This window comes from Paenibacillus sonchi (genome assembly GCF_016772475.1).
Taxonomy (GTDB): Bacteria; Bacillota; Bacilli; order Paenibacillales; family Paenibacillaceae; genus Paenibacillus_AQ; species Paenibacillus_AQ sonchi.
This window is the reverse complement of record NZ_CP068595.1, coordinates 1,843,887-1,901,557: the sequence shown is the minus strand read 5'-3', so window position 1 is coordinate 1,901,557 and position 57,671 is coordinate 1,843,887. Positions and strand designations below refer to the sequence as shown.

Sequence of the window (57,671 nt, the reverse complement as noted above, 5' to 3'; positions counted from 1 at the left end):
ACATTTTGGCCGTTTCCCAGCTCCCGGAGAAGGAATGCATAACCCCGCCGATTTCATTCGCCTTCTCTTCGCGCAAGATCCGCACTACATCCTCGTGGGCATCCCGGTTATGAATACAGATAGGCATTTTTAGTTCACGGGCCAAACCGATCTGTTTGCGGAATACCTCGTGCTGTACCTCTTTTGGGGAAGTATCCCAATAATAATCCAGTCCGATTTCTCCAATGGCCACCACCTTTTTATGGCTGCACAGGGAAGCGATCCAGTCCATATCCCCCTCTTTCATGTCAATAGCGTCTACGGGATGCCAGCCGACAGCTGCATAAATATAATCATACGTCTCCGCCAATTTCATTGTCGTTGGAATCGTTTCCCGGTTAAATCCAATGTTAATCATCTTGCTGACTCCAGCCTCTAACGCGCGGGCAATGACCTCCGCACGATCCTCGTCGAATTGTGGGGCATCCAGATGAGTATGTGTGTCGAACAAGCGCATGCAACAACATCCTTTCAGGCTTAATTTCTATGATGAATTCCAGAAATTTTTGTATTATTTTGCAAAGATCCCGCCAATGGAAACAGGCAGCCGGGTAAGTGCCTTCTGCAGCTTATCCTGCGGAAAGTACAGGTGGTATCTGCCGCGGTGGATACCGCTGATCGAACGCACAATATCAGATACCTCAGAGATTTCGCGCAGCTTGTCATGGCGGTCAAGCAGCAAAATCTGCTTGCTGTCAAAGCCCTCTCCCGGACGGAACACATCGTAGGGCAGATCTGTCGGATAATCGATTTCCAGGTCGTAATCCGGATGCAGTCCGGCACCGGCAAAACTGCGGCGGATTTCGTCAATGGTCTCTGAATCGAGATGATCCATCTCCACATATTTATACAGTTTACGATGAATAAAACGGCTGCACAAGTTAGTCAGTATTTCATCGTCTTCCAGCGTCCACTGCATGAAGGCCGTTTGGACCAGGGCCTCGTCCAGGAGTAAATATTGTTCTACATTGATCTCTCCGCCGAACAAATCGCTGAGCGGGTTGATCATAAAACGGAATGAGTAGCCTTCCTGGAAAAGCTCTTTCGCCCTCCGGAAAATCTGCCTTAAAATAATTTCCGAGCTGCGTGTAACCGGATGGAAATAAACCTGCCAATACATCTGGTAACGTGACATTAAGTAATCCTCAATGGCATGCATACCCGATTCTTTTACGACAACACGGCCATTATAGGGCCGCAGCATTCGCAAAATACGGTCAATATCGATGGTCCCATAATTCACCCCGGTATAATACGCATCCCGCAGCAAATAATCCATCCGATCCGCATCCAGAGGGCCTGACACCAGGTTGACAACAATCTCATGTTCATACGTTTTGGCAATCACAGATGCAACCTTTTGCGGGAAATCCTCGCCTACTTCGCGTAAAATCGCTGTAATTTCCGTGTTCTCCTGTATAATTCTGCAGGTCCAGTCCTCATGATTCATTTCAAAAGCTTCTTCTATAGAATGGGAGAAAGGGCCATGTCCCAAATCATGCAGCAGTGCTGCACATAAAGTCAGCAGACTTTCCTCCGGCATCCAATCCTTATAACCGCTTCGCTCAAATTGGGAGATGATTCTTCTGGTAATTTCATAAACGCCCAATGAATGGGAAAAACGGCTGTGCTCCGCCCCATGAAAAGTCAGGTAGGAGGTGCCGAGCTGGCGGATCCGCCGCAGACGCTGAAATTCCCTGGTATTGATTAATCGCCAGATCATCGTGTCCTGGACATGAATATAATTGTGAACCGGGTCTTTAAAAACCTTTTCTTCCGTCAACAGCTGCTTCATAAGATCAACTCCTTCAAATAATAGGATTAGGAATCGGCTGAAATAAGGGGTATAATAGTATATGTTGTCGTACTTTGTCGAATAATGACGTTTTAACGATTTACAAATCGACAAATTCCTTTTTAGGTATTTCTCTTGTCATTTGAGTTGATTATAAGCGCTACAAAAGTTTTTTTTCAAAATCCCCTGAAAATTAACCACAAAAAAGGTTGACTGTTTTGGGAATGGTTGGTATTATAAGTATCATAAAACGGTGAACAATGTCGAATAATGACGCTTTTGAACATTGAGAGGAGCAACGATTGAAATGATGAAATCAACAGGAATTGTAAGAAAAGTCGACGAGCTAGGACGGGTTGTTATTCCAATCGAATTGCGCCGCACACTGGGCATTGGAGAAAAAGATGCGCTCGAAATTTACGTGGACGGTGAGCGGATCATGCTTAAAAAATACGAGCCTGCTTGCATCTTCTGCGGCAATGCTGAGAATGTAACCTACTTCAAAGGAAAAATTGTTTGTCACGATTGTATTTCCGCCATCCCTACCCCTGTGACAAATTAAAACAAATCGGTTATAATAAGAACTAATCCAATTGTTAATTCTAACCTTTTTATATCTCCTTGGCCTCCCGTGTTTGCGGGGGGTATTTTTTATGCTTTTTACCCTCCCAAACCCTCCCTACAGGGAGGGCCCCAAGGGCTCCCGCCCTCTGGACACCCGGAAGCTTGTCTAACTGTGAGGGTACGCGTAAGGAAGCAGCGGTTGGCGGCGGACCGACCCTCTTTCGGGCAAGCCCTCGGGGCCCTGTCATGCGAAGGGTTCCGCCATAGGCTTTGCTTCTATGGCGGCTGCGCAAGACGCTCCCGGGTAACGGACGGCGCAGCGAGACCGCTCTCCCTTCGGGAATCGCTTGACGCCGGCACTTTTCTGTGACGGTGGTGCTCGCTGGTTACTGGCGGGTGAGCGGCTTTTGGTGCATTGGAGCGCTCTCCCTGCGGGAATCGCTTGACTGCGAGCTACAACTTATACTAGGCTTGACCCGATTAGCTTTGGCAAATTTGGATAACCACATTCAATAAAGTTATTTTATACCAAATTGCGAATAATTAATTATACTTTATACCCTTACACCCAAATAAATACTCAAATTTCTCCCCTTACCCTATATATAACTCTACAAAATACATTTACTAGAGTAAAGGGCTGGATTTAAACCAGCCCCTCCTCATCAAACCGTACGTGAGGTTTTCCCTCATACGGCTTTCCGATGTTTGTCATTCATGGGCATGCAGATCACAATAGCGTTTTCAGTCCATACATGTTGGCAATATACTTAACCTCAGATAATGAACTCATCCATCTTCTACGTTGTCTCTTCTTCGCATACCACCGGGTTAATCTCTGCAAAATATACCAATCCAGCTTAGTTAACCTCTTTTGGCTATAGTTCGTGTAGTAGTAATTTCTCCATCCTTGAATTTTTGGATTGAGCCATTCCACCTGTTCCGCGAACGATCTTGAGCGCATGCTCGGCGGTGCTAATCTGTTTTTGACCACGCCTCGGATCCGTTCCTCTGCCTTCTTCGTTAGCCACTGTTGCGTGGTATAATATACCTTCCCTTGAGAAGTTTCTGCTTTCGTTTTTCGGTGGTGCATTCCTAAAAAGTCGAACCCTTCGTCTCCTGTCCACAAGCCTACAATTCGGGTTTTCGTCGGGTGTAGGGTGAGTTCCAGACGTTCCATGATTCTGCGTATGAGTTCATACGCATGTTCGGCGTCCTTTTTGGTTTTGCAGACCACTACAAAGTCGTCTGCATACCTTGTCAGCTCTCCCAATCCACTTCCGTGTTTCTCCCACAATCGGTCAAAGTAGTGCAGGTAGATATTCGCCAGCAGCGGTGAAATGACGCCACCTTGCGGAGTGCCTAAATCAGATCGCTTTACGTTTCCTTCTTCCATGACTCCCGCCTGTAGCCACTTCCGTATTAATTTCAGGATCCGCCTGTCATTGATACGCATCTGTATCAATTTCATGAGCTTCTCTTGATTAATATTGTCGAAGTAACCTTGGATATCGACGTCGACTACCCAATTCCCTTTGCGGTTGCAGGCTTTCCGAATTCGTTCCAACGCTCCTTTCGCACTTCGTTTCGGACGAAATCCGTAAGAGACTTCTTCGAAGTCTGCTTCGAAGATGGGTTCAATTACCAGCTTAGTTGCCATCTGTATGACTCGGTCGCGAACAGTGGGTATGCCCAGCGGTCTTAGCTTCCCGTCTTTCTTTGGGATAAAGTGCCGCCGTACGGGCTGGGGATAGTAGTTGCCTTCTTTCAATTCTCTCTCGCAAGCCTTGAGGAAGCTTGTTTCTCCTTGTTCCTCAATATCTGCGAGCGTCACGGCATCTACTCCTGCAGCCCCCTTATTCGCCTTCACCCGTTTCCAGGCTTCGCACAGCACGTCCCAGCGGTGGATTTTGTCGTACAGGGCATGGAATTTACGCTTGCTGTTCTCCTTGGCCGCATGACCTAGCTTTTCTTGGAGTTCTTGAACTTTTTCCTTTGGTGTCGTTAGCCCTTTGGCATTCACTCACTCGTACCTCCTCCAAAAGCATAAACAAAGCAGGGCTCCTTCCCTCCCTAAGGTTATGTTGTCCTTAGGTTCTTCGGTACTATGAGCCCCTCGGACTCCCTTCCCACAGACGGTTCACTTCGTCTTCTGGACTTATAGAGCGTCTCTTTACGGGTTCCTACAAAAAAAAATTCTCCCGTGTGGGGGAGGGTCTCCCCAGTTCACTGCACTATCTTTCAATCCATGCCGTTCCCATTACGCCGGAGGGTTCTTCACTGCTGTTCCAAGTTCTGCACAGTTTCCTTGGCCTTCGTCCATAGTTGCGGGACTCGGCTCCCTCTGTTCCCCTTCGCAGGGCCTTTTTGACGACGCGGCAGGATTCACTTGATGTTGCGGCCTGGATTGTTGCTCGCCCAGTCTCTGACTGATACTTTTGTCGATGCGCTTTTACACACAGATTTCGCCATATGCAAGCATCCTAGCTACAAAGGTGGCTTGGTCCCTCCCTTGGTTGGACTTTCACCAACTAGATAATGCGTACTTCTGGGCACGCCAACCAATAAAAGGAATGAATTCTTCTAAAAAATGTATAACACAGTTATTTCTTGGTGTTATTCCTTGTTTCTTATTCCCTCTCCAGCAGCGCATTGTAAATATCACGTTTGGCCAGGCCGCGGTCGGATGCTGCTTTTTTCATCGCATCTTTACGTGTCTGTCCAGAAGTTTCATAGTAGTTTACATGCTCCTCAATGCTCAGCTCACGCCACCATGAGGATTCTGCAAGCTCGGCCTCCTCTTTGCTCTCACCCTCCAGCACGATCACATACTCACCCAGCGGTGGATGCTCCGACAGCCAGACCAGGCACTCCTCAATAGTGCCGCGAAGGAATTCCTCATAACGTTTGGTCAGCTCACGGGCCAGCACAATCCGGCGGTTGCCGAACGCCTCCTGTAGGTGGGCCAATGTTTTCGATACGCGGTGCGGTGATTCATAGAACAACAAGGTCCCTTGCGCAGAACGGAGGCCTGACAGCACACTACGGATATCTTTACGCTCTCTGGGCAGAAAACCGATGAAAGTGAAGCTGGTTGTAGGCAAACCGGAGGCGATCAGCGCAGACAGCGCTGCGTTGGCTCCAGGGATCGGAATCACGGGAATGCCGTGACTGACCGCAAGTGCCACGAGGTCCGCTCCAGGGTCGGAAATAGCCGGCAGACCGGCATCGCTGACCAGTGCCAAATTTTTACCTTCTATTATATAGCGTATCAGCTCAGGTCCACTGGCAGCCTTATTATGCTCATGATAGCTGAACAGCATCGATGGTGTAATTTCAAAATGACTGAGCAGTTTGCGGGTCTGCCGCGTATCCTCGGCAGCGATAATATCGCATTCCCGCAGAGTACGGACAGCACGATAGGTCATATCCTCCAGATTACCAATGGGTGTCGCCACCAGATATAATGAGCCTGTTGCTTCTGGCTGATTTTCATTCCTGTTTTGAAAGCTGCTTTGACACAAGATTGTCATAATTTACCCTCTTTAGCTCCATAGTAAATATCCAGAATTTCCGGACAATATTGATTGTCCTCATTATATACGATCAGTGGAGGTTGTAAACGCACCTCAGGCTTGCCGTCCCGCGCGGCTTCAATCAATACCATATTGGCCTCCAAATGGGCACGCGGGTGAACAAAACGGATCAGCTTCGGTTCCAGCCTGTATTGTCTCATCAGACTGATGATATCCACCAGACGCTGTGGCTTGTGAACCATGCTTACCTTGCCCCCGGTACGGACCAGCCGGACACAGGCCTGAATGACTTCCTCCAGGGTACAGCCCAGCTCGTGGCGGGCCATAGCCTGATGGCTATTCAGCTTAAGATCGCTTCCGTTCAGCGGCATATAAGGAGGATTGACAGTTATGGCATCGTATACACCGTATCCTGCTGTAAGGTGCAGCTCACGCAAATCCCCCTCATGGATGGTTACCCGTTCCCCAAGGTTATTCATTACTACACTTCGCCGGGCCATATCCGCCAGACGAGGCTGGATTTCAATACCTTCTATCGAAGCCTTGGTCCGTGTAGTCAGCAGCATTGGAATCACCCCGTTGCCTGTACATAAATCAAGCACTCTGCCCCGGTGTGGAACACTGGCAAAGCGTGCAAGCAATACAGCATCCATCGAAAAGCTGAACACCTCGTCGCTTTGGATAATCCGCAAATCATGCGTCAATAAATCGTCCACCCGCTCGGCAGGATGCAGCGGAACCGGCTCATCGTTATAAGAATTCGTCATTATCTTCTCCTTCTTGGAATCACACATGCTTCAGAGCATAAACCCCTCTAAATTCAAAAAAAACCGTAGGCGTAAATCTCCTACGGCTGGATTTCCTCATTTATTAAGAAACGAAAGACAGAACAGGCAGTCACCCTCTGTACGCAAATGCCCAAAATAGACATTGCAGATGTGAAAACCTTCATGATAGAGCCGCGCCAGATTGTCATAACCTTCCCCGACAACCTCCTCTGCTCCCTCACTGGCGGCCAAAAGAGCCTCCGCTTCTGCAGAATGGGCAGCAGGGTCCAACGGCGCCTCCCGCTTCAATATTTTGCGGAGCTGTTCATTCTCCAAGCTCAGCCTCTGGTTGGCTTCCATTAATTCTTTAACCGTCAACTTCCATTCTCCGAGACTGGCGCGCATGCTTTCCATCTGCGCTTCCATCTCCTGCATGTGTGCAAAAATATTCATCTTCTCCAAGTTTCCACCCCGAAAGTAACCTTATATGGTTTACTTGACGACAACATCATCCATTGGAAGTTCCTTTACTTTGCCCACTTCGAACAACTGCACATGAACCGTGCGGCTTCCAGCATTGATGCCTACAACCTTACCCTCACCCAATGAGGTTATGACAAGCTTGCCTACCGCCGGCATTTCTTCCTTCGTACTTTCGTAATTATCATGCTCAAATTTCAAGCAACACATGAGTCTTCCGCAAAGACCGGAAATTTTTGTGGGATTCAGCGAAAGATTCTGATCCTTGGCCATCTTAATGGATACCGGCTCGAAGTCGCCAAGCCAGGAGGAACAGCAGAGCACCCGCCCGCAGGGCCCCAGTCCGCCGAGCATCTTGGCTTCGTCACGGACTCCTATCTGCCGGAGTTCAATTCGGGTACGGAAAATGCTTGCCAAATCCTTAACCAGCTCACGGAAATCGACTCTTCCTTCAGCGGTGAAATAAAAGATGATCTTATTGCGGTCAAACGTAAATTCCACATCCACGAGCTTCATTTTGAGGCCATGATCGCGGATTTTATTTAAACAGGTGGTAAAAGCATCCTTTGCGGCGCCTTTGTTCTCTTCCACCACACGTGCATCCGTTTCACCGGCAATCCGCATGACTTTTTTGAGAGGCAATACCACATCAGCTTCCTCAACCTCTTTTTTCCCTACGACAACTTTACCGTATTCGACCCCTCTTGCTGTCTCCACAATTACGCACTGGTCGCGTTCAATCGGAAAATCAAGCGGATCAAAATAATATATTTTACCCGCTTTTTTGAAGCGGACACCTACTACGCTGTACAAAAATTAACCCCCTTGTTTGCCGGTAAAAGGAACCCCTAAGCAAGTCCGCTCCCTGGTGATCCATGCTTGTCCTTCCTTATCCGTTAAACCCGTACTTCCAGGTTGAAGCGTTGATCCGGAGGATATATCAAGACTAACCCTTAACTTTCCAGTCGGATTAGGAATTGCTCCAGACACAACTGGGCATTAGCGTTGGAACGCAGCTTCCCCTTGCTCTCTGCAGCGAATTCCATATAAGCCACCCATTGCTCCGTGCTCCGTTGACGGGCATGTCTGGAAATAAAGTCTAACTGATCTATGAAAACGATACTTTCGTGCTTTCGGTACAGGAAGTACAGCATATCTTTGAACCATAAGTGGAACATGCTGAACAGGATATCCAAATGTTCACCGAGCCCGGTCTTGAACAGCTTCTGCCCGGCGGTTGCTACCGCGGAACTGCCCTTGCCCAAAGACTCCTTCGCTAATTGTAACACTAGATTTCTCATTTCTGCAAACCAATTCTGTGCCAAAAGTTCCCTGCAGCCATCAAGACCCGAGGTCAGTGATACCGCGCACCGTGCCAGTGGCACTGGAACCCCCTCGCTGGACAGTGCCTGGAGCATAATCTCTGGATGCAGCGGGCTGAAAGGGATGCGCTGAGTTCTTGACTGGATTGTCGGCAGCAGGGAACTGCTGTTGTCGGAAATGAGAATGCCCACCGCGGGTGCCGGGGGCTCCTCCAGAAACTTAAGCAGGCTGTTTGCGGCCTGCACCGTCATTTTGTCCGCTCCTTCTATAATATACACCTTCGGATTCACGCCCTCTGAGCGGTATGAGAACATACGCTGCAGCTCACGGATCTGATCGATTTTAATGCTTGTCCCATCAGGCTTCAGCAGCGATAAATCCGGATGATTGCCATGTTCCACCTTGCGGCATTCGAGGCATTCCCCGCAGGCATCATCTTCACAGGTGGTGCAAAATATAGCTTGCGCGAACATTAGCGCCGTCTTCATCTGGCCGCTTCCGGATGGACCCGTGAACAGATAGGCGTGGCTCACGGCATCCTTGCGCAGCGCGTTTTGAAGCAGCCGTTTGGCATCCTCCTGGCCTAATATATCATGAAAAGACATATATTCCTCCAAGTCTTTTAAAAAGAAAAGTTAATCAGCAGACCACGGATTTCCCCTACACGCCCCAGCAGATCAATACGGCCCTGCTCGCTTTCCAGCAGATCATCAGCCAAATTGAGCAGCGCTGCATCGATTTCTTCCAGCAGCTTATAGCGTTTGCCGCGTCCACGGCGGTCCCAGCCCTTGGTTTCCTTCAGAATAACACCGCGCCGGGCGGTTTCCTCCAGAAACTTCTTGATCATGTTGCGGTAAATGGCCAGTTCACGCACTGTCATGGATTTAGCCAGGCGGTCACCTTGCTGCTGAATATCCTTGATCTTCTGGTTCAGTTCATCCATCGTCTTCTGCTCGCCCTGCTGCTGAAAAATATCAGTAAAGGTTTTCTGCTGAACGGGCCTTCCCGTTCCTTCAGCTGTCGGCAGCTCACTTTTTAAGGGCCTGTAGCCGGGATTGATTTTCATAGGTTTCCACCGCCCTTTATGGGGTATCGCTTTATATTATACTCAATAATGCTCAAAACGATCGACAGGAAGCACGAATACTGTGGCTCCGCCAACCTGAACCTCTACAGGAAGCGGCAAATAAGAATCGGTTGTACCGCTCATTGGTGTAACAGGAGTGACAAGCTGCTCACGCACCTTGCAACTGTTGCGAATAACCGTTAATACAGCTTCAACCTGAGAGTCATCTACACCAATCATAAATGTGGTATTGCCTGCCCGCAAAAACCCGCCTGTACTGGCCAGCTTCGTTGCACGGAAGTTTGCTTTGACTAGTTCACTCGACAACCGGTTACTGTCTTTGTCCTGGATAATTGCAATGATCAGATTCATCTTCGCTATCCCTCCTAAAAGTTTGTGAGCTTAGCTTCCTGAATTCAGTTCTTTCAGAACTTGCTCTGACAGCATGTGCATAGTTTTATTGTACACTAACTTATATTAGACAAAGCGCCTTAAAAATCCTTTAATATCCGGTCTTTCAGCGTTTGGACGATGTCCTGCTCCACCATATGAATCGGACGGTTGGCATCCAGAACCACGATCCGCTGCGGATCAGACTCAACGACCTGCCGGTAACCCTCCCTGACCTTCTGGTGGAAGGCCATGCTCTCCAAATCCAGCCGGTTGACCTCCCGGTCCTGATTCGCTGCAATCCGCGAGAGTCCCACTTCCGGGTCCACATCGAGATAAAAGGTCAAGTCCGGCATACGACCGCCGGTGGCGAACTGGTTGATGCTTCTTACTTCCTCAATTCCGAGTCCTCTGGCATAGCCCTGGTAGACCAGGCTGCTGTCAACAAAGCGGTCACATAACACGGTAAGCCCTTCCTTGAGCGCAGGCTCGACCACTTCCGCCAAATGCTGGCTCCGGGATGCCGCATACAGCAGTGCTTCTGTCCGCGCATCCATTGCCGTGTGGGCCGGGTCCAGAATAATCGAGCGGATTTTCTCAGCAATTTCGATACCGCCAGGTTCACGGGTAATCAGGTAGGGCATGGAATGATTCTGCAGATAGGCAGCCACTCTACCGAGTACTGTTGTTTTTCCGGAGCCATCGCCTCCCTCCAGAGTAATAAAAAATCCTTCACGTGCCACTTATGCGTCTCCGCCCTTCTTATTGTTGTAGACTTGAATGTGCTGTAAGGCTGGATCTGCACAAGCTTGAAACTTGGCTCCGCCCTGCCTGAGGCTAATCAGCCGGTTGCAGATGTCTTCGCTTATCCACTCCCCCGGATATAAAAGTGGAATTCCCGGTGGATAAGGTATTACCATTTCGGCTGCCGTTCTACCTGCACTATATTCAAGCGGGACTCTTTCGGTTTCCACAGGATTTACCGGTTTCATTGAAAATAACACAGGTGTTGAAATTAAATCATTCGTAAAATTGTTCCACGTGGAATATTTAGCGGAAGCTTGAACATGAACTTCTGCTGGTTCATTGTGCAGGCATTCCGTTGAGGCCCCCTGTTTGGCTGTACCCGTCTCCCCGGCGATCTCCCGCAGCGCAGCCAGCAGCCGCTGCGTATCTTCCGCCTTCGACCCGAGGCTGAAGGCCAGCACCATGTGCCGGTCGTCACTCATCTCCGGCACTATGCCCTTCTCTTCGAGCCTGCGCTGCAGCTCGAAGCCTCCCAGGACCCCCGCAGCGTCATAAATGACCGCCTTGAAGGGGTCCTGGGTGCTGTACGCCGCCATGCCCTGCGGCGGCGTACTTGCGGCGGCGGCTGCGCCAGCGCCGCCGCAGGCTCCCTGCAGCGGCGCTGCCGGCTGCAGCAGCCCGTAGCGCGGCAGCGTGGCGAGGCCGCGCCGCAGCACATCCACGGCGGCAAGCCCCGCCGTGAAGGCACCGGCGCCCTGGCTGTGCACCAGCCGCCGGGCCAGATCGAGCGAAGCCATCACGGGGTAGGATGGGCTGGAGCTCTGCACCATGGCGAGCCGCTGCCGGAGCAGCGCGCGGTCGAGCCATGGCCCTTGCGCATGCAGCATGGCGCCCATCGTCAGCGCCGGCAACATCTTATGCGTGGACTGCACTACGCCGTCCGCGCCGCACATCAGCGCCCCCGCAGGCAGCGCAGGGTGCTGGCCATAATGCGCCCCATGCGCTTCATCCACCAGCAGCGGAACACCGCTGGTGTGGCAGGCCCGCGCGAGGGGCGCAAGGTCGCTTCCCATGCCATAGTAATTCGGCATGGTCACCAGGACGGCTGCGGCCTCAGGGTAGGCTGCAAGGGCAGCCTGAACCGCTTCCGCCGCCGGAGCGACTGCCAGGCCGCTTAGCGGATCAATCTGCGGCTCTATAAAAACAGCCCGCACCCCAGCCAGCATCAATCCATGGATAACGGACTTATGCACATTCCGCTGAAGAATAAGGGTCATCCCCGGCTCCGGGCATACCGTAAGGATCAATGCCAAATTGCCGGCAGTACTGCCCCCAACGAGAAAAAAGCTCTCCTCGGCCCCGAAACAATCCGCTGCAAGCTCCTGCGCTTCCCGGATGACCCCTTCCGGATGATGGAGATCGTCCGTACCGGTAATCTCCGTCACATCATACCTCATTACCTCATTTAAGAAGCCGGCCGTTTCTGATCCACGGTAGGCTTCGCCGTTCTTATGTCCGGGTACATGGTAAGAGATATTCCCCTTAACTCTATATTGTTCCAGCATTTCATATACAGGTGCCCTTCCAGGCAGAATCTTGTCCATCTTTTCTTCCTTCCCTGGGGGTTATCTTCTATTTTAACGCAATTATGCCCATACGCCTATATTTCAGCCAAAAAGCTTAACTACATAACAAAACAGCTCCTCCCGCCCAACCGCAGGTGAAGCCGTTATATTGGTTAATTCTAATTCATTCAGTACTAATCCGTCTATCAGCCAATTCTGCACCCTTCAGTTAAGCTTGCCGGGTACTTCATTCAGGCATTCTTTTGCAAATCGATCTTCTTCATCCGGCCCACAAAAAAGCGGTATTTGGCGTCTTCAGCCTCCGTACGCACCATTTCAGCTTCACAATCCTCACAAATGAAATGCGAGACAATCACAATTCCTTCCTCTTTCATCTGCCCGCAGATGATGCAGGCTTGCTCGGTTTGCTGTTCCATTACCATCCCACCTTGACTCTTTTAAGAACAGTATGATACACTTTCTATCATTTTAAACCTTTTCATAGATTTTTCCCATCCTTCACAGCCAAAATATATATATTCAGCCCCCGCCCTAAGGGTGCTTAAGCCTCCGGCTGGTTTAACAAAATGCCTTCATCCGCCGATATTAGTAACATAAGGACTTGTGAGGAGGTCAGGGCTTTCTTATGGAAGCAAACAACAAAGGTTCAGCTACATTCTACCATTACAAACTAATCAAAAAAATCAATATCACCACCGCCTGGCTGCGTGTCTATATGGCGCTACCCGTAATCTGTGTTGTGGCTGAAACCATTTTTCTGTCTTGGTGGAGCATCCTATATATGATCATTGCGGCTCCCGTCATTCTCTGGATCCAATATGTGATTTCACGTTCGGTTCTTCTGATTTCCGGCCATCCTATTGCTAAACGGTGGAAAATGTCATTTCGCCTCCCATGGCTCGGATATATGTCCGATCAATACATCAACTACGGTATTTTCCGTAAAATACAACTCCATAACCTTTGGATCGGCCTTTCCATTACTGCGTTCTTTATTGTATGGGCCCCTCCCGCATTTACTGTATCTATGGCGGTTTGCCATCTCTGGGTGCTTCTGCCCCGATTAGTTACACTGTTCCGGCTGAAAAGCGAACAAAAAGACGGGATGTTAAAATTCACGCCCACGGATGCCTCTTACTATGCACAATAACAATTCCCGCTTATACATATGGTATAGTCCTGGCTCCTACAGCAAAAAAACGCCATCCAGCTCAAGGATGGCGTTTTTTTATTTAGTTTTCAGCCCTTTGACTGAGGCCTTCTTTTCCTTAGGTATCATAACTATAAAGTAACCGTTATGCACAGTTAAGTGCACAATCAGTCCATCCTTCTGAAAAACCCGGGAATTTGTCGAATCTTCGTCCTTCTGCTCTTCCCATCCCCAGGCTTCGATAGCCTCTAAGTAAGGCTCCGGTACGCCATCCTTTTCTTTGAGCTCAGGCATAGAATATCGGACATAGTCCATAGCAACGTTAGTAGTTGTGTGTTCTGTAGAATTAGCTTCCTTTGGTACCGGAAAGCTTTTCTCATTAAGGGCACCCTCAAAAGCATCCCAAGCAGGCTCTTTAGTTCCGCAGCCAACCAGCATTACACCAACTATACAAACAATAAATATAATCCATAAAGGTCGGGTTCGCTTCATACCTCAAATCCTCCTTACCTCTACCGTGCATCTAAAGACACAAAAAATTTCAACATCAGAAATTTATCAGTAGTTCATTCGTATTAAGGATGTGCTTAATATTTGCACTTTACTATTATACTTGAGACACTAAGGCCGTCGGTAACAAAAATGTCATTCGATTGAAAGCGTTTTACTACTTATTCTTTCTATCCTTCTTTGCTTAAATACAATCCAAGAACAAAGATTACATTAATGTATTTAACCGGAAAATATAGAAATTTTCCTAAAAAACAAAAAAGCCACTGTCGATTGCTCAACAATGGCTTCATGTGCTTGGCGGCGTCCTACTCTCCCAGGACCCTTCGGTCCAAGTACCATCGGCGCTGGAGGGCTTAACGGTCGTGTTCGGGATGGGTACGCGTGGAACCCCTCCGCTATCGCCACCAAACGGGCATTTACAGCGTAAATGCTTCAGGAATTTGATTCCTGAAAACTGAATCCGAAACGAAAATTGCATTTTAGTTTATTGGATAAGCCCTCGACCGATTAGTATTGGTCAGCTCCACACGTTGCCGTGCTTCCACCTCCAACCTATCTACCTCGTCGTCTTCAAGGGGTCTTACATACTGGGAAATCTCATCTTGAGGGGGGCTTCACGCTTAGATGCTTTCAGCGCTTATCCCGTCCGTACGTAGCTACCCAGCCATGCTCCTGGCGGAACAACTGGTGCACCAGCGGTACGTCCATCCCGGTCCTCTCGTACTAAGGACAGCTCCTCTCAAATTTCCTACGCCCACGACAGATAGGGACCGAACTGTCTCACGACGTTCTGAACCCAGCTCGCGTACCGCTTTAATGGGCGAACAGCCCAACCCTTGGGACCTACTTCAGCCCCAGGATGCGATGAGCCGACATCGAGGTGCCAAACCTCCCCGTCGATGTGGACTCTTGGGGGAGATAAGCCTGTTATCCCCAGGGTAGCTTTTATCCGTTGAGCGATGGCCCTTCCATGCGGTACCACCGGATCACTAAGTCCGACTTTCGTCCCTGCTCGACTTGTAGGTCTCGCAGTCAAGCTCCCTTCTGCCTTTGCACTCTTCGAATGATTTCCAACCATTCTGAGGGAACCTTTGAACGCCTCCGTTACTCTTTAGGAGGCGACCGCCCCAGTCAAACTGCCCGCCTGACACGGTCCCCGTACCCGCTCAGGGTACCAGGTTAGAACCTAGATACGATCAGGGTGGTATCCCAACGGCGCCTCCACCGAAGCTTGCGCTCCGGCTTCTACGGCTCCCACCTATCCTGTACAGATCGTACCCAAATTCAATATCAAGCTGCAGTAAAGCTCCATGGGGTCTTTCCGTCTTGTCGCGGGTAACCTGCATCTTCACAGGTATTAAAATTTCACCGGATCTCTCGTTGAGACAGCGCCCAAGTCGTTACGCCATTCGTGCGGGTCAGAATTTACCTGACAAGGAATTTCGCTACCTTAGGACCGTTATAGTTACGGCCGCCGTTTACTGGGGCTTCGGTTCACAGCTTCGGAGTTGCCTCCTAACCGCTCCCCTTAACCTTCCAGCACCGGGCAGGCGTCAGCCCGTATACTTCGCCTTGCGGCTTCGCACAGACCTGTGTTTTTGCTAAACAGTCGCTTGGGCCTTTTCACTGCGGCCCCCTCGGGCTATTCACCCTACCGAGGCACCCCTTCTCCCGAAGTTACGGGGTCATTTTGCCGAGTTCCTTAACGAGAGTTCTTCCGCGCGCCTTAGAATTCTCTTCTCGCCTACCTGTGTCGGTTTGCGGTACGGGCACCTTCTCCTGGCTAGAGGCTTTTCTTGGCAGTGTGAGATCATGACCTTCGCTACTGTAATTTTCGCTCCCCATCACAGCCCAGCCTTTCGGTGTGCGGATTTGCCTACACACCAGCCTCACTGCTTGGACGGACATCCATCAGTCCGCGTCACTACCCTCCTGCGTCACCCCATCGCTCATAGCGGATTACGGTGGTACAGTAATTTCAAACTGTTGTCCTTCGACTACGCCTGTCGGCCTCGCCTTAGGTCCCGACTTACCCTGAGCGGACGAGCCTTCCTCAGGAAACCTTGGGCTTTCGGCGGATCAGATTCTCACTGATCTTTTCGTTACTCATACCGGCATTCTCACTTGTATGCAGTCCAGCGCTCCTTCCGGTACACCTTCAATCCACATACAACGCTCCCCTACCCCTGATGCAAAGCATCAAGCCATAGCTTCGGTGGTGTGTTTAGCCCCGTTACATTTTCGGCGCAGAGTCACTCGACCAGTGAGCTATTACGCACTCTTTCAATGGTGGCTGCTTCTAAGCCAACATCCTGGTTGTCTGTGCAACTCCACATCCTTTCCCACTTAACACACACTTGGGGACCTTAGCTGATGGTCTGGGCTGTTTCCCTTTTGACAATGGATCTTAGCACTCACTGTCTGACTCCCGGCAAGAAGTCCATGGCATTCGGAGTTTGACTGAGCTTGGTAACCCTTGCGGGCCCCGCACCCAATCAGTGCTCTACCTCCACGACTCCATTCACCGAGGCTAGCCCTAAAGCTATTTCGGGGAGAACCAGCTATCTCCGAGTTCGATTGGAATTTCTCCGCTACCCCCACCTCATCCCCGCACTTTTCAACGTACGTGGGTTCGGGCCTCCAGTGCGTGTTACCGCACCTTCACCCTGGACAGGGGTAGATCACACGGTTTCGGGTCTACGTCCACATACTTAGTCGCCCTATTCAGACTCGCTTTCGCTGCGGCTCCGGCTTCTCACCTTAACCTTGCATGTTAAACGTAACTCGCCGGTTCATTCTACAAAAGGCACGCCATCATCCATATAGAGGACTCTGACTTTTTGTAAGCACACGGTTTCAGGTTCTATTTCACTCCCCTTCCGGGGTGCTTTTCACCTTTCCCTCACGGTACTGTTTCACTATCGGTCGCCAGGTAGTATTTAGCCTTAGCAGATGGTCCTGCCGGATTCATACGGGGTTTCACGTGCCCCGCACTACTCGGGATCCGTCTCGGAGGGAACAGGGTTTAGGCTACAGGGCTTTTACCTCTATCGCGGGCCTTTCCAGACCTCTTCGCCTACCATATTCCTTTGTAACTCCATGTGAGACGTCCCACAACCCCAAGGAGCAAGCTCCCTGGTTTAGGCTGTTCCGCGTTCGCTCGCCGCTACTGACGGAATCACTATTGTTTTCTCTTCCTCAGGGTACTTAGATGTTTCAGTTCCCCTGGTCTGCCTCTTCACACCCTATGAATTCAGATGTGAGTGACTGCGAATTACCACAGCCGGGTTTCCCCATTCGGACACCCCCGGATCAAAGCTTGCTTACAGCTCCCCGAGGCAGTTTCGTTGTTCGCCACGTCCTTCGTCGGCTCCTGGCGCCTAGGCATCCTCCGTGTGCTCTTATTAGCTTAACCACGATTTTCTCCGTAGGAGAAATATCGAACATTGAATGAATTCAAAGCTCTTTACTTCCGTCAGGAAAATATCGGTCACTAATAACTATTTCAACTTGTTCACACAAGTTTCAGCTAAAAGATGTTCTAAAACGCATTTTCGTTTCGGTATCCAGTTTTCAAGGATCAAGTGTTTCCGGATTTAACTCCGGAAGAAGATCATATCATGTTTCCAAGCAGCTTGGCTACAAGCAAGTTCTGGAAACCAATATGCCCTTTGAGAGCTTAAACTCTCAAAACTGAGCAACGAGTGAGCAACAGGCCTAAACCTGAGTTTTGGAAGCAAAGCTTCCGATTTGAATGTTCTCATTGCAGAGAACGATTCTCCATAGAAAGGAGGTGATCCAGCCGCACCTTCCGATACGGCTACCTTGTTACGACTTCACCCCAATCATCTACCCCACCTTCGGCGGCTGGCCCCCTTGCGGGTTACCCCACCGACTTCGGGTGTTGTAAACTCTCGTGGTGTGACGGGCGGTGTGTACAAGACCCGGGAACGTATTCACCGCGGCATGCTGATCCGCGATTACTAGCAATTCCGACTTCATGCAGGCGAGTTGCAGCCTGCAATCCGAACTGAGACCGGCTTTGCTGGGATTGGCTCCACCTCGCGGCTTCGCTTCCCGTTGTACCGGCCATTGTAGTACGTGTGTAGCCCAGGTCATAAGGGGCATGATGATTTGACGTCATCCCCACCTTCCTCCGGTTTGTCACCGGCAGTCACTCTAGAGTGCCCAGCTCTACCTGCTGGCAACTAAAGTCAAGGGTTGCGCTCGTTGCGGGACTTAACCCAACATCTCACGACACGAGCTGACGACAACCATGCACCACCTGTCTCAACTTTCCCCGAAGGGCACCTAATGCATCTCTGCTTCGTTAGTTGGATGTCAAGACCTGGTAAGGTTCTTCGCGTTGCTTCGAATTAAACCACATACTCCACTGCTTGTGCGGGTCCCCGTCAATTCCTTTGAGTTTCAGTCTTGCGACCGTACTCCCCAGGCGGAGTGCTTACTGTGTTAACTTCGGCACCAAGGGTATCGAAACCCCTAACACCTAGCACTCATCGTTTACGGCGTGGACTACCAGGGTATCTAATCCTGTTTGCTCCCCACGCTTTCGCGCCTCAGCGTCAGTTACAGCCCAGAAAGTCGCCTTCGCCACTGGTGTTCCTCCACATCTCTACGCATTTCACCGCTACACGTGGAATTCCACTTTCCTCTTCTGTACTCAAGCTGCCCAGTTTCCAGTGCGACCCCAGGTTGAGCCCAAGGTTTAAACACCAGACTTAAGCAGCCGCCTGCGCGCGCTTTACGCCCAATAATTCCGGACAACGCTTGCCCCCTACGTATTACCGCGGCTGCTGGCACGTAGTTAGCCGGGGCTTTCTTCTCAGGTACCGTCACTCCGGCAGCAGTTACTCTACCGGACGTTCTTCCCTGGCAACAGAGCTTTACGATCCGAAAACCTTCATCACTCACGCGGCGTTGCTCCGTCAGGCTTTCGCCCATTGCGGAAGATTCCCTACTGCTGCCTCCCGTAGGAGTCTGGGCCGTGTCTCAGTCCCAGTGTGGCCGTTCACCCTCTCAGGTCGGCTACGCATCGTCGCCTTGGTAGGCCGTTACCCCACCAACTAGCTAATGCGCCGCAGGCCCATCCTCTAACAGCAGATTGCTCCGCCTTTCATCCCAAACCCAGGAGGGTCAAGGAATTATCCGGTATTAGCTACCGTTTCCGGTAGTTATCCCAGTCTAGAGGGTAGGTTGCCTACGTGTTACTCACCCGTCCGCCGCTAAGCTTACCCCGAAGGATAAACTCCGCTCGACTTGCATGTATTAGGCACGCCGCCAGCGTTCGTCCTGAGCCAGGATCAAACTCTCCAATAAGGTTTTTTCGAGCGGCCACTTCCCTGAATTGCTTCAAGAAAATAACCATCCGAAATGTTATTAAAAGAGCGATAGCTCATTTTGAAACATCTGACGAGAATTTGCATTCTCTCGATGAAATTTCTAAAGCGTGAGACACGCTGTGAAACTCATCTATTTTGGATCTCACTTGCGTGAAATCCCACTCACTCGTTGTTCAGTTTTCAAAGATCAAACTCGTTGTCGATGATGATTATCTCGTCACCAGCAACTCTTATAATATATCACGTTCGGCCGATTAATGCAAGCTCTTTTTTTAATTTCTTTTCGAGCTCGGCATTTAACTTTCATGGCCGGAATAAGAATATACCATGTATGAGGATTCGTTGCAAGCATTTTTTTAAAAGAAAAAAGCTATTCCCTCTACACTGCTTTAAACAAAGCAGCTAAGCATGGAACAGCCTTAAAACCCTATATAAAGGTTATACCCTACATAGTATTAAGCAATGATCTCCTGAATATACAACTCCCGCTCCAGCATTAAATTAACGATCATCCCTTCTACCTTAACCATTGGCCGGGTAGGATTGCTGCGGTCAGTAAATATAATTTCACCATGGCGGCCATCGCTAAGGCGTATTCTTGTACCGTTATAGAAATCGGTTGTTTTTTGAATGAATGTTTGAACAATAACCGGATCCAGCTTCCCGAAGCTCTCAGCCTGCAACTGCTCCAACACCAGGTATGGCGACTGTGCCTTTCTGTAAGCCTTCTCCAGTGTCATGGCATGAAATATATCAGCTACGGCCACAATCTTGGCATAGAAATGGATCTGGCTGCCTTCCAGCCGGAGGGGATACCCTGAACCGTCGATCTTCTCATGATGCTGCAATGCGGCTAGCCGGACGCCTTCATTGATAGCTGTAACATTGCGCAGCAGCTGATATCCGTAAGTGGTATGCCTGCGCACTTCTTCTATCTCATCAGCAGTCAGCGGTGTTGGCTTCTGCAGCAGTGACGAATCAACCTTAACGTTCCCTATATCATGCAGCAAGCCTGCAAATGCAGTCTGCATCCAATCCTTCTGCGGATACCCGCACCACTGGGCGATTTTGTAAGAGGTTAATGCAGAGAGCACGGCGTTGTGATAATTGTAATCCTGGTCAAAAAGAACACGCGGTGCAAACTTCAGAATATGATAGTCCTTCAAATGACTGATCAGTGCTTCCAACTGGCTTCGTAATTCAAGTATAGGCAATTGGGCAGCGGCAGCAGCAGCATAGCTTTTTTTAATAAGAGCCAACATCTTCTCATATTCATCGTGAAGCGGAGAATTGCTTTTGGCAAGCTGAGACTCATTGATTAATGCCCCTGGCTTGGAGGCTGCTTGCTTGGTGACTGCCTTGGCTGTCTCAGGAGCTTTGTTCTCTTCCTGTGCGCCTTCAATCTCTATGTGCTGGATCAAAAAAGCCTGCAGGATCTCAATATCCCGCGGCAGTATAATTTTTCCCTTGGTAAATAAAACGCCTCCCAAAGGTGTGACCACATCTTTAACAATCTTTGACCCCGGCTTAACTTCCCCTACGGAGATGCTCGGCATAAAATCAGCCCCTCTGTTTCTGAAACACTTGTGCCCAGTAATATAACTCTCTAATTATAGTATGGATAACCGCAGGCGACTAGATGGAGCAGGGATTTTCCTTAAATTAAATTGCAAAATATGTTCAATTCAATTGCAGGTACGCAAAAAGAGCATGAGTTTCTGCAATAGAAACCCATGCTCTTGATATTCATTTTACTCCAGATGATCCTCTTCGCCATCAGAGACTGTCTCAGACTGGATTTCTTCCCCAGCTTCCTCAACAACTCCGCCTGCCACTCCCTCGCCAGCCTCTTGCTCGGAGAATTCCTCCTCTTCACTCTTATCGGCTCTGCAGAGCGTAGCTACAGCATCATCTTCACGGATGTTAATCAGCTTAACCCCTTGAGCATAACGTCCCATGGTAGAAATACCATCCATACTAGTACGGATCAGGGTGCCGCTCGTTGTAATGATCATGAGGTCCTCGTCTTTTTTGACAACCTTCAGCCCGACTACAGGACCGTTCTTGTCGGTAAGGTTAATGGTCTTGATCCCTTTGCCGCCACGGGTCTGAGAACGATAGTCCAGGGCAGGGGTACGCTTGCCGTAACCCTTGGAGGTTACAATTAGTACCTCCAGCTCCTTGTCTACACAATCCATCCCAATAACATGGTCATTGGCATCAAGTGTAATACCTTTAACGCCGGTTGCACTGCGCCCCATAGAACGGACATCATTCTCTGAGAACGTAATCGACATCCCGCGTGCAGTACCGATAATCAGGTTTTGCTCACCATCCGTCAGCTTAACCTCGATTAGAGAGTCTTCCTCACGGAGATTGATCGCAATCAATCCGCCTTTGCGGATATTGTTGTAATCCTCCAGAGGTGTCTTCTTGACGATCCCTTCACGGGTCGCAAAGAAGAGGTATTTATCGCTGTCGGCATCTTCCACCTGGATTACAGCACTAATCTTCTCACCTTGTTCAATCTGAATCAGGTTGATGATTGGTGTCCCCCGCGCAGTCCGTCCAAGCTCCGGAATCTCATAAGCCTTGATCCGGTATACCTTGCCCTTATCGGTAAAGAACATCAGGTAATTGTGGGAGTTGCTCACAAAGAGATGTTCCACGAAGTCCTGGTCTTTGGTATCCATCCCCATAACGCCGCGGCCTCCGCGCTTCTGGCTGCGATAGGTGCTGACCGGCAGACGCTTAATGTATCCGGTATGCGTAATAGTGATGACAACCTCTTCACGCGGAATCAAATCCTCATCAAGGATGCTTTCTTCCCCAATCGTGATTTCTGTACGGCGGTCATCAGAATACCTGTCACGGATCTCCTGGAGCTCGTTGCTGATAATCTCCAGTACCAGATGCTCATTAGCCAGAATCTCACGGTACTCAGCAATCTTAGCCAACAGCTCATTATATTCGTTCTCGATTTTTTCACGTTCCAAGCCGGTCAGACGCTGCATCCGCATATCCAGGATGGCTTGTGCCTGCTCTACGCTGAGGCTGAATGTGCTCATCAAGCCATCCCGCGCAATATCAGTTGTACGGGAAGCGCGGATCAAGGCAATAACCTCATCCAAATGATCCAGTGCGATACGCAATCCTTCCAGAATATGCGCCCGTGCCTCAGCTTTTTTGAGATCGAAAATCGTCCGGCGCCGGATAACTTCAATCTGATGCTGCAAGTAATGGTACAGTACATCCCGGAGATTAAGAATCTTCGGTTCGTTATTAACGATAGCAAGCATGTTGATACCAAATGTAGACTGCATCGAGGTATGCTTGTAAAGATTATTCAGCACTACATTCGGGTTTACATCACGTCTCATCTCAACAACTACACGCATACCATTGCGGTCCGATTCATCCCGAAGATCTGTAATGCCTTCAATCCGTTTCTCCCGCACTAATTCGGCGATCTTCTCAACCAATCTGGCTTTGTTGACCTGGTAGGGCAGCTCACTTACAATGATCCGCGCTTTCCCGTTATTTTCTTCGATATCCGCTTTGGCCCGCATAGTTACCGATCCGCGGCCAGTACGGTAGGCTTGACGGATGCCCTCACGGCCTAAAATGTAACCAGCCGTCGGAAAATCCGGGCCTTGAATATATTCCATGAGTTCCATAGGTGTAATGTCAGGATTCTTGATCATCGCCTGTACACCGTCAATAACCTCCCCAGATTATGAGGAGGAATATTGGTAGCCATACCTACAGCGATACCAGATACCCCGTTAACAAGCAGGTTCGGATAGCGGGCAGGCAATACTACGGGCTCATTCTCTTCACCATCATAGTTGGGTGCGAAATCAACCGTCTCTTTGTTCAGATCGCGTAGCATTTCTCCGGCAATTTTGGAAAGCCGGGCTTCGGTGTACCGCATGGCTGCAGCCATGTCGCCGTCAATAGAACCAAAGTTCCCGTGCCCATCGACGAGCATATACCGCATTGAGAAATCCTGCGCCATCCGGACCATCGTTTCATAAACAGCAGAGTCCCCGTGAGGATGATACTTACCGATAACCTCACCGACGATTCTTGCTGATTTCTTATGAGGTTTATCGGCAAACATTCCAAGTTCCGACATCGCAAACAAAATGCGTCGGTGGACAGGCTTAAGTCCGTCCCGCACATCCGGCAAAGCCCGGCTTACAATGATGCTCATCGCGTAATCCATAAAGGATTCGCGCATTTCCTCACCAATGTCCCGATCTTTGACTTGCGGGTTATTTTGTTCAGCCATGAGTTGCTGGACCTCCTTCAGTTAAAAACCGCTACCCTTAATTATATTACTTTCACAAAAGCAGCACAATTAAACATGATAGCCTTTTATCTTCTATAATGATTTTCTTTGGCGGGATACGGATAGACGCCCGCTCCGCCATTGCCTTCAGCACATAGAATGTAAAGACAAGAAGAAAGGCTTATAACTCTTATTTTGTCCCAAAAGACATAGCCCCATATCCTTATATTATAACATTGTTTGAGTTGCTTGTCCTGAAATTTCAGCTGCCAATGCCTGACTCTATGAATATGAATTGGATGTTACTGCTCGTAATACTTTGAAGGAGGCAGGTCATGAAGATTCAGCGGGTGTCCAGTAAATGGGCCAAGACGAAAGTCATTTTACCAAACCGTCAGCTGGCTGTATACATTCCCGAAACACGAAAATACAGCCTGGAGGCGTTAGTAGAACTGCTTGGGATTTACGGAACGGTATATATTAAGCCAGATCGAGGGACTTTTGGCAGCGGGGTAATGAGGGCAGAACAGCGTACGGTTCATTTAAGCCCCAGTGACCGCCAACCAGGGAGCAGTGACCGCGCTTTAACCCATGGGATCGTGGAGAGTGAAGCAGTTGTTGAACAAAAGGTAATGTATATTCTGCGCTATGCAAAAGATGCAGAGGCCTTCTCCTCACCACAGGAGCTGCATGCAGCTTTGCTGCTGCGGATTAAAGGACGTACGTATTTGATTCAGCAGGGCATTGATCTGCTCTGTTATCAGGACCGGCCTTTTGATCTGCGGGTACTTACGCAAAAAAACCTTTCAGGGGCATGGGAAACCACGGGGATGCTGGGCAGAGTGGCTGCTCCACAAAAAGTTGTCACTAACTACCACAGTGGGGGCAGCATTTATACCGTTCGCAATCTGCTAAAAACGCATATGATTCCAGATGAAATGAACGCGGCCATCCAGCAGTTGAAATTAATGGGCGAAAAAATTGCCGCACAGCTGGAAACCGCCTATCCGGGTCTTAAAGAGATTGGACTTGATGTAGCTATAGATTCACATCATGATCTTTGGCTGCTGGAGGTTAACACGCTTCCATCCATAGTTATATTCGGCAGTTTTCAGAATAAGTCTATTTACCGCAAGATCCGCCGTTATGCCCGGGCTTACGGTAGATTAAAAAAAACCCGCCACACCTCAGTCCGTCGGCACAAACGGGCTAAAAGGCATTAAAAAAGAACCTCCGCTCTCTTATTTATCGCAAATAGAGAAAACGGAGGTTCCTTACAACAAACTGCCGTGTATTAAATATCCAGGTTGCGCACGGATTGTGCATGCTCCTGAATAAATTCCCGCCGCGGCTCAACATTGTCGCCCATCAGCGTATCAAAGATTCCGTCTGCGAGAATCGCATCCTCGATGGTGACCTGCAGCATCATACGGCTCTCAGGGTCCATAGTCGTATCCCACAGCTGTGCCGCATTCATTTCCCCAAGACCTTTATACCGTTGAACGTTGACTTTAACATTCTCGCCGAAGCTGGCAATAATCTCATCACGTTCCTTCTCGGTCTGAGCATAGCGGACGACCTTATTGCGCTCGATCTTAAACAGCGGCGGCTGGGCGATATAAATATAGCCCGCTTCGATAATCTTCCGCATGTAGCGGTAGAAGAAGGTCAGCAGCAGTGTTCTGATATGGGCACCGTCGACATCCGCATCGGTCATGATAACAACCTTATGGTAACGGGCTTTGGACAGATCGAAATCATCACTGATGCCGGTTCCCAGAGCGGTGATAATCGCCCGGATTTCGGCATTGGACAATATACGGTCAAGCCGCGCTTTTTCAACGTTCAGGATCTTGCCGCGCAGCGGCAGAATCGCCTGGAAATGACGGTCACGGCCCTGCTTGGCAGAACCGCCTGCGGAGTCCCCTTCGACAATGTACAGCTCGCTGATGGAGGCATCCTTGGAGGAGCAGTCAGCCAGCTTCCCCGGCAGGGCGCTTACTTCAAGTGCACTTTTGCGGCGGGTCAGTTCACGGGCCTTGCGGGCCGCTTCACGGGCACGGGAAGCCTGCATGGATTTCTCCAGCACACGCCGGGAAACCGCCGGGTTCTCTTCCAGGAACTCCTGCAGCTTCTCTCCGAATAGAGATTCTACAACACCACGGACTTCACTGTTGCCCAGCTTGGTCTTGGTTTGGCCTTCAAATTGCGGCTCAGGAATCTTGACGGAAATAATCGCAGTCAGCCCTTCACGCACATCATCACCGGTAAGGTTGGAGCTGCTGTCCTTAATGACTCCTGTTTTACGTGCATAGTCATTGATGATCCGGGTTAATGCGCTTTTGAAGCCGGATTCATGGGTCCCGCCCTCATGAGTATTAATATTATTGGCAAAAGAGTAGATGTTCTCTGTATAGGAATCGTTATACTGCAGAGCCACTTCCACCGCAATCATATCACGGGAACCTTCTACGTAGATTGGTTCTTCGTGCAGCGCTTCTTTTTCTCGTTCAGATATTTTACATACTCAACGATACCGCCCTCGTATTTGAAAACATTCGACACACCGGTGCGTTCATCCAGCAGCGAAAGCTCAATGCCCTTGTTAAGAAAGGCTAATTCGCGAATGCGTGTAAGCAATGTCGTATATTCAAACACTGTCGTTTCGGTGAAAATCTCTGGATCCGGAAGAAAGGTTGTGGTTGTCCCTGTCTCATCGGTATCCCCAACGATCTTGATATCATATTGCGGCGCACCGCGTCTATATTCCTGCTGGTAGATGTGGCCGTCACGCTTGACGTTCACCACAACCTTCTCGGACAAGGCATTTACGACGGATATCCCTACACCGTGCAAACCGCCTGATACTTTATATCCGCCGCCGCCGAATTTTCCCCCTGCATGCAGGACCGTCATGACGACTTCGAGCGTCGACTTCTTCAGCTTTACATTCTCGCCGACAGGGATACCCCGTCCATTATCTATTACTGTAACACTGTTATCCTCATGAATCTTCACTTGAATCCGGTCGCAATAGCCTGCCAGCGCCTCATCGATACTGTTATCGACAACCTCCCAGACCAAATGATGCAGACCTTTGGCGCTGGTAGAACCGATGTACATGCCGGGACGTTTCCGAACTGCCTCCAGCCCTTCCAGTACCTGAATCTGGCTCTCATCATATGTCGGTTGATTCATTGACATGCCTTCACCTACTTCTTTCAGATTATCTCTTGTAACTCACACAACGTTATATTTCCAACAAGATTTTGGCTCTTTTTTTGAGAGTGGAGGAGGAGATAGGGGAATAATATACAGTATTTTTGGTTACGACAATGGACTTCGCTTCCTCTTCACCGATTCGTTCCAGTTTCTTGTCCTGCTCGGAATGAACAATGAACTGCTTCGATACCTTGGAGGACTTCTCAATCGAGATATCAAAAATAGCGATTAACTCTGAGGATCGAATAATCTTTTCCCCGCCCAAATGAATATACATGATCTTCCTCCGCTCTTTAGATCTCCACTTTGCCGTCATGCACATGATATAGGCTTGCGCCTTTTAATCTATCGGCACTCAGACTTTCAATCCCGGTGGCGGTAATAAAAGTCTGTACCTTGCTTTGAAAGGTTTCGATAAGCTGGGTCTGACGGTAGGGATCAAGTTCGGACAAAACATCATCAAGAAGCAGCACAGGATATTCTCCGATCTCCTCATGGATCAGCTCGATTTCCGCCAGCTTGAGCGATAAAGCTGCCGTGCGTTGCTGCCCCTGGGAGCCGTAGACCTGAGCTTCTCTTCCGTTGATAAAAAAGGACAGGTCATCCCTATGGGGACCCGTCAGCGTCATGCCGCGCCTGATTTCCTGATCTCTCGTTTGTGATAACTTTAACATAAAATTGTCTAATAAGACAGCTTCATCTTCCATTTCTCGCTCACCAAAAGAAGGAACATACAATAGTTTCAGCTCTTCTCCGCCGTTTGTAATGCCACGATGAATGCTTTCTGCCCATATTTGCAGCTTCTTTATGAATTCTTTCCTTTTTTTGACGATTTTAACACCATGTTCTACAAGTTGGGCATCCCATATCTCCAAAAGCTCTTTGCCGGCAGCTTCTTTGCCCCATAACTGTTTTAGCAAATTGCCCCTTTGGAGCAGGACCTTCTGATATTGCTGCAGATGAAACAGATAGCTCGGCTGCACCTGGCCAATTTCCATATCGAGGAATCGACGTCTTATCCCAGGGGTCCCTTTGACAATCTCCAAATCCTCCGGAGCGAACATGACGACATTTAAAGAACCGACGAACTCGCTGAGCCTGCGCTGCTCCAGTCCATTGATTTTGGCTTTTTTGCCCTGGGCGGATAAGGTCAGCTCCAGCTTCAGATCACCGTATTTCCGCTCCACCTCAGCCACGATCTGTGCAGAGCCTGCGGGGGCATCGAAGGAAATAAGCTCCTTATCTTTGGAGGTGCGGTGGCTCTTAGTCATTGCCAGAACGAACAAAGCCTCCATAAGGTTGGTTTTGCCCTGGGCATTCTGACCGAGGATCAGATTCACATCGCCCAGGCTCTCCAGACGCAGCAGCCCGTAATTGCGGTAATACTGCAGACCGATATTTTTGACAAACACGAAGCTGAGCCTCCCCGAGTGTTATTCTTTTATTCCGCCGCCTTCAACCTCGAAAACGCCGTTATCCTGAACCTCTACTTTATCACCCGGGTACAGCTTTCTTCCACGGCGGTCTTCCTTTTCCCCGTTGACCTGCACATATCCTTCCTGCAGCAAGGCTTTGGCCATCCCGCCTGTGGATACACAATCGGAGAGCTTCAAAAACTGGTCGAGCTTAATATATTCACTGTGGATAAGTATTTTTTTCATGAATTTCGTCCTTTCAGCCACTTATCCACATGTGGATGGACAGCGGCATTAATTGGTTGTCCGGTATGGAAGAATAACGTACAGGCTGCGGCTTTCATCCAGCGGCTTCAGAATGATCGGGCTCATCATTCCGGTGAAAGCAATGACGAGCTGTTCACTTTCTACAACCTTGAGCACATCCAGCATATATTTCGAGTTGAAGGAGATTTTCAGTGGCTCGCCTTTAAAATCAATAACCTCCAGCTCTTCCCGGACCTTCCCAAGCTCTGAGGAGCTGGATGAAATCTCAACATCACCGTTTTCCAGCGTCTGCATGCGTACGATATTCGTTTTTTCTTCGCGCGACAGCAAATAAGCACGGTCAATCGATTCGCTGAGTTTTTTTGTATCCAAAGTTAGTTCTGTTTTGTAGGCGGTTGGAATAATCCTAGAAGTATCCGGATAAATCCCGTCCAGGATCCGTGTATAGAACAGAACCTTGTCGATTTTGAACAGCACCTGGTTATCGGCGACGACAATATCCACGAGCATATTCTGGTCCGGAATGATTTTACTCAATTCGTTCAGGGTTTTACCCGCAATAACCACATTGGCAAATTGGACACTTTCCGTGCCCTCCAGATGCGCAGCTCTTGTAGCCAGACGGTGGCGGTCAGTGGCCGTAAATTTGAATTCATTGTCACTGAGATTCCACAGAATCCCTGTCAGGATAGGGGTCGTCTCCTGGGTGGAGATGGAAAAGGCGGTTTGTTTGATCATATTTTTCAGCAAATCGCCCGGCAAAGAGACCGTATCATTCTCTTCGATGCTGGGCAGTACAGGGAATTCCTCGGGATCTAGGCCGACGATTTGAATCTCAGTGGAACCGGAAGAGATATAGGTTTGGAAGCCTTCCTTGACTTCCATGTGAATTTCTTTGGAGGGAAGCTTTTTGATGATCTCCACGAAAAACTTGGCTGGAAGCACAACACTTCCGGGCTGCTCGACTTTTACGATCGTCTGGCTGTCATCTTCTGCTGGAATAAAGGATTGGATGGAGATATCCGTATCGCTGGCAGTAAGGGTAACTCCCTGGTGGCTGACTTCGAACTTAATACCGGTCAGAATCGGGATGGTAGTTCTGCTGGAGATTGCCTTGGATACGTGACCTATCGATTCGTTGAGCTCATTTTTAAGAATGCTTATTTTCATGATTTCACTCCTAGCTGAAAAATTGGGAAACCGGTGTTGGTTTGTTCACTTCGAAACGCGGCTCTTAGATGATGAATTATTATAGTTATTTAATAGTATTAGTAGTAGGGGCCCGGTTTATGTGGATAACCCGGAAAACAGCATAAAATTAAGCCTACCCACATGTGTATAGATTGTGTATAGGCTCTTTGTTCCTCTTAGGAAGGATTTTTAATTTTCTCCGCAAGATTATTTACCACTTTGTACAACTCCTGGTCTACCTTTAATGACTGTGTAATCTTCTCATGGGCATGGATAACGGTTGTATGGTCCCGTCCTCCGAACGCCTCTCCAATCTTCGGCAGCGAATAATCCGTTAACTCGCGGGAGAGATACATGGCGATTTGCCGAGGAAAAGCTACAGCCTTGGTGCGTTTACGCGCCTTGAAGTCTTCCATGCGCAAATTGTAATATTCTCCGACTTTTTGCTGAATATCACCTATGGTAATCATCTTCGGCCGGCTGGAAGGAATAATGTCCTTAAGTGCCTCGGCGGCCAGATGGGTCGTTACATCCTGGTTGGTCAGGGAAGAGTAGGCAACTACCCGGATTAGAGCACCTTCCAGCTCACGGATGTTCGTATCGATCTGATTGGCAATGTACATCATTGCTTCATTCGGAATGTCGAGGTTCTCCGCTTTGGCTTTTTTGCGCAGAATGGCAATTCGCGTCTCCAGATCCGGCGGTTGAATATCGGTGATGAGTCCCCATTCAAACCGGGAGCGCAGCCGTTCTTCCAATGTGGGAATTTCCTTTGGGGACGGTCGCTCGAGATAATAATTTGCTTGCGCTCTTCATGCAAAGCGTTGAACGTATGGAAAAATTCCTCCTGTGTTGACTCCTTGCCGGCGAGGAATTGAATGTCGTCAATGAGCAATATGTCAACATTGCGGTACTTGTTGCGGAAGCTTTCACCGCGGTTGTCACGGATGGAGTTGATGAACTCATTCGTAAACTTCTCGGACGAGATGTAAATGACCTTATTGTTAGGGTTGTGCTCCAGCACATAATGTCCGATCGCATGCATCAAATGAGTTTTGCCTAATCCTACGCCACCGTATAAAAACAGAGGGTTATAAGCCTTTGCCGGCGCTTCTGCCACAGCCAGTGAGGCTGCATGCGCAAAACGGTTGCCGGAACCGATGACGAACGTATCGAAAGTGTACTTGGGATTGAGCAAATGGGTCTGAGCTTCTTCACGCGATACCGCTGGGGAAGGGGCCGTTTGCTGCACGACCGGCTCGGCCGGCTTATTCTCCTCAATCACAAACTTGACCTCAACTTGCTCTCCGGTCACTTCATAAACCGTAGCTCCTACCAATTTGGTATAACGACTTTCCAGCCATTCTACAGCAAAGGTTGTAGGCGCCGAGATAATTAGAGCCTGGGGGCTGAAGGTAAGCGCCTTCGTTGCTTTAAACCAGGTATCAAAGCTCGGCTTGCTTAATTTGGTTTGAATAATCGATAAAATTTGCTGCCATAATTCGGAAGTATGGCTGTCCACAGACTGTCACTCCTTTAAATCTTCCAAATGTGGCGTCAGCCATGAAGTGGAAATGTCGAAGAAAATGGGTTGTTGCGAAATCTTATCCCCAATAGGCAATATATAGAGACAAAAAAATATGGATAAATTTGAATTGTTCACAACTTTATCCACAGCTTGTTGATAATATAGAGAACAAACAAATCTATTCACATTCAAAAGTAATACCATCATAGCAAAACCACCCTTGTTTTTCAATGAGCAGGGCCAATTTATCCACAAATTCAATCACTTGTGTATAAATTTTAAGAACAACACTACATATTGTTGATAATTTGTTCACGATTCGACATATCTCTTCGAAGCTCGACTTTTTTTATACACAGGTTGTGCGCAGCTGTGAGTAGTTCATTTTAATTTTGGTCACAGGTGGATAACTGTAAAACGCTGTGGATTATTTTTTGGGGAATCAGGACTGTGGATAATCGCCATGAAAAGAGAGGACTTGCATGTGGGCGGACAAGGTTGACTTTTGCAGCGATTATGTGTTTAAATATATAAAGGTGTTTTCTGTGAGGATATGTCTCCATATTAAAATGATAATACTTGTAGATACTGTCCCTACTTCAAGGACGGCTTAGTCCGTTTCTGCTTATATGACAGTAATTATGATCCTGTAAGGGAGGTGCAATACATGAGACCGACGTTCAAACCGAATGTGAGCAAACGCAAGAAGGTACATGGTTTCCGCAAAAGAATGAGCACGAAAAACGGCCGTAAAGTGCTGGCAGCCCGCCGCTTGAAAGGCAGAAAAGTTTTGAGTGCGTAAGTTAGACCACTTAGGGACCACTGCGGTGGTCCTTTTTTAAATGCATAGGGAGACAATTTATCTGCACCTCAAATGAATTGCTTCCTTATATGATATGATTTGGCTCTGCAGAGGAATACGCCTAAGTCAGTGTTGGCTATACTTTGCGGGGCCTTTTAATATATGCATGTATAGGGGTGGCCTGCAAGAGGTATGCAGCAAGAGCTGTTTATGCCGGCTCCCCGATGACAATACTAATTAGAAGATAAAATTCCGGAGCGCTGAGAATCCGGTCTTTGAATAGGAGATACCCGTGCACAAAAGTTTACGATTACGAAACCGTGCCGACTTCAGCCGCGTATACCGCCATGGGAAGTCATTTGCCAATCATCAGTTTGTAGTGTATTGGTTCAACAAAAAAGAGGTAGAGCGGTTCCGGCTGGGGGTGTCGGTCAGCAAGAAGGTCGGGAATGCGGTTGTCCGCAACCGGATGAGACGGCTGGTAAAAGAGATCGTCAGGCACCATGAACCGGAAATTGCCGGGGGGCTTGATATGGTGTTCATCGTAAGAAAAGGAGCGCTCTCCAAGGATTATGCCGAGCTGGAGAAAAGCGTGCTGCATGTGCTTCGCAAAGCCAAGCTGCTCAAGGCTTCACGCACGTAATGGGGGCATAAGGGGCTTGTTTATTTGTATTCATAAATATGGTATGATTTACGGTGCAATGGAATGTTTAAGAGAGGGGTTTTGAAGTGTCTCTAATGAAGACTAGACGAGGAAAATGGTTTCTTCTCCTCGGTGTAATGGTATTGATGATTGCTGTTCTGTCGGGGTGCGCTCCGTCGTCAACCGTGACGCACACTACGGAGGATTTGAAGAATGGAGGCTTCTGGCAGAGTAACGTCGTTTATTATTTTGCCATTGCGCTGGATACATTCGCCGAATGGTTTAATGGACAGTATGGTTTCGCCGTCCTTGTAATGGTTATCATTGTCCGTACGCTTATCCTGCCGCTAACGATGAAACAGGTGAAGAGCTCGCGTGCAATGCAGGCCATTCAACCAGAACTCGAAAAAATCAAGAAAAAATATAAAGATACACCTGAAAAGGTGCAGCAGGAAACGATGCGCCTGTTCCAGGAGAACAAGGTTAACCCAATGGCCGGCTGTCTGCCGCTGATTGTGCAAATGCCGATTTTTATCGCGCTTTACAACTCGATTTATTATAACCCGTCTCTGCGAGAGCACTCGTTCCTATGGCTGCAACTCGGCAAGCCCGATCATCTGTTCATCCTGCCTCTCCTTGCAGCAGCCACCACCTTCCTGCAGACCCGGATGATGACCAAGATGAACCCCGTACAGCAGCAGGGGCCAATGCAGTTCATGATGATGGTGTATCCGGTTCTGATCTTCATCATGTCCTACAACTTCCCGTCAGCGCTTCCGCTGTACTGGTTCTATAGTAACCTCTATACCATTATTCAGAACTACTTCTTATACCGCAACAACGACAAGACCAAACTGGCTGTCGCCACTGCCGGTGCCGGTGCAGGTAGTGCCAAAGAAGTCAATCTGGTAAAAAGCAAGAACACTAACGCGCGCAAGGATGTTACTCCAGCTGCGAAAGGCAATAGCAGCAAAGGAAAGAAGGAGGCCAAAAAGTCAAAATGAGCAAAGTCGTCGCGACAGGGAAAACCATTGAAGAAGCTGTAGAACGGGGACTGAGCCAGCTTGGAGTTCACAAGGACCGGGTAACGGTCAACGTACTTGAACAGCCATCAAGAGGATTCCTGGGATTGATCGGTGCGAAAGGTGCCAAGGTGGAATTGACCTTGATTGCCGAAGCGGCACCGGCATCAGCGGCGAGTGCTCCGTCTCTGCCTCAGCAGTCAACAAGAGAGAGCAAACAGGAGGCTGCCGGCGGTGTACCGCGCCAAGATTCCGGACACCCGGTGGAGGAAGCTTACCAAGAGGCCGTTCATTTCATTGTGGATGTCGCCAAGAGCATGGGGCTCGAGGTGGAAGTGGAAATCGTTCATGCCAAGGAATCGACAGTTCTGCAGATAGCTGGTCCGGATCTGGGGCTGCTGATCGGCAGAAGAGGACAAACTCTTGATGCTCTGCAGTATCTGGCCAATATTGTGGCCAACCGTTATTCCGATAGTTTTATCCGTCTTGTGCTGGATGCGGAGAACTTCCGCGAACGCCGTAAGAAGACGCTGGAGGAGCTGGCTGACCGTCTGGCAGGGCGGGTTGTCCGCACCCGCAAAGAGGTTGTGCTGGAGCCGATGTCACCGCAGGAGCGGAAGATTATCCACTCCAGATTGCAGGATCACAAGCAAGTGAACACGCTAAGCAAGGGCGAAGAACCGAACCGCCGTGTCGTTATCACATTGAAGTAGAGAATATATGCCGCAATGACTCCTTGACCAATGTAAGGGGTCATTGTTTTTTTGAAATAAAGAATCTTTCAGACAAGCTGAAGCAGATAAAATTGAGGTGAATAGAGAATGCATAGTGACACCATTGCTGCCGTATCGACGGCATTAGGCGAGGGAGGAATTGCAATTATCCGGGTTAGCGGCCCGCAGGCCATAGCGGAGGTGGCTCCGCTGTTCCGCAGCAAGACACCGCTGACAGAAGTGGAATCGCATACCGTTCATTACGGGCATATCATTAGTCCCGGTGATGGAGAGCGAATGGAAGAAGTGCTGGTAACTGTAATGAAGGGGCCGCGTTCTTTTACTACCGAGGATGTAGTAGAAATTAGTGCCCATGGTGGAGTAATTTCGGTACGCAGGGTAATGGACTTGCTGTTGCAGCGCGATATTAGACTGGCGGAACCCGGAGAGTTCACAAAACGCGCATTTTTGGGTGGACGTATTGACCTTTCTCAAGCGGAGGCGGTAATTGATCTGATCCGTTCCAAATCGGACCGGGCTTTTTCGGTTGCCCTCAAGCAGGTTAGCGGCTCCTTATCCGACAGGATTCATAAGCTGCGCCATACCCTTATTGAAATGCTGGCTCATATCGAAGTGAATATTGATTACCCTGAGCATGATGTGGAATCCTTGACTGCCGAATTTATTAAAGACAAAAGCAGTGAGGTTATGGAGGGGATTAACCAACTGCTCAAAACAGCAAATGAAGGAAAAATACTGCGCGAAGGTATCACGACGGCCATCGTCGGCCGCCCCAATGTAGGCAAATCCTCTTTGCTCAATGCGCTTGCCCGTGACAACAAAGCGATTGTAACTGATATTCCCGGTACAACACGTGATGTTATAGAAGAGTACGTAACCATTAACAATATCCCGCTTAAACTGCTGGATACCGCCGGGATTCGCGAAACCATGGATGTGGTGGAGAAAATAGGAGTCGAACGCTCCAAAGCGGCGTTTAGCGATGCAGATCTGATTCTGCTCGTTCTGAACGCTGCTGATGAACTGCATGAGGATGAATTGGCATTAATGGAACAAATCCAAGGTAGACAAGCACTGGTAATCATGAATAAAATGGACTTACCTTCCCGGCTGGAGAAGGACAAGCTGCTCTCTTATTTCAGTGAATCGAGCATTGTTCCGATGTCTGTGCTGGAGGAGGAAGGTTTGGATAAGCTGGAGGAAGCCATTTCCGGACTCTTTTTTGGAGGCAAACTGGAATCGGGCGACCTGACTTATGTAAGCAACGTTAGACATATCGCTCTGCTCAAAAAAGCACACAAATCGCTGCAGGACGCCTATGAGGCTGCGGATATGCTTATTCCCATTGATATGATTCAGATTGATGTGCGTCTGGCATGGGAACAGCTCGGAGAGATTATTGGTGATACGGCTGCTGATTCACTGTTGGATCAAATTTTTTCGCAATTTTGTTTGGGGAAATAACTGCGCTTGCTAAAGTGCAGCTACTATAAATAGAAGACCTGGGAGGTATCACATATGAGTTATGATGGAGGCAGCTATGACGTAGTGGTCATTGGCGCAGGCCATGCCGGCTGCGAGGCAGCCCTTGCCGCAGCACGAATGGGCTGCCGTACGCTGATGATTACAATTAACCTGGATATGGTGGCCTTCATGCCTTGCAATCCGTCCATTGGCGGTCCTGCCAAAGGGCATGTAGTGCGCGAAATTGATGCATTGGGCGGCGAAATGGGCCGCAATATTGATAAAACCTTTATTCAGCTGCGGATGCTCAATACGGGCAAAGGCCCTGCTGTACATGCATTGCGTGCACAAGCTGACAAATTCCTGTATCAGCATGCGATGAAGGAAACGATGGAGAACACACCGAATCTGACCCTTCGTCAGGGAATGGTGGAAGAGCTGATTGTAGAGAATGGCAGATGTGCGGGTGTAATTACGAAGACAGGTACAGTGTACCACAGTAAAACGGTTATCCTGACAACAGGAACCTATTTGCGCGGCAAAGTAATCATGGGTGAGCTGACTTATGAGAGCGGCCCAAATAATCAGCAGCCTTCGGTGAGACTTTCCGAGAATCTGCGTGAGCTTGGTTTTGACCTTGTACGTTTTAAGACAGGCACACCGCCACGGGTGCATAAGGATACCATTGATTTCTCCAAGACCGAGATTCAGCCGGGGGACGAGAAACCGAAGTTCTTTTCTTTTGAAACCAAATCATCCGATAATGAACAGCTTCCCTGCTGGCTGACTTATACTTCCGAGGTTACCCATCAGATTATAAATGATAACCTGCACCGGGCTCCGATGTTCACAGGTATTATTGAAGGAACAGGTCCAAGGTATTGTCCTTCTATTGAAGATAAGGTGGTCCGTTTCAGCGATAAATCACAGCATCAGATATTCCTGGAGCCGGAAGGAAAAAACACTGCGGAATATTACGTCCAAGGGTTGTCCACCAGTCTTCCGGAAGATGTTCAATTAGCCATCCTACGCTCTATTCCGGGAATGGAAAAGGTTGAAATGATGCGCAATGGTTATGCTATTGAATATGATGCAATGGTTCCAACCCAGCTCTGGCCTTCACTGGAAACCAAACGTCTGCCCGGGCTGTTCACGGCTGGACAGATCAACGGTACCTCCGGTTATGAGGAAGCGGCAGGACAAGGGATAATCGCCGGGATTAATGCGGCACGCAAGGTTCAGGAGAAGGAGCCTGTTGTGCTTGACCGCTCGCAAGGGTACATTGGCGTACTGATTGATGATCTGGTTACCAAAGGAACCAATGAGCCATATCGTCTGCTGACTTCACGTGCGGAATACCGCTTACTGCTTCGCCATGACAATGCGGATCTGCGCTTGACACCTATTGGTTATGAAATCGGTCTGATTCCCGAAAAGCGTTATGAAGCTTTCCTGGATAAAAAAGAACGGGTAGAGCGTGAAATCATACGTCTCCAGGAAACAAAAGTTAAACCTGTGGAGGTTAATGCCGCACTTGCCGAATATGAATCTGCACCTATTGTGGATGGAAGCAACTTACTGACCCTAATGCGGCGTCCGGAAGTTGCCTATAGCTTTGTTGACCTTGTTTCTCCTTCTCCTGAAGGACTTGATGAGGAGATGAAGGAACAAGTGGAGATCCAGATTAAATATGCTGGTTACATCGAAAAACAGCTTCAGCATGTTGAGAAGCTGCAGAAGATGGAAAAAAAGAAGATTCCAGATGATATCAACTATAACGAGATTCACGGATTGGCAATGGAAGCACGGCAAAAACTGACCAAAATCGCGCCTATATCAATTGGCCAGGCATCGCGGATTGCCGGTGTAACACCGGCGGATATTTCCATTCTTCTTGTGCATTTGGAGCACTATAACCGTGTAACGGCAGCGAAAGGATAATCTATGGATAACACTGCAGTGCAGTTTACCGCTTTATTGCAAGCACAAGAAATCACATTATCACCAAAGCAGCTGGAGCAGTTCGAGCTATACTTTTCAGAGCTTGTTTCATGGAATGAAAAAATGAATCTGACAGGCATAACCGAACGCGAGCAGGTGTACATGAAACATTTTTACGATTCACTTTCCCTGACGTTCTTCATGAATATGGGGGAGGTCAACACACTGGCAGATATCGGCTCCGGTGCCGGATTTCCCGGAATTCCCTTAAAAATCTGTTTTCCGCATTTAAAGCTAACGATCGTGGATTCTCTCAGCAAACGTATTTCTTTTTTACAGCATGTATGTGACACGCTGCAATTAAAGAATGTGCAGTTAATCCATGGCAGGGCAGAGGATGTTGCACGCCAGTTCATTCACCGCGATGCTTATGACTTGGTTACAGCGCGTGCAGTTGCACGCCTGTCGCTGCTGAATGAATTTTGTCTTCCGTTCACACGTAAAGATGGCTTGTTTGCGGCGATGAAGGGCAATGATTCGTCGGAGGAGTTAACAGAGGCTAAGCGCAGCTTCAAAGAGTTGCGTGCCGAATTACAGAAGGTGGAGTCATTCACACTTCCTATTGAAGAGTCGGCAAGGCATATTGTTTTCATCCGTAAAACAGGGGCTACACCGGCAAAATATCCGCGCAAAGCAGGAACGCCTGCCAAAGCTCCACTGATCTGATGTTTCACGTGAAACATTTACCATTCATATCTGGTGTCTACAAAATCAAGCTTCCCATCCTTGGGGGCTTGTTTTTTTGTTTTTCCTCCTATATAAATTGAACTTGAAAATATTACAATTAGGGGAAAGTGGCGGAGGAGAAGTTTGGAACTGTAGGAGCGGTAGCGTCCGCCTTTGTCTACGGATTTCAACCGCGAACAGCGATATACATTCAAGAAATCTGTAGACAACAGCGGCCGGAAGTCCAAACATTCTCTGGAGTCACGATCCATCCCAAATAGAAAAATCACAAGTTCAATTTATATAGTTGGAATGTAAACAACAGAAAATGCAGGAAAAATAGGTCTCTTTGGAGAATAGGATTATGGACTAAAAAGTGATAGAATAATATAGTAAGACTTTTCATGTGAAGGTGATTGAAGCGCTGGAGAATCTCCAACATACCTGAAGGCGATACGGGTATCGCTGCTTCGGAAGCATATGCTCCTTTTGAGGACGGCATAGCCGTTTCTACTTGCTGTACGATAAGCTTTTCGCTAGGCAAGGTCAAGAAGATCGTACTATAACGAAATTAGGTGGTTATGAACGGAATGAAAGAACAATTCACCAAGCTTTTTGGATTTACCGAGCGGAGCAGCGGAGAAGAGGTCAAACAGATCCCGGTTCATGAGGTCATCAGCAGTCCATATCAGCCACGGACGATTTTTGATGACGAAAAGATAGACGAGTTATGTCAGACTATCAAAACTCATGGGGTTATTCAGCCAATAGTTGTTCGCGTGCGTGATTCCCTGTATGAGATTATTGCCGGGGAACGCCGCTGGCGGGCAGTTAAAAAGCTGGGCATGGAAACAATCCCGGCCATTGTTCGTGAGTTCAATGATTCCCAGGCTGCTTCTATTGCTCTAATCGAAAATTTGCAGCGTGAGGGTTTGACCTCAATCGAAGAGGCTATCGCTTATCAAAAATTAATCGATCTTCATCAGTTGACTCAAGAAAGCCTGGCACAGCGGCTTGGCAAAAGCCAATCAACGATTGCCAACAAAATTCGCTTGCTGCAGCTCCCTGAACAAGTGAAAACAGCATTGATGGAAAGACAAATCACGGAACGCCATGCGCGTTCACTGCTGTCGCTGGACAGTGTAGAAATGCAACTGAAGGTGCTGGGTGAAATCATTGCCAAAGGGCTGAATGTGAAACAAACAGAAGCCCGCATTGCCTTTTATAAAGAAGTTTCAAAGACTAAAAAGTCAAAACGGGTTTCCTACACGAAGGATGTTCGTCTCGCTCTTAATACAATTCGCCAATCCATTGATATGGTTACTGGTTCGGGAATGGAGATTAAAACCTCTGAAAATGACCGCGGCGACCATTACGAGATTGTTATTCAAATTCCAAAGAGATAAATGGTTTAAAAAGCTGAAGGCGGCCCTGAGGTGATTGGCCGCCTTTTCTGTGACCTGAACCGGCGCCTCTTGCCAAAAGATCAAACATGAAGCTAACCCTGTAAATTTGCCTATATTTCTCGTAAATTGATGCCACAATTCAACAGGCGATTGCGCCGTTACAACTCATGACCTACAAGATGATTCTTTCTAACAATTCGAGGTGAAATTAGTGTCCAAGATTATTGCCATAGCAAATCAAAAAGGTGGTGTCGGTAAAACAACGACCTCTGTCAACCTGGGTGCCGGAATGGCTACCTTAGGAAAAAGAGTGCTTCTGGTTGATATCGATCCACAAGGAAACACTACTAGCGGCGTTGGCATCAACAAAGCGGATGTAGCAAATTGCATTTATGATATTCTTATTAATGAAGCAAATCCACAGGAAACGATTTTGGAGACCCAAATCGAAGGACTTCATATTATTCCGGCAACGATTCAATTGGCAGGTGCAGAGATTGAATTGGTGTCCACCATTTCCAGAGAGCTGAAGCTAAAGAAAGCATTGAATGCGGTCAAGTCGAATTATGATTATATTATTATCGATTGTCCACCTTCATTGGGCATTCTTACCATTAATTCACTTACAGCCGCAGATTCCGTAATTATTCCAATTCAATGTGAGTATTACGCTCTGGAGGGTCTAAGTCAACTATTGAATACTGTGCGTCTGGTTCAGAAGAATCTCAATCCTCATCTGAAGATAGAGGGAGTTCTATTGACGATGCTGGATGCCAGAACGAATCTGGGGATTCAAGTTATCGAAGAAGTGAAAAAGTATTTTCAGGAGAAGGTCTATAGAACGATTATTCCTCGTAATGTGAGATTAAGTGAAGCTCCATCACATGGACAATCGATAATTACGTATGACAATCGCTCCAAAGGAGCGGAAGTGTACCTAGAGTTGGCAAAGGAAGTGATCTCTTATGAGTAAGCGTTTAGGGAAAGGTCTAGATGCATTAATACCATCCTTGTCAATCAACGAAGATGATAAGGTTGTGGAGATACCTTTAGGACAGTTGCGGGCGAACCCCTATCAACCGCGCAAGGATTTCAATGAGGACGCGATCCAAGAGTTGGCTGAATCGATAAGACAACATGGGGTGATCCAGCCGATCATCGTCCGGAGTGTTCTAAAGGGTTATGAAATTATCGCCGGTGAACGCAGATTCAGGGCATCGCAGTATTGTGGAAAAGCAACAATTCCTGCTGTTGTACGAAGTCTCAGCGATCAGCAGGTTATGGAAATCGCACTTATTGAGAACCTGCAGCGTGAAAATCTTAATGCGATGGAAATTGCAGTAGCTTATCAAGGGCTGATGGATCAATTTGCGCTTACCCAGGAAGAGCTTTCACTAAAGGTGGGAAAATCCAGATCGCATATTGCTAACTTTTTACGTCTGCTGTCCTTACCAGAAGAAGTGAAGGAATATGTTTCACGTGGAACAATTTCTATGGGGCATGCTAGAGCAATTGTAGCACTGAAAGATCCTGAAACGGTTAAACAACTGGCAGAGCAATGCGTGGAACAACAATGGAGTGTTAGAGAGCTGGAAGAGGTTGTGAAGAACCTTGACCGCAAACCGGCCGGAGCGATTAAAGCGAAAGTTGTGAAACGCGATCCATACATTGATAATGTGGAAGAACAATTGCGCGAGAGATTTAAGACGACAGTGAAAATAAAACAGGGCAAGGAAAAAGGGAAAATTGAATTGAACTATTACAGTGCCCAAGACCTGGAAAGGCTGTTGGAGTTATTGGGTAATTGATATGGATATCTTTGTCTGAAAAACATATCCTGAGATATCCCTTAAAACGGATATGGAGGGATATGTTTTTTTAAAATTATAAGGTAAGGGTGAGGAGATGGAGGAGCTCGTTTATTTAGATCATGCGGCAACATCATGGCCGAAACCGCCTGAAGTTGCCGCGGCCATGATGGATGCGTTGCAAAACTCCGGTGCAAATGCCGGACGTGGAAATCATTCGCTGGCGATTGGGGCAGGACGGGTGATGGTGAGAGCGCGGAATAAACTCGCTGAACTTTTTTCTGTCTCCAATGCCCAGGATATTGCCTTTACCCAAAACACCACAATGGGGCTAAATATGGCTATACAGGGTACACTTCAACCAGGGGATCACGTTATTACTACAATGACGGAACATAACTCCGTGCGCAGGCCTTTAGAATTTTTACGCCAGACGTTGGGCATTTCTATTGATTATGTGCAGGTGGACCCTGAAGGACAGGTGGACTTGCTTGAACTGCAGAGGACCTTTAGAGCTAACACCAAAATGATGATATGCAATCATAGCTCAAATCTGCTGGGGAGTATTCTGCCAATTGGGGAGATCGGTGATATTGCCCAAGCTAAGGGTGCCTTGTTTCTGGTGGACGCAGCTCAAAGCGCCGGTTCTTTAACCATTGATGTGAAAAAAATGAATATAGATTTGCTTGCTTTTCCTGGGCATAAAGGTCTGCTGGGCCCGCAGGGGACAGGAGGACTGTACATCGCGCCTGATCTGGATTTAACCCCGCTGATGCAGGGAGGAACCGGGAGCCAGTCGGAAAATAGCGGACAGCCCACTGTCCGTCCTGACCGTTATGAGGCTGGGACCCAAAACGGGGTGGGCATAGCGGGACTGCTGGCGGGTGTGACCAAAATAATGTCGCTCGGACCGGAAAATATTCACCGCCAAGAGTGGGAGTTAACTCAGAAATTGATGGAAGGACTGTCCGTTATTCCTGGAATCCGGCTGCTTGGGCCTAAAATGGGTTCAGAGCGGAGCGGGATCGTATCCTTCGTGGTTGAGGGGCAGGATTCGGCTGATATCGCCCACCGTCTGGACCGTAAATATAATATTGCGGTGCGGGCAGGCATGCATTGTACTCCGCTAGCCCATAAAGCCGCATATACATTAGAAAGTGGAGCCGTGAGAGCAAGTGTGGGCGTTACTTCGACAGAAGAGGATGTTGACCGGATGGTAGCTGCCATGCTGGAAATGTACGGCCGCACAAGTGTAAGATGAGATGCAGTGGAAAACTGGACTGTCCTTTGTTAAGAAAAGCAAAGCTTTATCAAATAGAAGATGGATGATATAGTGCGTCAAACAGGTGGGTTCTTATATCTATACAGAAGGATGGTTCAACCATGTCGGAGTTAAATGAAATTATTAGTGAGCAGCTGTCAATGTTTATCATGGGTTTTGCGCTGATCATCGTCGTGCTGGCAATTGTATTGATGATACAGGGAGCGAAGATCCGCAAAATGCGGCGGAAATATGAAGCTATGATGAACGGCAATGGAATTGAAGATCTGGAGAGTTTATTGATCGATCTCAAAAATCAGGGGGATATGCTGGAAGAAGTTCAACGCGAGCAAAAAACAATAATCGAGGCAGCACAGGTCAAACTCCGCGGCATGAAGTCAAAGGTTGCGTTGAAACGGTACAATGCTTTTGGAGAGCGGGGGAATGACCTGAGCTTCTCGCTTGCTATCATTGACGACAACCGCAGCGGTGTAGTCTTGACCAGTCTGCATAACCGCGAAAATTCGTATATCTACTCTAAACCGCTGGAGGGCGGGGAATCGCAGTACCCGCTGTCACCTGAGGAAAAAGAAGTTATCGCTCTCGCGTCGCAGCAGAACTAGCATGGAGATTCCATTGTTTCAAGGCGGAATAGAGACTGGAAGCAATGATATCCGACAATCGCATGACCAGACTTAACCTTGTATTCTGCAGGACGAAGTACTCCATAAACCCGCCGACATTTACAATTCCGGTGAGATGAATATCTCCGACAGGGGGAAGCTGCTTATTCACCCCGGCTCCGGGCCTCAGCGGACCATCAACTACCTGAATGCAGCCGACACTGGCGGAATGGCCCAGGCAGGCATCGATGCCGATGATGAATGGATTATTGTGTTTTTCGTGAATAAGGGTAAGGGTTTCTTCTAAATTCACAGCGTGCACAGGCTCGTCTAATGTCCCGTATAAATGAAATAGGGGGCTGTGGAAGCGGGCCAGTGCAGTCCCGACAAGGGGCCCGAGCGAATCGCCTGTTGAACGGTCTGTCCCCACACAGACGATAATGATGGGTGTGTCCGCATTGGTGCGGGAAAAATGAAACAGCAGCCGGTGCGTAATGGCGGAATAGATATTGGGATCAGCATGTGATATTTTTAAGCAAGACGGTTCCGGCAAAGGGACAGCTTTCGAAGAAGAATTCATATATGATCTTCCTTTCTAGGCGGAGCAGATGTAAAAATACCAGCAAGGTTAGCAATTGACCTATCAGCTTGATAGCCTGCTAATGTTCCTAGTATATGGATGAAAAATGTTTTTTATACTTCGCGGAAAAGAGATAGGACGATAAACCCAGAAGGAGACTTGCATATGGATGAGGAACTCCTGATTGCTTTTGACTCGACCCAGCAGGCGCTGCGCGCAGAGATGCTGCTTGAATATGCAGAGATCGAAATTGATATTTTTCCTACTCCGAAGGAGATTACGGCAGGGTGTGCAATGTCGATCCAATTCTTTCGCGGAGCCCTGGGAGAGGTCCGGAAGATTGTAGCAGAGCAGCATGTTGAAATCCGCGGAATATTTAGAGAGGTGGAAGAAGGCGGGTACGCATTAATTGGGGAAAAGGAGGGGTTAGATGAATAGGTGGATGCTTGAGACATTGACTGCCGGTGATGCGGTAAAAGAAGCGGTGCGGTTCAAGGATAGGGTATGGAACTGGGTAACAGATGCTGAAATGTGGGCGGATGTACTATTTGCAGGACTGCGTATTCTTTTAATCTTTATTTTGACCCGGATCATTATAAAAGTCGTATACAAGGTGATTGACCGTTCAATGGAAAAGGAGAGCCGCGGAAGACTATTGGGAGATAGCCGCAGATTCTCAACCGTTGGCGGGCTGCTGAAAAATGTGGTTACGTTCATTTGCAATTTTGTAATGATCATGCTGGTTCTTTCTGAGTTCCATTTCGATTTGGGACCATTATTAGCCGGAGCCGGTGTCGTCGGACTTGCCATCGGGTTTGGCGCGCAGAGTTTGGTCAAAGATGTCATTACAGGCTTTTTTATTATCTTTGAGGATCAGTTCGCAGTTGGCGATGTGATTCAGACCGGGACCTACAAAGGGACGGTAGAAATGATTGGCCTCAGAACGACGAGGCTGCTCAGCAGCACCGGTGAGGTGCATATTATCCCCAATGGCACCATTATCAACGTAACAAATTATTCGCTGGCCAATGCGCTCGCAGTTGTAGATGTTCCCGTAAAGATCGAACGGGGGCTGGAGGCTACGCTCGCTCTGATCGGAGAAGCGCTAAAGGGGATAGAAGAGCGGAACTCAAATGTCATAGCCTATCCGAATATTCTGGGGATTCAGTCGATGAGCACCTCGGAATATGTGATTCGTGTAGCGGCCAATTGTCTTCCGAATGCCAGGGATGCAGCAGAGCGGCAAATTCAGAGCGATATCAAGCGGGCATTGGAGAAACAGACGGCGCTGGAGGCGGCTAAGGCTGAGCAGGAGGCGCGTGAACAAGCGGAACAGGCTGAAAGGGCTGCGAGGGAAATGGAGGCCTTGGAGGCGCCGCAGAGCGGGCGCGAATCATCGGGGGTCAGACCTGACAGACAGGTTGCCGCCACGCATGAGGGTGAAAAGGGGGAGAAGTAATGGAACGGAAGATTTTTGGGCTTGGCGATATTGTTCTCATGAAAAAGCCGCATCCTTGCGGCACTAATGAAATGGAGATCATCCGGATGGGGATGGATATCCGGATTAAATGTACCGGCTGTCATCACAGTGTGCTCATTCCCCGGGCTAAGTTCGAGAAAAATATGAAAAAAGTGCTGCGTTCCGCCGAGGGTGAAAACCACGAATAATTAAACTTGCAAAAGTAAAACTGGCATGGTACAATAAATCTTGCTGCGGAGAGGTACCCAAGAGGCCCAAGGGGGCTGACTCGAAATCAGTTAGGCGTGTCACAGCGTGCGTGGGTTCGAATCCCACCCTCTCCGCCATTCAGTTCTACATACATTCACTTATGGATCCTTCGTTGAAATAACGGAGGATTTTTTTATTGTCTAGAAAATTATACAATGTCAAATTTAAAAAAAACAAAAGAGGGACCTTTTCGGGTCCCCCTTGAGAGGCAGTACATCAATGATGTTCGGATTTTATCTGTCTATAGCCGCTAAAGTGATGCAGGTTTTGCCAGGCTTAACCCTTTTTTAAGGGGCAGCCTTTACTCTCCCCGACTTACAATAGATGCTGATTCAGAATCCTTGTGATTGTGTTCGTCTACGACGTCCAACGGAACCACACCTCTCTTTTGTACTGCCTGGGAATAGTATGTGCCATGGTGCTTTTTTTATACATGCAGCGAAAAAAATTAATGAACCCGCGCCTTTTCAGCTTTTTTCCACTTGCGGTTTTTGTTAGTGGTTTCGGGAAAGGTATCACCCTTCTTCATTTCAATTCGTTTGGGGTTCTGAATTTGGGTGTGAAAGCTGCGTGCTTCGCCTACCTCCGTATAGATGCCCGGATTAGGGGCTTTGTCGCCTTTTTCGTATTCGGTTTGCTCGCCCATTGAACCATTCCTCCTTAACAAAAGTGAGTATTGCTGTGTTATTGTGTGCGTGCGGCACGCTCTTCATGTAACCAAAAAGTGCCCGTGAAGCCTTCTTCATAAATACTACTTGCACTCTTCTGGACAATTTGGTATATTACTTTGGTGCGAGTCTATGTTTGTGCTCGTTCCTTGCTCCTGACGTGATCAGGGGCCGCAGACCATAAGGAGGTGAAAATTATGCGCAAATATGAAGTCATGTACATTATTCGTCCTGACATTGAACAAGAAGCCGTTCAAGCAGCAGTCGAAAAATTCCAAGGCATCATCTCCAACGGCGGAGAAATTACGAAAGCACGAAGTGCAAGGTAAACGCCGTCTTGCGTATGAGATCAAGAAATTCCGTGATGGCGTTTATGTTCTGGTTAACTTCACTGCAGAACCTGCAGTAGTTACTGAATTGGAACGTATCATGAAGATTTCCGACGAAGTCATTCGTTATCTCATTACGAACGACGTTGCCTAAGATCTGAACAAGCTTTGTAGCGAATCGCTTATAAGGAGGGGACAGAATTGTTGAACCGTATCATTCTGATCGGCCGGTTGACCCGTGACCCGGAACTTCGTTATACTCCTGCTGGTGTTGCTGTAACGCAGTTTACGCTCGCCGTAGACCGCAACTTTACGGGCCAGAACGGTGAACGCGAAGCGGACTTCATCCCGGTGGTAACCTGGAGACAGCTGGCTGAGACCTGTGCCAATTACTTGCGCAAAGGACGTCTGACAGCGGTGGAAGGCCGCATCCAAGTACGGAATTACGAGAATAACGAAGGCAAACGTGTATACGTTACTGAAGTTATTGCCGATAATGTCCGTTTTCTGGAATCCTCGCAGAATCGTGAAGGCGGCAATGCGCCAAGTGGCGGGAATGTACCTGAAGAACCATCTTATGGTGGCGGCGGTAACAGTGGACGCGGAAATAACAATAATTTCTCGCGTAACAACAATAATCAAGATCCTTTTTCGGGCGATGGAAAACCGATCGATATATCGGACGATGATTTGCCATTTTAATTAGGAAAGGACTGAACTGACATGGCTTTCAAACAAAGAGAAGGCGGAGAAAACGACAAAAGACCGGCACGTCGTGGTGGACGCAACAAGCGCAAAAAAGTGTGCTACTTCACTGTGAACAAGATCACTCACATTGATTACAAAGACACTGAGCTTCTGAAGAAGTTCATCAGCGAACGCGGAAAGATCTTGCCGCGTCGTGTAACAGGTACAAGTGCAAAATACCAACGCGCTCTGACCATTGCTGTAAAACGCTCGCGTCAAATCGCGCTGCTGCCTTACACAACGGAATAGGACGTTTTACGAAGCAGCCGATCAATCGGCTGCTTTTTTACTTTTCAGAAAAAATCTGCAGTTTGCAGATCAGACATTTGACGCAGACAGCGGAATGTAGTAAATTACAGGTATCCTATAACTAAAGGGGAAATTTTGATGTTGGTGAGCGTTCTTAACTAAGCAATTTCATATCGTCTGACCCGTAAGCTGTACAGGGCCCGCTATATTCATAAAGCGGGTTGTGTTTGAGTATGTCCGGCAGGATGTATTCCAGTTTCGGCAGGATGGATGAATTAGTTAAGGACACACGCGAAGCGTCATATGGCCTCTTTACGGCTGTTGTTCTCTTTGTGAATTTAACCGTGCTCTTGCAGCACGGTTTTTTCTGTTTTCAGGCTGAATTTCCCCTAAGCGGGAACCGGCTGAAACACAAAGAGAATGGCAGCAGCAGATGAGGGCAAGGACCGCCGTAGTGGCAGTCTTTGCCCTTTTTGCGTTGGGGCAGAACAGAAAACCGTCCTGGGAGCCGGGCGGGGTATAAGGAGGAAAGGTACCCATGAATACAGACAGCCAAATCACACTGCAATACGAGGAAATGAAGCAGGATCTTGGACGTTATGCAGTATCTTATGAGGGCAGGAAGGCGGTGAGCGGACTTGCGCCTATGACCTATCTGCCAGCGGTTCACCGGGCGCTGGATGAAACGGCTGAGGCAAAGGAGCTTCTGGAGAAAGGGGCAAGCGTACCGATTCCTTCTCTGGAGGGAATGGAGTGGCTGATGTCTCTGCTGGGAACCGGGTATTTGTACAGCGAGAAGGATTTTATGGCGGTCTCGGTGTTTCTGCAAAGCTGCAGCCAGCTCCGTAAATACATGCAGGCCAAAGAGCAGAGTGCTCCGCGAATTGCATCCTATGCGGCGTCTCTGGTGGAACTGAGCGGGGTGCGCGAGGAGATTGAACGCTGCATCCGGTTAGGGACCATTGACGACCACGCCAGCAAGGGGCTGGAACGGGTCCGGAAACGGCTGGCTGTGGCTAAAGACCGGCTGCAGCGAAAGATTGAAGCTGTAATGGCCAAACACCAGGGAATCCTGCAGGAAAATCTGGTTAGTATGCGTGGCGGGCGGTATGTGATTCCAGTGAAACGGGAATATCACAAGCAGGTAAAGGGAGCGGTGCTGGATCAGTCTACCAGCGGGCAAACCGTATTTGTAGAGCCTTATGAGATCGCTTCGCTACAAGGGGAGCTTGAATTGCTGGCTGCTGAAGAGGCCAGGGAGGAGATGCTGATTCTAAGCATGCTGACCGGCCTGCTGGAGCAAGAACAGGCGGCGCTGCGGCGGAATATTGAGATCACGGGCAATTACGATTTTATCTTTGCCAAAGCCAAATACGCCCGGACGATGGGGGCGAGAAGTGTGGCTCTGAACGACCGCGGCTATCTGAGAATGAATGGGGGCAGGCATCCCAAGCTGGAGGGAATGATTCCCATCAGTCTGGAATTCGGCAACGGATACAAATCACTAATAGTCACCGGCCCCAATACAGGCGGCAAAACCGTTGTGCTCAAGACGCTGGGACTATTAACCTTGATGGTGCAGTCCGGTCTGCTGGTGCCTGTAGAGGAAGGCAGCGACTTTACAGTGTTCACGGATGTAATCAGTGTAATCGGCGACGGGCAGAGCCTGACTCAGTCCCTGAGCACCTTTTCGGCACAGATGAGGAGCATTGAGGGAATGCTTAGAGATGCGGGCAGGGGCGTACTGCTGCTGATCGATGAGCTGGCGGCGGGTACGGACCCGGGAGAGGGTTTTGCGCTATCCATTGCCATACTTGAGGAATTGAACCGTAAAGGCGCAAATATCATAGTGACTACCCATTTTAATGAGCTTAAGGTTTTTGCAGCCTCTACCAGCGGGTTCCAAAATGCGCGGATGGAGTTTGACAAGGACACCCTGCAGCCGTTGTACCGGTTGACAATTGGGGAAGCGGGCGAAAGCTATGCACTTCAGATTGCCGAAAAGCTGGGTATTCCGGAGACCGTTATCCGGCGCTCGCAGCAGCTTGTAGAGCAGCAGCGCGAAATGGATGGGGACAGAAGTCGCTGGAACAGCCTGAACCGTACAGGACACCACAGACCCGGTGAAAGAGCCAGGCAGGAGATGCAGCGTACAGAACGGCACCCAACCGAAGCAGCAGGGCCGGTCAAAGCTCCAGCAGCTGAACAGAGGCCTGCCCAAGAAGAAGGTGATGGCAAGGCGCCGAAAAAGGATTTTGAAATCGGTGATGCTGTGTATGTGAATCCGCTGGACAGGATGGGGATTGTCTACGAGACAAGGGATGCAATGGGAATGGTAGGTGTCATGGTCCAAAAGCAAAAAATGAGATTCAACCATAAGCGCCTTAAGCCATACCTCTCGAAGGAGGAGCTGTACCCTGAAGAATACGATTTTGATATCATTTTCGAAAGCAAGGAAACACGGAAAAAGCGCAAGCTGATGCGGAAAAGACATGTGGAGGGACTAAGCATTATCCACGAGGAAGAAGAAAAATAATGGCTGCGAAAAAGCTTGAGGCCTGCCTGTAAGGGCGGGCTTTTTTCTATAAAAGCTTCACTTTAGGACGAAAATTGTATATTCTCAATAATGTAGTCTTAAATATTATGACGATGAAACTTTAAGAATATAAAGAAAACTTTTTTGGATAACGCTTACATGGCGGAAGGGAAGAATAATATGATGAAGCGCAGATATTGCGGGCTGGTGCTGGCGATGGCGTTAATGCTTTCGGCTTGCAGCGGGATAGGCTCGGAGCGGCTTTCCTATGGAGTTCTTTCGAATAAGGAGGCGGAGGTGCCTGCAGCTGGAGGAACGATTACATACGGATATTCCTCTCCGTTTCAAGGGCTGTTTGAACCTGCTTTTTATGAAGGCGAGGATGACTACCAGGTACTGGAGTTCATTACAGAAGCTATGTTTCGGGTAAAAGATGACTTAACCACGGTTCCGGGCATCGCTTCCTGGCAGGAATCAGACGATCATACCGTGTTTACGTTCAGAATAAGGCCAGGCGTCCGGTGGCACAATGGCGATGAATTAACGGTAGAGGATTGGAAATTCGCGCTAGAAACCATTGCCAGTCCAGAGTATACAGGGTCACGGTATTATAGTGTAGAAATGATTTCAGGCGCCGAAGCCTACCATAAGGGAAAAGCCAAGGAAATCAGCGGTATTAAGGTAATCGATCCCTACACCCTGAGAATAACCATGAATAGCGTAAGGGTAAATGCGCTGGATAATCTTTGGCCGTACCCGATGAACAAAAGGGTGTACAGCGGGATCGCGGTTAAGGATATGCCGGACAGTGATCCGGTGAGAAAGCATCCCATCGGCATTGGCCCGTTTGAGGTGACCAATATCCAGCCTGGACAGCTGGTGGAGATGAAGGCCTTTGAGGATTACTATCAGGGAAAACCGCTTTTGGACGGTGTGAAGTATAAGGTGTTCGATGATAAGGAAATCGTGAATCTTCTCGATGAGAATGTCATTGATATGGCTACTGCCCCGCGTGATGCATATGCCTCGCTGAAGCAGCTGGACCAGGTGAATATTCTGCAATCGCCAGAGCTATCTTATGAATACATAGGATTTAAATTCGGATCTTGGGATCATGAGGCCCAGAAGATTGTCATGGATAATCCGAAATTCGCGGATAAACGTCTGCGGCAGGCTATGTATTATGCGCTGGATCGTGAAGGGATCATTAATCAATATTCCTACGGTCTCGGCAGTCTGATTGAAACACCGATCCCCAGCTCAAGCTGGGCGAAGATTCCCGATTCAGAAATCAATACTTATCCCTACAGTCCGGAGAGGGCAAAGGCACTGCTGAATGAAGCGGGATACGTGGACAGGGATGGCGACGGATTCCGGGAGGATCCGAAAGGCGCTCCATTTGTTATTCATTATGATGCTATGACGGGAAGCACAACGGCAGAAGCACGGACCCGCGCTATTCTGCAGAATTGGCGTGACGTTGGACTGGATGTACGGTTAAATGGCGGGCAACTTAAGGATCTTAATACTTTTTATGAAGCTGTAGAGAATGATGATCCCTCAGTCGAGCTTTTCAACGGAGTATGGGGGCTGGCCAGCGACCCGGACCCGTCCGGGTTATGGAGGGAAATTGATCTGTGGAATTATCCGCGCTTCAGTTCAAAACGCAATGAAGAATTGATCCGGGAAGGCGTGGGAATCAAATCTTATGATAAAGAGCACCGCAAGCAGGTCTATTACGAATGGCAAAAATTAGTGAATGACGAAGTGCCGATGATCTTTTTTGCTGAGCGCATAAATATAACGGCCGTCAACAAACGTCTCCAGAACGTGAAGGTTAATTCGATGAGCAACATTATTGACCCGCAGACATGGTGGATACAGGAAGAAAATTAACAACAGCGAAGCTCTGGAGCCGCCGCCTGGTGCAGGCGGATACTGCAGCTTTGCTGTTTTTTTTGCAAAATACGAATCAAAATCATGTTTTGTGCGTCATATACTTTATAGAATACAAGTAGCTCCAGTACTAAACTTGTCGTTATTTGTTGTTTCTTTTTGGGCGCCAAGTGATTACAATAGAAATATTGTTTATGTGTCAAAGGGGTGTTTCCAAGTTTATTCTACAATTAGAATGACCCGAATTCCTGAAAGGGGGGAATCATAACACTGAATCGGGGCAACCCATACCAGCCAAGAAAAGCCCAACCATGACTGTCTGGAACCCTTCCGGCAAGCATTGAAAATAGATCGCGAGCAATCATATATACATTCCACCATAAAGAAGGAATCAAAAATCATGAAAAAATTCAAAAAAATGAAAAAAAGATATATCATCCTGATTGCTGCGCTGGTGGTAATCATTGGCGGCGGCTTCCTGTTCCAAAAACCGCTGGCCGTACTGGCCTTTGATCTTTTTCTGTCGGATCGGGTCGAGGATAAGCTGAAGCAGGAATCCTACCAGCCTCTCGTTAATGACGGCACTACTACGGTCAAACCCGAACCGGTTGTTTACAAAAGCGACCCGTTCTCTCTAATGCTGCTGGGGACAGACCAGCGCGGGAATGAGACTGCCCGTTCGGATACTATGATCTACGCGGTTATTCGTCCGGAGGATTACAAGATTCTGCTCATCTCCATACCGCGGGATACTTACACCGAGATCATTGGCCATGGCGACAATAAAAAGGATAAAATTACGCATGCCTATGCTTTTGGCGGGCAGCAGATGGCCAAGGACACCCTGGAAAACCTGCTCGGACACGATATTCAATATTATGCCACCATTAATTTTCAAGGCTTGAAAGATGCGGTGGATGCAATTGGCGGCGTTCCGCTGCCGATCAAAAAAGATATTGTGAACAAAGGCAAGGATCATGAAAAATTCACCATCAAAGGCGGCAAGTCCAACTATAATGGGGAAGAGGCGCTTAATTATACCCGTTACCGTGAGGACAGCGACTTCAACCGCACCAAACGGCAGCAGGTTTTCATTGATGTCGTTGCGAACAAAATGCTGTCCATCAGCCAAATTGGAAATATCCCGGAGCTGCTGGACATTATGGGCGATAACTTTAAGACGGACATTCAGCCATCGATGATTATCAGCCTGGCCAAAAAGTTTATGGGCGGCAAGGATATGGACATCTCCAGCTTCACTGTGATGGGTGAGGGCGAACGTATCGGCGGAGTTTATTATGATATTGTAGATGAAGAGGACCTCACTGAAGCTAAGGCCATGATTGACAATTGGATGAACGCCAGCACGCCGGTAGACCAATTAATCGAGCCGGGAAAAGCGCAAAACGCGCTGGAGCCTGCGGCTACAGCCGCAGCACAGTAATCCCCCAAAAAAGAATAAGCAGGAACTGCAGCAGCCATATACAATCTTAATGGCTGCTGCTTGCTGTTCTCATGGTATAATGGATTGGAACGGATAAATTGGCTAAGACGTATAAGTACGGATGAATAATAATGCCTTCGGAACTCTTTGAGGAGGATCAAGAGATGAATATTGCGTTTTTTTTACTTCCGAAACAAGAGGTCGCGTGCGTAACCCTGGATTCAACGCTGCGCCAGACTCTCGAACGGATGGAATTTCACCGCTATACGGCAGTCCCGATTCTGAACCGGAATGGAGAATATGCCGGAACGGTAACGGAAGGCGATCTGCTGTGGTATATGAAGGAGTCAGGTGGAGCGGTGACTTTCGAAAATGCTTCAAAATATCTGTTGAAGGATGTTCCGCTGCGGATGAATAATCTGCCGGTGTCCATTGATGCGGATATGGAGGATCTGATTAATCTGGCCAAGGTGCAGAACTTTGTGCCTGTGGTCGATGACATGAACCGGTTTATCGGCATTGTCCGCCGGAGTCAGATTATTGAGTATTGCGAGAAGGTGGTTTCCCGCCAGTCGCAGGAATCGTTATAAACTTTTATTACCGGCAGTTGAGTAAGATGTACCAAGGCCTGTATTTCCGGCGGTCACGGAATGCGGGCCTTTTTTGAAAGCGCAGCCCTTGAATTTTCAGGCGGTGGACGTCCCGTGTAGCTGGGAAATATTTATGCTATAATTGAGAATAATGTTTTTTGCCGGAGGTAGAGAGACTGTGCCCAATGTGCCGAAGGACCTGGATGTGGCGAAACGCGCCAAAGTAATTGAATGGTTGAAGACTGAAGTAATTGATCAAGTCTCACGGTTATTTAAAGCGCTCTGGGAAGGCAGCACCGCGCGTGTAGGAGACAGTCTGGCCAGCCTGATTATGAGCTCCTACATTCTGGGACGCAGACTGGGCATCCCGTATCGCGAGCTTGACGATCTGCTGATTGAGAAGCTTAGAAAGCACAGGCAGGAAGGGCATCAACTGGAAGAATGGTACCAGGATATATCTGCATTAGAAGATCATATGCGTAAGAGGTGAATACTGTTGAAATTTCGCTGGACATCGGTGGCATGGAGCATAGCGTATCTTCTGTTGCTGCTCTCGTTATCAACCCCACTGCTCATTATCACTACACTATTTATGATTATACCGGCAGTAGTATTGTTCACTACTCTGAATACAAAGCAGTTTATTATTCATATCCTGCCTGTATTGCTGATTGTCGGTCTGATCACACCCGTCTATGTCTTAATAGCGGTCTATTTCTTAATCCCCGCCTTGGTGATGGGACGGTGGTATAAGAAACGCTCTTCAGCGATGTCCACTCTGCTTGCCGGAATGATTACCATCCTTGGCGAATTCCTGCTGCTGCTGCTGCTCGGGACAGCATTGTTCAATTTTGACCTTACCACCTATGTGAATGATGTGCTGCAAATGGTGAATTCACCGCTATCGGAGCTGGGGGCCGGCAATCCGCTGATGTCCGAATTGAAACTCTCCTCGGAGGACGTAAGTACGATTAGCCATATGACTGTCCAGATCATTCCAATGACACTGATCATCAGCTCGTTTATGATAGCTGTGATCACGCACTCCATTGTCCGTCCGATTCTGAATAGCATGGAATATGCCGTTCCGCGAATGAAGCCGGCCCGTGAGTGGAGACTGCCGAGATCGTTCATCTGGTATTATCTGCTGGGTGTCGTGCTCAGCCTCGTGTTTGGGGGAGCAGACAGCGGATTCATGCCGATGATATCGGATAATCTGCTGCCGCTGCTAAGGATTGCTTTTATCATTCAGACCATCGGGTTCCTGTTCTTCCTGGTCTATGAGCGGAAATGGAGCAAGGTTGTGGCGCTCCTGCTGGCAATCCCCGTAATTTTGATGCCGGGGCTGTGGATTATCGGTATAGTCGACCTGGCGTTCCCGCTGCGCGAGCTTGTGACGAAATCGAAACGATAGGGTGAGAGCTCATGCCAAAATTTCTGCAAAGACGCTGGCACGGCTATCATACCGTATGGGCGTTTATGCTGCTGCTGCTGCTAATTATAGTAGTCAGTTTCTATAACTGGGTTATTGGTGTCGCCAGTCTGTTTCTGGCCGGGACCCTCTGCTTCTCCATGCTGCAGGCAGAGCTCTCGTTCCGGCGGAATCTGGTGGAATATATCAATGGGCTATCCTTTCGAATTAAGCGGGTTGAGGGTGAAGCGGTCAGTATGCTTCCGCTGGGCATTATCCTGTACAGTGAGGACCGTAAGGTGGAATGGAACAACCGCAGCGCTGGTGATATTTTCTCACGGAAGTCTTTGGTTGGAGAAGAAATTGAGGAACTGCTGCCTGACGTTATGCCTTCCGCGGCTGGACATGTACCGGCCAAACGGGAAGCTTCCAAAGAAAATGCACTGAAGGAGATCCGGAAGGAAATAGCAGTGGATGAAAGCCATTATCAGGTGGTAATCATCCCCAGTGAGCGCCTGCTGTATCTGTATGATATTACTGAGCTTGTAGTGCTGCGCGAACGCTATGAGGAAGAAAGGCTCGCAATCGGCATTGTGATGATGGATAATCTCGATGAAGCGGCCCAAGGCATGGATGATCAGCAGCGCACGTCCCTGATCGCCAAGGTGGCCAGCGAGATTACGGAGTGGAGCAAGCAGTTTGAAGTGTACCTGCGCCGGCTGTCTTCGGAGCGGTATCTCATGCTGCTCAATCACCGCAGCCTGCAGGCGCTCGAAAAAAGCCGGTTCGTGATTCTGGATGAGGTGCGGGAAATGACCGCAGATCTCAAGGTACCGATGACGCTGTCCATCGGACTCGCCTATGGTTCGGAGTCTGCCAGTGAGCTCGGGGCGCTGGCACAGTCAAGCCTGGATATGGCCCTCGGCCGGGGCGGAGACCAGGCGGCCGTGAAGGCAGGCCAGCGGCTGTCCTTCTATGGCGGCAAGAGCAATGCAGCGGAGAAGCGCACGAGGGTGCGGGCCCGTGTGATTGCGCATGCCCTGCGCGATCTGATGCAGGAAAGCGACCGGGTGCTGATCATGGGCCACCGGACGCCTGATATCGATGCGGTAGGGGCTTCGATCGGTCTGCTGAAGGCGGCACAGATGTACAATGTGGAAGCTAACATTGTAATGGAGACACCGAATCCGTCCATCACCCGGATGATGGAGCAGATCCGCCGGGATGAGGGGCTGAACAAGTCCTTTATTTCTACGGAACAAGCTCTTCAGGTCATGACGGAGCACACCCTGCTGATCGTGGTGGATACCCATAAGGCATCCATGACAATGGAGCCGCGCCTGGTGCAGTATGCCAGCCGCATTGTTGTCGTAGACCATCACCGCAGAGGTGAGGAATTCATAAATGATGCTGTGCTGGTCTATCTGGAGCCTTATGCTTCGTCTACCTGCGAACTGGTAACTGAGCTGCTGCAGTACATTCATGACAAGATCAAGCTCAGTCCGCTGGAAGCTACGATGCTGCTCGCCGGAATTACAGTGGACACCAAGCATTTTGCGCTCCACACCGGCTCCAGAACCTTTGAAGCCGCAGGGTTTCTGCGCCGGGTCGGGGCGGATACGATTCTGATTCAGCGGATGCTGAAGGAGGATCTGCAAGAGTATATTTCCAAAGCGGAAATTATCAAACATGCCCGGATGGTGTATGATCATATAGCGCTGGTTGTGACGGAGCCGGGGATGAAGATTCCGCAGCTGCTGATTGCCCAGACGGCGGATACACTGCTGGGCATGACGAACGTGGTGGCTTCATTTGTCATCAGCGAGCGG

At 48.6% G+C, this 57,671-nt stretch carries 50 protein-coding genes, 1 tRNA gene, 3 rRNA genes and 4 pseudogenes (2 of these 58 cut by a window edge); 31 read left to right on the top strand and 27 right to left on the bottom strand.

Annotated elements, in window-relative coordinates; genetic code table 11:
- Together JI735_RS08785 and JI735_RS08780 are read right to left on the bottom strand one after the other, a co-directional pair.
- On the bottom strand, positions 1-496 hold the 5' portion of the coding sequence (locus JI735_RS08785) for a TatD family hydrolase (RefSeq protein WP_039833105.1). It extends 275 nt beyond the left edge of the window; 496 of the gene's 771 nt are visible here — the first part of the coding sequence; the start codon lies at positions 494-496; its stop codon lies off the left edge, out of view.
- A gap of 54 nt (positions 497-550) precedes the next feature.
- Positions 551-1,834 carry an HD domain-containing protein gene (locus tag JI735_RS08780; RefSeq protein ID WP_039833104.1) on the bottom strand — a complete coding sequence of 428 codons (1,284 nt, stop codon included), beginning with the start codon at positions 1,832-1,834 and terminating at the stop codon, positions 551-553.
- A 307-nt stretch (positions 1,835-2,141) separates the two neighbouring features.
- Here JI735_RS08780 and JI735_RS08775 point away from each other — a divergent pair, with 307 nt between their 5' ends.
- Positions 2,142-2,396: an AbrB/MazE/SpoVT family DNA-binding domain-containing protein gene (locus JI735_RS08775; RefSeq protein WP_020427913.1), complete on the top strand. Its 255-nt coding sequence runs from the start codon at positions 2,142-2,144 to the stop codon at positions 2,394-2,396.
- A 732-nt stretch (positions 2,397-3,128) separates the two neighbouring features.
- Here JI735_RS08775 and ltrA read toward each other — a convergent pair.
- The 11 genes from ltrA to JI735_RS08715 all read right to left on the bottom strand — a co-directional run bounded on the left by ltrA (position 3,129) and on the right by JI735_RS08715 (position 12,709).
- Positions 3,129-4,421 (bottom strand): group II intron reverse transcriptase/maturase, encoded by a 1,293-nt coding sequence (ltrA, locus tag JI735_RS08765; RefSeq protein WP_202676244.1) that lies wholly within the window; start codon positions 4,419-4,421, stop codon positions 3,129-3,131.
- Positions 4,422-5,028: 607 nt separating this feature from the next.
- Positions 5,029-5,931, bottom strand: a complete 903-nt coding sequence (gene rsmI, locus JI735_RS08760) for a 16S rRNA (cytidine(1402)-2'-O)-methyltransferase (protein WP_039833498.1) — start codon at positions 5,929-5,931, stop codon at positions 5,029-5,031.
- Positions 5,928-6,701, bottom strand: a complete 774-nt coding sequence (locus tag JI735_RS08755; RefSeq protein WP_039833497.1) for a tRNA1(Val) (adenine(37)-N6)-methyltransferase — start codon at positions 6,699-6,701, stop codon at positions 5,928-5,930. The genes rsmI and JI735_RS08755 overlap by 4 nt, the downstream gene beginning before the upstream one ends.
- A 96-nt stretch (positions 6,702-6,797) precedes the next feature.
- The gene (locus JI735_RS08750) at positions 6,798-7,163 is read right to left on the bottom strand and encodes an initiation-control protein YabA (protein WP_039833496.1); all 366 of its coding nucleotides are present in this window, start codon (positions 7,161-7,163) and stop codon (positions 6,798-6,800) included.
- Between the two features lie 30 nt (positions 7,164-7,193).
- Positions 7,194-7,994 carry a PSP1 domain-containing protein gene (locus tag JI735_RS08745; protein ID WP_039833495.1) on the bottom strand — a complete coding sequence of 267 codons (801 nt, stop codon included), beginning with the start codon at positions 7,992-7,994 and terminating at the stop codon, positions 7,194-7,196.
- 140 nt (positions 7,995-8,134) lie between these two features.
- The gene (gene holB / locus JI735_RS08740; protein WP_039833492.1) at positions 8,135-9,109 is read right to left on the bottom strand and encodes a DNA polymerase III subunit delta'; all 975 of its coding nucleotides are present in this window, start codon (positions 9,107-9,109) and stop codon (positions 8,135-8,137) included.
- 17 nt (positions 9,110-9,126) lie between these two features.
- Positions 9,127-9,570, bottom strand: a complete 444-nt coding sequence (locus JI735_RS08735; protein ID WP_020427906.1) for a YaaR family protein — start codon at positions 9,568-9,570, stop codon at positions 9,127-9,129.
- A gap of 42 nt (positions 9,571-9,612) precedes the next feature.
- Positions 9,613-9,942, bottom strand: coding sequence for a cyclic di-AMP receptor DarA (locus JI735_RS08730; RefSeq protein ID WP_020427905.1), 330 nt, complete (start codon positions 9,940-9,942; stop codon positions 9,613-9,615).
- 119 nt (positions 9,943-10,061) lie between these two features.
- On the bottom strand, positions 10,062-10,703 hold the full coding sequence (gene tmk / locus JI735_RS08725; RefSeq protein WP_039833491.1) for a dTMP kinase: 642 nt from the start codon (positions 10,701-10,703) through the stop codon (positions 10,062-10,064).
- Positions 10,704-12,311 (bottom strand): aminotransferase class I/II-fold pyridoxal phosphate-dependent enzyme, encoded by a 1,608-nt coding sequence (locus JI735_RS08720; protein WP_202677317.1) that lies wholly within the window; start codon positions 12,309-12,311, stop codon positions 10,704-10,706.
- 212 nt (positions 12,312-12,523) lie between these two features.
- Positions 12,524-12,709: a sigma factor G inhibitor Gin gene (locus JI735_RS08715; RefSeq protein ID WP_020427902.1), complete on the bottom strand. Its 186-nt coding sequence runs from the start codon at positions 12,707-12,709 to the stop codon at positions 12,524-12,526.
- A gap of 209 nt (positions 12,710-12,918) precedes the next feature.
- Here JI735_RS08715 and JI735_RS08710 point away from each other — a divergent pair, with 209 nt between their 5' ends.
- Positions 12,919-13,443, top strand: coding sequence for a hypothetical protein (locus JI735_RS08710; protein WP_039832964.1), 525 nt, complete (start codon positions 12,919-12,921; stop codon positions 13,441-13,443).
- Between the two features lie 78 nt (positions 13,444-13,521).
- Here the strand turns inward: JI735_RS08710 and JI735_RS08705 are convergent, their stop codons facing one another.
- The 6 genes and pseudogenes from JI735_RS08705 to gyrA form a co-directional block, all read right to left on the bottom strand.
- Entirely contained in the window at positions 13,522-13,935 is a 414-nt protein-coding gene (locus tag JI735_RS08705; RefSeq protein WP_039832965.1) for a hypothetical protein, read from the bottom strand.
- A gap of 313 nt (positions 13,936-14,248) precedes the next feature.
- A 5S ribosomal RNA gene (rrf, locus tag JI735_RS08700) occupies positions 14,249-14,365 on the bottom strand.
- A 78-nt stretch (positions 14,366-14,443) separates the two neighbouring features.
- Positions 14,444-17,371, bottom strand: a 23S ribosomal RNA gene (locus JI735_RS08695).
- Positions 17,372-17,742: 371 nt separating this feature from the next.
- Positions 17,743-19,293 (bottom strand): 16S ribosomal RNA (locus JI735_RS08690).
- The 16S, 23S and 5S rRNA genes sit together here, the layout of an rRNA operon.
- Before the next feature lie 478 nt (positions 19,294-19,771).
- Positions 19,772-20,872 carry an HD-GYP domain-containing protein gene (locus JI735_RS08685; protein ID WP_039833118.1) on the bottom strand — a complete coding sequence of 367 codons (1,101 nt, stop codon included), beginning with the start codon at positions 20,870-20,872 and terminating at the stop codon, positions 19,772-19,774.
- A 195-nt stretch (positions 20,873-21,067) separates the two neighbouring features.
- Positions 21,068-23,610: pseudogene (gene gyrA, locus JI735_RS08680) on the bottom strand (DNA gyrase subunit A).
- Positions 23,611-23,945: 335 nt separating this feature from the next.
- On the opposite strand from gyrA, the gene JI735_RS08675 reads away from it, so the two are divergent.
- Entirely contained in the window at positions 23,946-24,833 is an 888-nt protein-coding gene (locus tag JI735_RS08675; RefSeq protein WP_051051512.1) for a YheC/YheD family protein, read from the top strand.
- A gap of 71 nt (positions 24,834-24,904) precedes the next feature.
- Here JI735_RS08675 and gyrB read toward each other — a convergent pair.
- The 6 genes and pseudogenes from gyrB to dnaA all read right to left on the bottom strand — a co-directional run bounded on the left by gyrB (position 24,905) and on the right by dnaA (position 31,227).
- A pseudogene (gene gyrB / locus JI735_RS08670) lies at positions 24,905-26,814 on the bottom strand (DNA topoisomerase (ATP-hydrolyzing) subunit B).
- A gap of 46 nt (positions 26,815-26,860) precedes the next feature.
- Positions 26,861-27,109, bottom strand: coding sequence for an extracellular matrix regulator RemB (gene remB / locus JI735_RS08665; RefSeq protein WP_020425573.1), 249 nt, complete (start codon positions 27,107-27,109; stop codon positions 26,861-26,863).
- 16 nt (positions 27,110-27,125) lie between these two features.
- Positions 27,126-28,244 carry a DNA replication/repair protein RecF gene (recF, locus tag JI735_RS08660; protein ID WP_039833116.1) on the bottom strand — a complete coding sequence of 373 codons (1,119 nt, stop codon included), beginning with the start codon at positions 28,242-28,244 and terminating at the stop codon, positions 27,126-27,128.
- A 21-nt stretch (positions 28,245-28,265) separates the two neighbouring features.
- The gene (yaaA, locus tag JI735_RS08655) at positions 28,266-28,493 is read right to left on the bottom strand and encodes a S4 domain-containing protein YaaA (protein WP_025706827.1); all 228 of its coding nucleotides are present in this window, start codon (positions 28,491-28,493) and stop codon (positions 28,266-28,268) included.
- Between the two features lie 48 nt (positions 28,494-28,541).
- On the bottom strand, positions 28,542-29,684 hold the full coding sequence (gene dnaN / locus JI735_RS08650) for a DNA polymerase III subunit beta (RefSeq protein WP_020425733.1): 1,143 nt from the start codon (positions 29,682-29,684) through the stop codon (positions 28,542-28,544).
- Between the two features lie 197 nt (positions 29,685-29,881).
- Positions 29,882-31,227, bottom strand: a pseudogene (gene dnaA / locus JI735_RS08645) (chromosomal replication initiator protein DnaA).
- Between the two features lie 673 nt (positions 31,228-31,900).
- Between dnaA and rpmH the strand changes: the two are divergent.
- From rpmH to JI735_RS08585, 12 genes are all read left to right on the top strand, one after another.
- Positions 31,901-32,035: a 50S ribosomal protein L34 gene (gene rpmH, locus JI735_RS08640; RefSeq protein WP_019914530.1), complete on the top strand. Its 135-nt coding sequence runs from the start codon at positions 31,901-31,903 to the stop codon at positions 32,033-32,035.
- 292 nt (positions 32,036-32,327) lie between these two features.
- Entirely contained in the window at positions 32,328-32,678 is a 351-nt protein-coding gene (gene rnpA, locus JI735_RS08635) for a ribonuclease P protein component (RefSeq protein WP_039833115.1), read from the top strand.
- Between the two features lie 86 nt (positions 32,679-32,764).
- Entirely contained in the window at positions 32,765-33,682 is a 918-nt protein-coding gene (locus JI735_RS08630) for a YidC/Oxa1 family membrane protein insertase (protein ID WP_039833114.1), read from the top strand.
- A complete protein-coding gene (jag, locus tag JI735_RS08625; RefSeq protein ID WP_039833113.1) occupies positions 33,679-34,413 on the top strand; it encodes an RNA-binding cell elongation regulator Jag/EloR in 735 nt (244 codons plus the stop codon). The genes JI735_RS08630 and jag overlap by 4 nt, the downstream gene beginning before the upstream one ends.
- A gap of 108 nt (positions 34,414-34,521) precedes the next feature.
- On the top strand, positions 34,522-35,898 hold the full coding sequence (gene mnmE / locus JI735_RS08620) for a tRNA uridine-5-carboxymethylaminomethyl(34) synthesis GTPase MnmE (protein ID WP_039833112.1): 1,377 nt from the start codon (positions 34,522-34,524) through the stop codon (positions 35,896-35,898).
- Positions 35,899-35,952: 54 nt separating this feature from the next.
- Complete coding sequence (gene mnmG / locus JI735_RS08615) at positions 35,953-37,839, top strand: tRNA uridine-5-carboxymethylaminomethyl(34) synthesis enzyme MnmG (RefSeq protein WP_039833111.1); 1,887 nt, start codon at positions 35,953-35,955, stop codon at positions 37,837-37,839.
- Positions 37,840-37,842: 3 nt separating this feature from the next.
- A complete protein-coding gene (gene rsmG, locus JI735_RS08610; protein ID WP_039833110.1) occupies positions 37,843-38,565 on the top strand; it encodes a 16S rRNA (guanine(527)-N(7))-methyltransferase RsmG in 723 nt (240 codons plus the stop codon).
- A gap of 590 nt (positions 38,566-39,155) precedes the next feature.
- Positions 39,156-39,971 carry a nucleoid occlusion protein gene (gene noc, locus JI735_RS08605; RefSeq protein ID WP_020425725.1) on the top strand — a complete coding sequence of 272 codons (816 nt, stop codon included), beginning with the start codon at positions 39,156-39,158 and terminating at the stop codon, positions 39,969-39,971.
- Positions 39,972-40,182: 211 nt separating this feature from the next.
- A complete protein-coding gene (locus JI735_RS08600) occupies positions 40,183-40,944 on the top strand; it encodes a ParA family protein (protein ID WP_020425724.1) in 762 nt (253 codons plus the stop codon).
- A complete protein-coding gene (locus JI735_RS08595) occupies positions 40,937-41,779 on the top strand; it encodes a ParB/RepB/Spo0J family partition protein (RefSeq protein ID WP_020425723.1) in 843 nt (280 codons plus the stop codon). The genes JI735_RS08600 and JI735_RS08595 overlap by 8 nt, the downstream gene beginning before the upstream one ends.
- Positions 41,780-41,876: 97 nt before the next feature.
- Positions 41,877-43,040, top strand: a complete 1,164-nt coding sequence (locus JI735_RS08590; RefSeq protein WP_039832208.1) for an aminotransferase class V-fold PLP-dependent enzyme — start codon at positions 41,877-41,879, stop codon at positions 43,038-43,040.
- 122 nt (positions 43,041-43,162) lie between these two features.
- A complete protein-coding gene (locus tag JI735_RS08585) occupies positions 43,163-43,663 on the top strand; it encodes a DUF4446 family protein (RefSeq protein WP_039832207.1) in 501 nt (166 codons plus the stop codon).
- On the opposite strand, the gene yyaC is transcribed toward JI735_RS08585, so the two are convergent.
- Complete coding sequence (yyaC, locus tag JI735_RS08580; protein ID WP_039832206.1) at positions 43,635-44,243, bottom strand: spore protease YyaC; 609 nt, start codon at positions 44,241-44,243, stop codon at positions 43,635-43,637. The genes JI735_RS08585 and yyaC overlap by 29 nt on opposite strands.
- Before the next feature lie 165 nt (positions 44,244-44,408).
- Between yyaC and JI735_RS08575 the strand changes: the two genes are divergently transcribed.
- From JI735_RS08575 to JI735_RS08560, 4 genes are all read left to right on the top strand, one after another.
- Positions 44,409-44,681 (top strand): putative Se/S carrier protein, encoded by a 273-nt coding sequence (locus tag JI735_RS08575; RefSeq protein ID WP_039832205.1) that lies wholly within the window; start codon positions 44,409-44,411, stop codon positions 44,679-44,681.
- Positions 44,674-45,702, top strand: coding sequence for a mechanosensitive ion channel domain-containing protein (locus JI735_RS08570; RefSeq protein ID WP_039832204.1), 1,029 nt, complete (start codon positions 44,674-44,676; stop codon positions 45,700-45,702). Before JI735_RS08575 ends, JI735_RS08570 begins: the two co-directional genes overlap by 8 nt.
- Positions 45,702-45,911 (top strand): DUF951 domain-containing protein, encoded by a 210-nt coding sequence (locus tag JI735_RS08565; protein WP_039832203.1) that lies wholly within the window; start codon positions 45,702-45,704, stop codon positions 45,909-45,911. The genes JI735_RS08570 and JI735_RS08565 overlap by 1 nt, the downstream gene beginning before the upstream one ends.
- Before the next feature lie 47 nt (positions 45,912-45,958).
- Positions 45,959-46,049: transfer RNA gene (locus JI735_RS08560), tRNA-Ser, on the top strand.
- 371 nt (positions 46,050-46,420) lie between these two features.
- On the opposite strand, the gene JI735_RS08555 is transcribed toward JI735_RS08560, so the two are convergent.
- A complete protein-coding gene (locus JI735_RS08555) occupies positions 46,421-46,618 on the bottom strand; it encodes a YjzC family protein (RefSeq protein WP_039832202.1) in 198 nt (65 codons plus the stop codon).
- A gap of 219 nt (positions 46,619-46,837) precedes the next feature.
- Between JI735_RS08555 and JI735_RS37230 the strand changes: the two are divergent.
- The 12 genes and pseudogenes from JI735_RS37230 to JI735_RS08505 form a co-directional block, all read left to right on the top strand.
- Positions 46,838-46,903 (top strand): annotated as a pseudogene (locus JI735_RS37230) (30S ribosomal protein S6); the annotation flags it as partial.
- Positions 46,878-47,123, top strand: a complete 246-nt coding sequence (gene rpsF, locus JI735_RS08550) for a 30S ribosomal protein S6 (RefSeq protein WP_325175589.1) — start codon at positions 46,878-46,880, stop codon at positions 47,121-47,123. The pseudogene JI735_RS37230 and the gene rpsF, both read left to right, overlap by 26 nt.
- A gap of 47 nt (positions 47,124-47,170) precedes the next feature.
- Positions 47,171-47,671, top strand: a complete 501-nt coding sequence (gene ssb, locus JI735_RS08545; RefSeq protein WP_025706807.1) for a single-stranded DNA-binding protein — start codon at positions 47,171-47,173, stop codon at positions 47,669-47,671.
- 21 nt (positions 47,672-47,692) lie between these two features.
- Complete coding sequence (gene rpsR, locus JI735_RS08540; protein ID WP_020425713.1) at positions 47,693-47,965, top strand: 30S ribosomal protein S18; 273 nt, start codon at positions 47,693-47,695, stop codon at positions 47,963-47,965.
- A 266-nt stretch (positions 47,966-48,231) separates the two neighbouring features.
- Positions 48,232-48,402 carry a hypothetical protein gene (locus JI735_RS35470; protein WP_233185375.1) on the top strand — a complete coding sequence of 57 codons (171 nt, stop codon included), beginning with the start codon at positions 48,232-48,234 and terminating at the stop codon, positions 48,400-48,402.
- Between the two features lie 101 nt (positions 48,403-48,503).
- A complete protein-coding gene (locus tag JI735_RS08535) occupies positions 48,504-50,501 on the top strand; it encodes an endonuclease MutS2 (RefSeq protein ID WP_039832200.1) in 1,998 nt (665 codons plus the stop codon).
- Between the two features lie 180 nt (positions 50,502-50,681).
- Entirely contained in the window at positions 50,682-52,397 is a 1,716-nt protein-coding gene (gene opp4A, locus JI735_RS08530; protein ID WP_039832211.1) for an oligopeptide ABC transporter substrate-binding protein, read from the top strand.
- 400 nt (positions 52,398-52,797) lie between these two features.
- Positions 52,798-53,841 carry an LCP family protein gene (locus JI735_RS08525; protein WP_325175588.1) on the top strand — a complete coding sequence of 348 codons (1,044 nt, stop codon included), beginning with the start codon at positions 52,798-52,800 and terminating at the stop codon, positions 53,839-53,841.
- Between the two features lie 164 nt (positions 53,842-54,005).
- Positions 54,006-54,431, top strand: coding sequence for a CBS domain-containing protein (locus tag JI735_RS08520; protein ID WP_039832199.1), 426 nt, complete (start codon positions 54,006-54,008; stop codon positions 54,429-54,431).
- A gap of 187 nt (positions 54,432-54,618) precedes the next feature.
- Complete coding sequence (locus JI735_RS08515) at positions 54,619-54,921, top strand: MazG-like family protein (RefSeq protein ID WP_202677628.1); 303 nt, start codon at positions 54,619-54,621, stop codon at positions 54,919-54,921.
- Positions 54,922-54,927: 6 nt separating this feature from the next.
- The gene (locus JI735_RS08510) at positions 54,928-55,845 is read left to right on the top strand and encodes a DUF2232 domain-containing protein (RefSeq protein ID WP_020425707.1); all 918 of its coding nucleotides are present in this window, start codon (positions 54,928-54,930) and stop codon (positions 55,843-55,845) included.
- Between the two features lie 11 nt (positions 55,846-55,856).
- Positions 55,857-57,671, top strand: the 5' portion of a protein-coding gene (locus JI735_RS08505) for a DHH family phosphoesterase (protein WP_039832197.1). Its footprint extends 192 nt past the window's final position; 1,815 of the gene's 2,007 nt are visible here — the first part of the coding sequence; it begins with the start codon at positions 55,857-55,859; its stop codon lies beyond the right edge, outside the window.

What these genes read in the sequence shown, in the direction of transcription:
- JI735_RS08520 (WP_039832199.1), top strand. Translation starts at nt 54,006, where the DNA reads ATGAATATTGCGTTTTTTTTACTTCCGAAACAAGAGGTCGCGTGCGTA.
- jag (WP_039833113.1), top strand. Translation starts at nt 33,679, where the DNA reads ATGAGCAAAGTCGTCGCGACAGGGAAAACCATTGAAGAAGCTGTAGAA.
- rpmH (WP_019914530.1), top strand. Translation starts at nt 31,901, where the DNA reads ATGAGACCGACGTTCAAACCGAATGTGAGCAAACGCAAGAAGGTACAT.
- JI735_RS08685 (WP_039833118.1), bottom strand. Translation starts at nt 20,872, where the DNA reads ATGCCGAGCATCTCCGTAGGGGAAGTTAAGCCGGGGTCAAAGATTGTT.
- JI735_RS08565 (WP_039832203.1), top strand. Translation starts at nt 45,702, where the DNA reads ATGGAACGGAAGATTTTTGGGCTTGGCGATATTGTTCTCATGAAAAAG.
- JI735_RS08575 (WP_039832205.1), top strand. Translation starts at nt 44,409, where the DNA reads ATGGATGAGGAACTCCTGATTGCTTTTGACTCGACCCAGCAGGCGCTG.
- dnaN (WP_020425733.1), bottom strand. Translation starts at nt 29,684, where the DNA reads ATGAAAATAAGCATTCTTAAAAATGAGCTCAACGAATCGATAGGTCAC.
- JI735_RS08710 (WP_039832964.1), top strand. Translation starts at nt 12,919, where the DNA reads ATGGAAGCAAACAACAAAGGTTCAGCTACATTCTACCATTACAAACTA.
- JI735_RS08570 (WP_039832204.1), top strand. Translation starts at nt 44,674, where the DNA reads ATGAATAGGTGGATGCTTGAGACATTGACTGCCGGTGATGCGGTAAAA.
- JI735_RS35470 (WP_233185375.1), top strand. Translation starts at nt 48,232, where the DNA reads ATGGATGAATTAGTTAAGGACACACGCGAAGCGTCATATGGCCTCTTT.
- JI735_RS08555 (WP_039832202.1), bottom strand. Translation starts at nt 46,618, where the DNA reads ATGGGCGAGCAAACCGAATACGAAAAAGGCGACAAAGCCCCTAATCCG.
- JI735_RS08780 (WP_039833104.1), bottom strand. Translation starts at nt 1,834, where the DNA reads ATGAAGCAGCTGTTGACGGAAGAAAAGGTTTTTAAAGACCCGGTTCAC.
- JI735_RS08715 (WP_020427902.1), bottom strand. Translation starts at nt 12,709, where the DNA reads ATGGAACAGCAAACCGAGCAAGCCTGCATCATCTGCGGGCAGATGAAA.
- JI735_RS08675 (WP_051051512.1), top strand. Translation starts at nt 23,946, where the DNA reads ATGAAGATTCAGCGGGTGTCCAGTAAATGGGCCAAGACGAAAGTCATT.
- JI735_RS08755 (WP_039833497.1), bottom strand. Translation starts at nt 6,701, where the DNA reads ATGACGAATTCTTATAACGATGAGCCGGTTCCGCTGCATCCTGCCGAG.
- rpsR (WP_020425713.1), top strand. Translation starts at nt 47,693, where the DNA reads ATGGCTTTCAAACAAAGAGAAGGCGGAGAAAACGACAAAAGACCGGCA.
- JI735_RS08735 (WP_020427906.1), bottom strand. Translation starts at nt 9,570, where the DNA reads ATGAAAATCAATCCCGGCTACAGGCCCTTAAAAAGTGAGCTGCCGACA.
- JI735_RS08595 (WP_020425723.1), top strand. Translation starts at nt 40,937, where the DNA reads ATGAGTAAGCGTTTAGGGAAAGGTCTAGATGCATTAATACCATCCTTG.
- JI735_RS08705 (WP_039832965.1), bottom strand. Translation starts at nt 13,935, where the DNA reads ATGAAGCGAACCCGACCTTTATGGATTATATTTATTGTTTGTATAGTT.
- JI735_RS08525 (WP_325175588.1), top strand. Translation starts at nt 52,798, where the DNA reads ATGAAAAAATTCAAAAAAATGAAAAAAAGATATATCATCCTGATTGCT.
- JI735_RS08590 (WP_039832208.1), top strand. Translation starts at nt 41,877, where the DNA reads ATGGAGGAGCTCGTTTATTTAGATCATGCGGCAACATCATGGCCGAAA.
- holB (WP_039833492.1), bottom strand. Translation starts at nt 9,109, where the DNA reads ATGTCTTTTCATGATATATTAGGCCAGGAGGATGCCAAACGGCTGCTT.
- rsmI (WP_039833498.1), bottom strand. Translation starts at nt 5,931, where the DNA reads ATGACAATCTTGTGTCAAAGCAGCTTTCAAAACAGGAATGAAAATCAG.
- rsmG (WP_039833110.1), top strand. Translation starts at nt 37,843, where the DNA reads ATGGATAACACTGCAGTGCAGTTTACCGCTTTATTGCAAGCACAAGAA.
- remB (WP_020425573.1), bottom strand. Translation starts at nt 27,109, where the DNA reads ATGTATATTCATTTGGGCGGGGAAAAGATTATTCGATCCTCAGAGTTA.
- opp4A (WP_039832211.1), top strand. Translation starts at nt 50,682, where the DNA reads ATGATGAAGCGCAGATATTGCGGGCTGGTGCTGGCGATGGCGTTAATG.
- JI735_RS08585 (WP_039832207.1), top strand. Translation starts at nt 43,163, where the DNA reads ATGTCGGAGTTAAATGAAATTATTAGTGAGCAGCTGTCAATGTTTATC.
- mnmE (WP_039833112.1), top strand. Translation starts at nt 34,522, where the DNA reads ATGCATAGTGACACCATTGCTGCCGTATCGACGGCATTAGGCGAGGGA.
- JI735_RS08730 (WP_020427905.1), bottom strand. Translation starts at nt 9,942, where the DNA reads ATGAATCTGATCATTGCAATTATCCAGGACAAAGACAGTAACCGGTTG.
- noc (WP_020425725.1), top strand. Translation starts at nt 39,156, where the DNA reads ATGAAAGAACAATTCACCAAGCTTTTTGGATTTACCGAGCGGAGCAGC.
- JI735_RS08775 (WP_020427913.1), top strand. Translation starts at nt 2,142, where the DNA reads ATGATGAAATCAACAGGAATTGTAAGAAAAGTCGACGAGCTAGGACGG.
- yaaA (WP_025706827.1), bottom strand. Translation starts at nt 28,493, where the DNA reads ATGAAAAAAATACTTATCCACAGTGAATATATTAAGCTCGACCAGTTT.
- mnmG (WP_039833111.1), top strand. Translation starts at nt 35,953, where the DNA reads ATGAGTTATGATGGAGGCAGCTATGACGTAGTGGTCATTGGCGCAGGC.
- JI735_RS08720 (WP_202677317.1), bottom strand. Translation starts at nt 12,311, where the DNA reads ATGGACAAGATTCTGCCTGGAAGGGCACCTGTATATGAAATGCTGGAA.
- yyaC (WP_039832206.1), bottom strand. Translation starts at nt 44,243, where the DNA reads ATGAATTCTTCTTCGAAAGCTGTCCCTTTGCCGGAACCGTCTTGCTTA.
- JI735_RS08535 (WP_039832200.1), top strand. Translation starts at nt 48,504, where the DNA reads ATGAATACAGACAGCCAAATCACACTGCAATACGAGGAAATGAAGCAG.